Below are 57,671 nucleotides of genomic sequence, written 5' to 3'. Positions count from 1 at the left end.
CTCCCCTGCAAGGGGGGAGTGGCTGGCACTTGCCAGACGGAGGGGTATCCGAACTATCGATAGGGTGTCACCCCTCCGTCAGTCCTGCGGACTGCCACCTCCCCTTGCAGGGGAGGACTATTCGGAAGCCGGGTCGCGGACGGTACCGGCCGGCGTCTTCCCCGCAATCAGATCCTGATAGCATCCTTGCGCCTCGGGCGCCGGCCCCCGTCGTGCTGGCAGCGCCTCGACCCGGATGACGCGGACTTGGTCGTTGGCTGCGAAGGTCAGCACATTCCCAACCCGCACCGGGCAATGCGCGCGATCGATCGGACGACCATCGATGCGCAAATGCCCCTTCTCGGCGATCGCCTGCGCGGCGCTGCGCGTTTTCGCGAGCCGCACGAACCACAGGAACCGATCGATCCGCATCGCGCCTTCAACCATGGCGGACCAGTGCGGCCAGCCCGGCAAAGGCGTTCTGCTGCGACGGATCGATCGACGTCGGAGCCACAGCCCGCGCCGGCGGACGCCCGCGCCAGACCCAGCGCGGCGTGTCCCCCGCCAGCGCCTTGAACCCGAGTTCGGCCATCAACCGCTCCAGCGACGCGGCATCGACGCCGATCGAGGTTGCCAGCGCAGGATCGGGCGCGAACGGCGTACGCCCATGCCGCGAGTCATGTGCGGCACGCGCGATGCGCTCGATCAGATCTATACGGACCGCCTGAAGTCCAAGCGGACGGAACCCCGCCTCGAGAACCGCACCCTCGCTGCCACGCGCCAGCACGGTCGCCCCATCTCGCGGGGCGGCGATCGTCGTACCGCGGGCCGCCGCGAGAATGCGCCGCCACCGCGCCGACTCGGGCTTGAGCAGCCGCGCGTCGAACAGGTCGAGCGCACCGACCGTAATCCCGATCTTGCGCAAACGCTTGCGCTCGTCAGGATCGATCGCGTCGAGCGCCAGCCGCATCGGCAACCGCGGCAGGATCCCGCCGGCCTCCTCGATCGCACTCGCGACGGCACGCAACGCCGGCGTGGCATTCGGATCACGACTCAGTTCGGCGAGGTGGACCAGCACGGCGATCCGCCGCTTGAGCATCCCCGCAAGCCACAGCGACAGCCGCGCCTCGATCCGATCTCGCGCAGGCTTGTCGAGGCAGTCGAGCGAGCGATCGAGGATCAGCTTCGGCCGTGCGAACGACGGCCCCGCGCTAAGTTTGGCGACCGGATGACCCGCCCAGATGACCTGCGCCGCATCGTCGAGCGCGATATCGGCGTCCGGCGCATCGACCAGCGACTGCCCGCGCCGCGACCGCTCGCCGGTAAGACGCTTTTCCGCCGCCGCGAGCAGGAGACGCTTGTCGCTTGCCCGCGCGTCCGCCGCGACGGTGAAGCGGAACCCGTCGAGTCGACCGATCTGATGATCCTCGACCATCACCTCGCCCTCGGGCCCGATCACCACCGGCAACGCGCCCGCATCCGCGCCGATCTGGCGCATCAATGCGGTCGTGCGCTTGTCGACGAACCGCTGCGTCAGGCTCGCATGCAGTGCATCCGACAGGCGCTCTTCGAGCGCGGCGGTACGCGCGGCCCAGAGCGTCGGCTCGGCCAGCCAGTCCGCCCGTTGGGCAATATACGCCCAGATACGCGTCGCCGCGATGCGCCCGGCGATCACCGGGACGTCACCCGCCACCGTATCGAGCCGCGCGATTTCGTCCGCGAACCATTGGTGCGGGATATGCCCCCGCCCCTCGCTCAGATGCCCGAACACCCGCGACACGAACCGCGCATGCGGATCGAGGCCGACTTTGCGGAAATCGGGCAACCCGCATGCAGCCCACAGTCGCGCGACCATCGCCGGATGCCGCGCCCGCTCGCGGACCCAGCCCTCCTCGGCCAACCGCTTCAATACCCCGAGGTCGAGCGCTTGCGGCGCGGCACGCAAAACGCCGGCAGGCGGGCGCGCCTCCAGACTGGCGATCAGCGCGTCGATACTGGAAAAATCAGGCTCGCCCTGCCGCCAATAAAGGTTTTCGAGACGTGGAAACCGGTGCTCCTCGATCGCCAGCACTTCCTCGGGCAGGAACGCGCCGGGGCCGTCGTCGGACAGCGCGCCGAACGTGCCATCGCGCTGATGCCGCCCAGCGCGACCCGCGATCTGCGCCATCTCGGCCACCGTGAGGCGACGCTGGCGCTTGCCGTCGAACTTATTGAGGCTGGCGAACGCGACGTGCGCGACATCCATGTTGAGCCCCATCCCGATCGCATCGGTCGCGACCAGGTAATCGACTTCGCCCGCCTGGAACATCGCGACCTGCGCGTTGCGGGTGCGCGGCGACAGTGCCCCCATGACGACGGCCGCACCACCGCGAAGGCGCCGAAGCATCTCGGCGACCGCGTACACTTCCTCCGCGGAGAACGCGACGATCGCCGAGCGCTTGGGCAACCGGCTGATCTTCTTCGCGCCCGCGTAGGTCAGCGTCGAGAAGCGCGGCCGGTTGACGATCTCCGCACCTGGGACGAGCTTCTTGATCATCGGCCGCAGCGCTTCGGAGCCGAGGATCATCGTCTCCTCGCGCCCCCGCGCGCGCAGCAGCCGGTCGGTGAAGACGTGGCCGCGCTCAGGATCGGCACCGAGTTGCGCTTCGTCGATTCCGACGAAAGCGACGTCGCGGTCGGGCATCGACTCGGCGGTACACAGGAACCAGCGCGCGTCGGGCGGGACGATCTTCTCTTCGCCCGTGACAAGTGCGACTCGGTTCGCACCCTTGATGGCGACGACGCGGTCATAGACCTCGCGCGCGAGCAGACGCAGCGGGAAACCGATCATGCCGCTGGAATGCGCGCACATCCGCTCGATCGCGAGGTGCGTCTTCCCCGTGTTGGTCGGGCCGAGAACCGCGGTCACGCCAGCGGAGACTTCGTCGCTCATGGCGGGCAACATCGGGGGTAAAGTGGGCTGGCGCAATGACCTGGGTGGAATTGCGCGGTGTCGGCGGGGTGAATGTTGGGTTCGCTCGATTGCTGTACCAGCGGGCGGAGAGGACGCGTTCACTTATATCCAACACCACCCCGGCGAGGCCGGGGCCCAGTTGGGCAGGCCAAGGTGACGAAGCGTGGCCCTATGTTAATCCTGTTTCCCAACCGGGCCCCGGCCTTCGCCGGGTTGGTAGAAAGGTTTGGACGGTCTTCGAACCGGACAGTCAAAAGTCAGGGCATCCTTCTCCAAATCTCGTCCGCCCCGACCCGAGCACGCCCCGCCGCCGCCAAAGCCCACAATCACCCCGGTTAATTTGACTTTAGCATGTTCCCGCCACAACCCGACGCCTGCGCCGGGGATGAAACGGCGCACGAGCATTCGGACGATTTCGGGGCGGGCACGCGTGTATTTGCAGACGGATCAGGCGCTGGAACTGGCGGGCGGCGGGGCACGCGGATTTGGTCGTGCGCTCGATCGGCAACCGGATATCGCGCTAGAGGCTTCCGCCTCGCGGATCGACTGGGTGCCCGATCTCGGCGCACGGATCGGCAGTCGCGACTGGTGGCGCGGCCTCGCAACCTGCACCGTGCTGTGTGCCGCGACCGTCATGCTAGCGCCGGGGTTCAAGCCGCTGGTCGGTGCGGTGCCAGCGCCGCTCGCCGGTGCCGAGTGGGAGGAAACGCACGCGCAGGGCATTGCGCCGCTCGGCCAGGGCGCGACCACCGGGCGGCGGATGGCGGCCAACGATCTCGTCGCGCCGCTCGCCGACGTGCCCGAACGGCCGACGCTCGAACTGTCGGCGACGCTCGGCCAGGGCGATGCGTTCGACCGGGCGCTGATGCGCGCGGGCGTCGGTCGGAACGATGCCGAAGCCGCGGCGGCGCTGGTCGCGCAGTCGGTCGATCCGAAAGCCATCCCCGCCGGCACGCGGATCGCGCTGACGCTCGGACGTCGGCCAGATCGCACCGTCGCGCGGCCGTTGGAGCAACTCGATTTCCGTGCGCGGTTCGATCTGGCGCTGTCGCTGACGCGCGGAGCGGGCGGGCTGTCCGTAAACCGCAAGCCGATCGCGGTGGATACGACCCCGCTGCGGATCCAGGGCCTGGTCGGCTCCAGCCTGTACCGATCCGCGCGCGCCGCCGGTGTTCCCGGAAAGGCCGTGGAGTCGTTCATCAAGGCGATCTCGACGCGACTTTCGATCGGCCGCGACGTGACCTCCGCGGATAGCTTCGACGTGATCGTCGAGCGCGAGCGTGCCGCAACCGGCGAGACCCGGATCGGTGACCTGCTGTTCGCCGGGATCGATCAAGGACGCCGAAAGGTACAGCTCGTCCGGTTCGCGCCGGACGCGGCGAATGTCGATGACGAGTCGAATCGCGGCGGCTGGTTCGATGCGAACGGCCAGACCGAACGCCGCGCCGTTTCTGGCATGCCGGTCACCGGCCGGATCACGTCGAACTACGGCATGCGGTTCCACCCGCTGCTGGGCTTCACCCGCATGCACAAAGGCCTCGACATTGGCGCACCGTACGGATCGCCGATCCACGCGATGACCGATGGCGTCGTAGCATTCGCCGGGCGGACCGGCGGCTATGGCAATTTCGTCAAGCTCGTTCACGGCGGCGGGATGGCCAGCGGATACGGCCATATGAGCCGGATCGCGGTATCGTCGGGCACGCGGGTCCGGCAGGGCCAGGTGATCGGCTATGTCGGATCGACCGGCATGTCGACTGGCCCGCATCTGCACTGGGAAGTGTGGAAGAACGGCGCGGCGATCAACCCGCGCTCGGTCTCGTTCGCAAGCGTCGCGCAACTGTCGGGGGAGAAACTACGCGCGTTCAAGGCAAGGGTCGCCCAGCTGCTGGCAATACGGGTCGGCGTCTAACCATCTGATGAACGTCGACGCGATGCGCGACGGCGGCATCGACGGAATTTGTTGTTGGTTGCCCATTGTGAACCGTGCGCTCGTCATCAACGTGAGGAACGGCTATTCTTCGTGCGAATGGCTCATTGCATTGGGCGACATTGCTCGGAGGATGCGTGGCGAACTCTTTTCTTCACGGCACTGTCCATACCGCCAGCGACGATCTCCAGTCGGCGATCTGCTCCAATCCAAGCCTCTTTGCACTGTGGCAGAGGCTGACGCCGCTCGGCCGGAACGAGTACATCTGCTGGATAGAGGACGCGAAACAGCCGAAAACGCGACAGCGCCGCATAGAGCGTACGGGTCAGGAACTGTTCGAGGGCAAGAAGCGCCCCTGTTGCTGGGCGGGCTGCATTCACCGTACCGACAAGGCTCCGAGCCGATGGCAGCAGGCCGTCCTGATCGACCGAAAAACAAAGACCGGCATGTGATCACGTGCACGATCAGATCCCCTCTTTTACCGGAATACAGCTAGCGACGGGTTATGCTTGTCGATCCCTGCACTGACCGATCGCACCTATTTGCCTTGTGCTCGCCAGCGCTGGATCGTGCGGCCGATGATCTGGTCCTCGCCGCCGACGTCGCGCCACAGTTCGGAGAATAGCGGATCGCCCGAGGCGGGGCGTTTCTCCTCCTCCAATCCGTCGAAGCTTACACGGATCGGGATCGTCACGCCTTCGCCGCAGATGATGCATTCGCGATTACGTAGTGCAGGAATGGAGTCGAGAAACCCTCGCGCACCCTCGGGCATCGCCGCACGGACGAAGGCCTGGTCGCGGTCGTTATTGAGGCGCATCGCGATGATCGTGCCGCATTGCGACAGCACGCCCTCCGCGAGATCCGACGGGCGCTGCGTGATGAGGCCCAGCGACACGCCGTATTTGCGGCCTTCCTTGGCGATTCGGCCGAGGATCCGACCAACCGAACTGTTCGCCTCCTGCCCCGCTGGGATGTAGCGATGCGCCTCCTCGCAGACGAGCAGGATCGGCCGCTGCGGTTCGTTGCGCGACCAGATCGCGAAGTCGAACGTCATCCGCGCGAGCACCGCAACCACCACCGAGGTGATATCCGACGGTACGCCAGAGACGTCGATGATCGAGATCGGCTTGCCGTCGCCGGGCAGGCGGAAGATGCGCGCGAGGAAGCTTGCCATCGTGTCGGCGACGAGCATGCCGGAGAACATGAAGCCGTAGCGCGGATCGGCCTTGATCTCGTCGATCTTGGACTTGAGCCGAAGATAGGGCGCGGTGTCGCCGGCGCGGTCCATCTTGCCCATCTCTGCGCTGATGATCGTCGTCAGATCGCTGAGCATATACGGGATCGGCGCGTCGACGGTGAGCTTTGCGATCTCCTGCCCCAGACGGCTTTTCGCCTTCGCCGCGAGCAGGCATTTGGCGAGGATGTCCGCATCGAACTGCCGCGCGGAGCCGCTGCTGGTCAGGAAGACCTCGCAATGCTCCTCGAAGTTCATCAGCCAATACGGCATCTGCAGGTTCGAAACGTCGTAGATCGCCCCGTTCGATTTGAACGCTGCGGCATATTCGCCATGCGGGTCGATCATCACGATATGCCCCTGCGGCGCGAGTTCGCAGATGCGGTGCAGGATCAGCGCGGCGCTGGTCGACTTGCCCGTGCCGGTCGACCCGACGAGCGCGAAATGCTTGCCGAGCATCGCGTCGACGTACAGCGCGGCGGGGATATCGGTGGTTGGATAAACCGTGCCGATCGTGATGTTCGCACGGTCGTCGGCGGCATAGACCTGCTGCAAGTCAGCAGTGGTGATCGGGAACACCTCGCAGCCGGGCATCGGATAGCGCGTCACGCCGCGGCGGAACCGGTAGAGCTTGCCGGTAAGTTTGTCCTCGTCGCCTTCCCCCAGATAGTCGATCTCCGCGGCGACGCAGGTGCCCGCGGCATCCTCCAGCTTGAGCGAGCGAATGTTGGCGACCAGCCATGTCGCGCCGACGCGCATCTTGATCTGGCTGCCGACTTGTCCGGCCGCTGCGACGACCGGATCGGCATCGTCATGCAGCACCGCGATCGCAGCGCGATCGAGCAGGATGCGGCTGCTCGATCCGGCGATCGCGAAGACGACGCCGACAGGTGCCGCCGCGGCGCCGGCGCCAGCGAATCCGCCCGTCAGGGGTGCCGCGCGCAAGAATGCGCCAGGTCCCGGCATGTCGCTCATTGCCGCAAAGTCTCCAGTCATTTCGGACCGACCCTGCCGCGATAATTGTAAATATCCGATGACGACGGTGTTGAACTTGCTGAGAAAACCGGCGCGTTGGTACGCGTTTAGTCGCTGAGACGCGCTAAACCCTGCGCGCGATCCAGCCCGCTGCCCAGCCGAGGAACACCGACAGCGCAACCGCGACCAGCCCGTACGTTACCGACGAGCGATCCGCGGCGCGCGCGACGAATCGCTCGAAACCCGATTTGCGAATGTCGATGTCGCGTACTGCGGCCGCCAGAACGCGGCCGTCGCGGATCAGGAAGGTCTCCGCAGTAAACCGGCCGACGGGCACGCGGGCGGGTATGGACACGCGCGCACGGTAGAGCACGCCGTCGGTGATCTCGACAGCACGCGGCGCCTCGTAATACAGGCCGGCGCGGCGCTTGAGGTCGACGAGCCCTTTCTGGAAGCGGTCCTGGATCGGCGCCGGCGCGCTCGACGCCGGCGACAATTGCAGGCTGTCGAGGCCGAGCTCGTAGATCGCGCGCGTCCGGTCGTCGACGAGGCGGTCGATCGGTTTTGACGAGGCGATCGCGTAGAAACTGGGGGCGGAGCGGTATCTGAGGCGCGCGGCGTTGACCCAGATGCCGGCGACCTTCTCCTTCTCGCGCATCAGGATCGACTGGGTCGGCCCCTTGACGACGACGACGATGTCGGTGGGTTGCTCACCGGTCGGCAGGCGCCCGCCGGGATAGAGAATTGCGCCGAACAGCAGCAGTTCGGCACCGGTGAAGCTGTAGGCGATCTCGATATTGCGTTGCGACACGTCGGGGACGAGCACGGGCTTGGCCTGCGCCATCAGCAATGGCGTCAGCGCCAGAAGCGGCCACGGCTTCATGTCCCGGCCGTCACGACAGCGTGACCGAGAAGATCTCCTCGGGACGCCAGACCAAGCCCAGCAGGATGCGTGCGCCGACCAGCAGCACCATGACCGCGAGCCCGAGGCGGAGATATTCAGGGCGGAACTTGGTCGCGAACCGCGCGCCGACCTGCGCCCCCACCACCGAGCCGAGCAGGAGCAACGCCGCCAGCACGATGTCGACGGCCTTGGTGGTGGTCGCGTGGACCATCGTTGCCACCGCCGTCACGAACAGCGTCTGGAACAGCGACGTCCCGACCACGACCGACGTCGCCATGCCCAGCAGGTAGATCATCGCGGGGACGAGAATAAAGCCACCGCCGATGCCGAGCAGGATCGTCAGGATGCCGGTAAAGAACCCCAGCAACAGCGGTGCGAGCGGCGAGATATAGAGCCCCGACGCGTAGAAGCGCGTCCTGAGCGGTAGCGCGGCGACGAGCGGGTGATGGCGACGCTTGCGCGCCTTGGGAGGGCGTCCAGTGCGCGCGCGGCCGATCGTGCCGATCGATTCCTTCGCCATCAGGCCACCGATCGATCCGAGCATGACGACGTAGACGATGGCGATCACCGTATCGATCTGGCCGCTCTGCTGGAGTAATCGGAACAGCCACGCACCAAAGAACGAACCCAAGATACCGCCCGCGACAAGAACGCCGCCCATCTTGGTATCGACGCCCTTGCGCCGGAAATGCGCGAACACGCCGGAGACGCTCGCGCCGGTCACCTGGCTCGCGGACGAGGCGGCGGCGACGGTCGGCGGGATGCCGTAGACGATCAGCAACGGCGTCGTCAGGAAGCCGCCGCCGACGCCGAACATCCCCGACAACAGTCCGACTCCCCCGCCGAGCAGGATGATGACGAGCGCGTTGACCGACAGGTTCGCGACGGGAAGATACAGATCCACGACGGCTGCGTTACACCGGATTGCGCGGGCGGGGCTAGGCTCGACCGCTTAGAAGTCGCTACCGATCGACAGGGCCGGTCCGGAGCCCGGACGCGCGCCACCGGCGATGTGTTCGCGCCAGTCGAGTGTCAGGCGGATCGTCTTGCGGGCGACCGGCAGCGCGGCGACGAGCGAAGGTCCGATATCGAAGCGTTCGGCGTCGCGTTGCGCACTTCCCCAGGCGCCAACGCCAATGTCTACGGTCGCGCCGGCAAGCTTTCCCAGCGGATGCGTGAGTCGTGCGGAGGCGTCGACGAAACCTTCGATTCCGTCACGCGCAATCCCGCCGGCCTGGCCGTATGCTTCCAGACGGAGGCCGCGTGCGACGTCGGCCGGACCATAGCCGGCAATTACGCCGACCGTCGGTCCGCCACGTCCGCCATCGAGCGCGAACCGCTGCTCGGCGACGAGGCGGATCGGCAAGCGCGTCGGTTGCCATTCGATCCCGAGTGCGGCCTCGCGTCCGGCGCCTTTGAGCGGCGTGGCGATGCGCGCCACCAGCGCGACCTTGCGACGGCTGCCGAGCGCATAGGCTAGTCGCAAACCGCCCTGCGACGCGCCGAGTTGCCCGCCCGACACCGTACCGGCGGGACCACCACGCGCGAGCAGCCATGCGCTTCCGCTGAGACGACCCGGTCCTCGGAGGACCAAGGGCGGCGCTACCGGTGACGGAATGAGGTATGTCCGAGGCTCTGCGACGGCCCGCCAATCGGGAAGAACGCGCGCTACGGGGCGTGGCGGCGCAATCGTCGGTGCCTGCCATGGTCGACCCTTGGCGGAAATCGGCGATGCGACAGCGACGCGTGGCATGGTCAACACCCGCGGAGGCACGCGGGGTCGCCCGAGAATTGCTGCGGCGACTTGCGGCACGAGCACTTCGATTACCCGTGGGATCATGTCCGACGGTGGAAGCGAGGCGACTTCCGGCAACAGCAACGCCACGCGGACCATTACCCATCCGCCCAACGCCAATGCGAGAAAGCGCAGCGGGCGGCCGACGCTCATCGTACCGCGGCGGCGAGGCCTGGATGGTTAATGCTGTCAGTGATGACGTCGATGGGCAGCGCGTCAGGAAACTCGTGCTGTGTCTTGTCCCAGACCGGCGCCGCGCCGCGCAGCATGCCGATATAGACGATCACCGCGCGCGGTGCGGCGATCAGCGAGACGAGGTTGCCCACGAGAAACCGCGGCAGCGCCCAGATCGCCTCGCGCATGCCATAACTACGTCCCGTGAATATCATCCGCACGATCAACCGCCACACCAGCAACGCGCCATTGGCGACGAGCAGCCAGAACGCGATCGGGTAAGCGCCGTTCGCGTAGGGTGACGCCCCACCGGCTTGGCCATGCGCCAGCAGCGACAACACCCATATCGGCACCGCAAGATAGCCGACCGCTAGGATCACGACGGCCAGCGGCGCGCGCCGATCGCGCATTCGCATCCAGTGATCGGCGATCGCGCGGGGCTGCCCCCAGCCGGTACGATCCCAGCCCGCGAGTGCAATACCCATCATCCACCGCGTTTTCTGGCGGACCGAGCCGCCGAGCGTGCATGGGAAATACGCGCGTACCGCGACCACCGTCCCAGCGTCGTCCGCCGCAACGCGCGCAAAGATGCCGCGAGCGCCTAGCTCTGCGAGTCGCAAGCCCAGCTCGTATTATCCCGCGCGCATAGTAATCTCGATTTGAGCGGGATCTTGCGATGTTGCGCGCCGACCGTTGCGACGTAGCAAACCATATAACTTTGAGTGCCTGATCCAACGTTTAACGAGCCTAAACGTTCGTCGATATGGAGCACTCAGTCATTGCCCTGGGTGTGACATTCTGCGAATCAGCCCGGGCGACGCGGTAAATCCCGCTCGCGGGGCGTCGTAACCCCACTGCTACGTCGATCTGGTCGAGTTTCTCGGCCGGGTGGCCGACGCGTATGTCCAGGGTTCTGCCTAAAAGCGGCGGCGCCTTGCGCGACGTGCAGGGTTACGAACGCCCGGCTTTGGCCGGGCTCGCCTCTTATCGGAGCGGAGGCGGGAATGCATCTTAGAGGAAATTTACGAGCAACTGAGCGGCAGAAGGAAGCCGTCGAACTGCTAGTAGCGGTTTTAACTGCCTATGGGCGCGAGACAACAACTTCGCAAATTTCGCCAATCACGCCAATTGGACGCTCCGTGTTTCGAGCACTTGCGGAACGAAAAGGGGCATTTTTCCGTCCTGTTCCGTTTGGCCGGGATGAGCTTGCTACGCTTGCATGCTCTTCCAAAAGCGCGGTGAGCGCCGCTATTCGACAACTCACCGCTAATGGATTTTTGGTTGTCACCGGACCAAGGACAGCGCCAATGGCGAAGCTGCAATTTCCTCAATCTGCCGTCGACGATTTCATGTCACGAGAAAAACGGAAAGCCGATCAAGCGCGCAAACACGGCTATAATGGTCCGCTTTGGGATTTTGGGATCGATGAGGCGAAGAGTGTTCTCGATGAAGAGTGAAGGCATATCCGGCGCAGCGTGGTCCGCGCGTTGCCGCTCCCCGTGCTAGCCGGCGGCTAAGCCGCTTTTTAGATCCACTATTAGATCTGATCGAGAGTCCAGCGACCGGAGCTATGATGCAGTATTACGGACTGAGCGTTGCTGATGGCAGGTGCTTCACCCTTTCGCCAAAAGCCTCTCATCTTGCTTTGGTCATCTACGTCGGGCGCCGCAACGACTGCACGAACCGCCTGAATAAATTGGCCGTGACTGAAGAGAAGGACAATCGACCGTTCCGGCAGATCAGCGAGCCGATTGAGTGCCACCTCGGCTCGCCGTAGCAACGTAGCGAAGCTTTCTGCTCCCGGACCGTCACAGTGCGCGGGATCGAGCTCACTCCAGTACCGTTCGAGATATGGCATACGCTCGACGCTGCGGGTGCCATTCCAGCGAGACGGCTCCAGATACGTGAATTCTTCGATTGGCCAGACCTGTACCGGCACGTCCGGAAATCTTGCAATCGTCGCCGCCGCTGTTTGCTGCGTTCGGCGATATGGCGAGGTCACAATCAAAGAAGGAGCATCTGCCCATGAAGCGGCAAGCCCAAGTGCTTGTTGGCGACCCAATTCCGTAAGCTCGATATCTGCGAGATCGTGACACGGGATTCCTGCATTACCCGTACTTTGACCGTGCCGCACAAATATTGCTGTTGTCATCTTACCTCGCCGTGACCGTTTTCACTGAACAGAAGTCTGATATTGTGAATAGATCGATATATTTTGGGCGCTTCAAGAGCGCAGTTTTAGCGAGTCGCAGTGAAGCAGTACAATCACAACTAGCCCGGGTACGAGCGCGGATATAAAAAGATAATTTCGGATGGGCTCCTGCATCAACGCTCCCATGGCTCCGGATGCTATAAAAAGCGCGTCTGAAAGTATTAACGTTGCAACAATCAACGGCCAATTTGGCCTCCGAAATTTTCCTGATCTTGCACGAGCAACTCCATCGCGAAGTTCTTGCTCAAATTGATTGGAAAGTTTGGCGTCGGAGTCAGATCGCTTCAAAAGGGCCTCCTGTGGATAATGCATGAAAGGCATCACGAACGCGCTCCTTCGCGGCCGCTTCCGCGCTTTCCGGTTCTCGCGCGATCAGATCGGCGAAGTTGCGTAGGACTTCTTCTGGGAGGGTCAATCTAGCGCGCTTAGCCAGTCTCCTCACCTCACCGCAAAGACGGTCGCGTCGGTCAGGCGGACTCAAGGAAACTTGTCGAAGAGGGATCAAACCTGGACCAGAGAGAACCCACTCTGGATCAATATCGAACGCCTGTCGCACCGCCGCTAACGCCCAAACAGGAGGCAAATTTGTCGCGTTTTCCCACGACAGGACTTGGCGCCGGGAATAGCCAATACGGTCAGCAAACTGCTGCTGAGTAAGGCCCGCATGCTCTCGGGCAAGTCGCAACCGGCGAGCCAATCCCTGCGTGTCGCGCGCCTCCTTCTCGTTTTCGGTTGCCGCAGCGACTAACGACATTTATCACCTTGTAGTTGAGACTTATCGTACATACCAGATCGGTCTCATGATGTGGAGCACAACATGATCGATGAGAAGCGCCATGCTCGCATTAAGGCGGCTCTCCAACTTAAAGGAAGTAGCCTGAGTGCTGTTGCTCGCGATCTAAACGTGACGGCCACCACCGTCTCAACCGTAAGCAGAGGTTTTCGGAGGTCCCGCCGAATCGAGTCAAGAATCGCGACCGAGCTTGGCTGCAAGCCAGAGGACCTCTGGCCTGAGAGATACAAAGCGATTGTGAGGGAGGCGCCTATCAAAGCGAGCTAAATCGCAACCGCTTTCAATGGTCGATCCAAAATTCGCGCGACAGAGAAAAGGCTCAGCTTTGCCGGGCTGAGCCTCTTCAAGATTGGTATCATCCCGAAATCAATCTCCTCGTGTGCAGACGTGCTGTCAAGCGGTGAGGTCTCGCCGATGACGACGTGCGTCCTGCCTTCGCGCACGACGTTCGCAGCAATGGGGAGCCGATACGATGGATAATGCAAAAACTTTTCGCAACGCGGGAGAACGCGACAGCAAACAATTGTTCTCGTCACGTGACGCTTTTGCAAAGATGTGCCAATTAGTCGAAAGCTACCGCCAATATATAGACTTCACAAATGTCCGTAAAGCTGCCGACGTAATCAAGATTTTAGTATTAGCTGGCGGCTGCCCCGGAGCATATCCGGAGTATCTAGGCGTGATAAATCATTTTCTCAGATACCTTAGATCTAAAAGAATAGCACTACAGTCTGTATGCGTGGATGACATACGAGGATTCTGGGAGCACAAATGTACGACAACATGCTATCCATCTTACGCGGTAAGAGGACGCCCTAAATTCATAGCGGTTTCAAGGTTTATCTTATTTCTACAGTATCAGGGAGTTATGTTAACGACCAGCTGCGATACGAACGACGCTCAGATTTGCATCAAATTTAGGGACACCATAGAACGCCTTGGCGTCGGGACAGAACGCGCAAATACGCAGGCTCGACAATCTCTGCACTTTTTAATCTGGCTTCGGCTGCACTGTATCTCGCCGGGGGCTATCAACAATCAAGTCTTGGATGATTTTTCGGTTCACGACTGCCGCTGCGGGCTACACATGCGATCGGGGCGCACGGACGGACGAGCTAAAGCCCAGCGTCGAATTGCCGTACAGCGATTTTTACGGTTCCTGGCGAACCAGAACCCTGTCTTTCTCGACGACGTTTTTATAAGAGACAAAAAGCCGCTGAAGCTCACCCCCTCAGCCTTGCGCTATCAAGCATGGCTGGTCGATCATAGAGGCCTTCAGCCGAGAACAGTGTATTGGTATGTCATCGACCTAATGCGGTGGCTTCCACAGCTTGGTGAGGACGCATCTGCCTACAGCGCGGAAGGTTTACGCACGCTAGCGATGTCGGTGTTCGGGCATAGCAGTCCAGCTATGCAAAGCCGTTTCATTAAATCAATAAAGAGTTACGTTAGATTCCGGGCATTCGAGGGACATTGCAGCTTATCTCTCATGGATGCTCTTATTTCGCGGCCGTCCTATCGCCTATCCACTGTACCTAGGCGACTTGACATAACAACGGTCAACAGAGTCATTGATAGCTGCGATTTGAATACGTCAAGAGGTGTTCGAGAGCGGGCCATATTGATCTTGCTCGCCCAGCTAGGTCTTCGGGCGGTGGAGGTATGGCGACTCCGGCTCGAAGATTTTGAGTGGTCTCAAGCGAGGCTACGGATCAAAGGAAAGGGCGGAAGGGGTGCATTTGTCCCCCTCACGCAGGATGCGGGGGACGCGGTGCTGGATTACCTTGATCGCGCGCGCCCTCTCTCCGACTCAAATGCTCTTTTTCTGCGAAGCCGTCGCCCATACACTTCGCTCGGCAGGGCAGGAGAAATATCTAGCATTGCGTGTTTTGCGCTAGCCAGGTGTGGCCACAAAGGTGGTGCGCATGTTTTTCGCCATAGTCTGGCGACGGAACTGCTGAGAGATGGCCGTAGCCTCGAGGATATCGCTACCGTTCTGCGGCACCGATCCGTCAGCTCGACGATGATATACGCTAAAGTCGACGAGCCAATGCTCAGGCGTCTTGCAGAACCCTGGATGGGTGAGCAGCTATGATCGAACCTGTTCGAAAATATTTGAGATATCGCAAAGCCCTAGGATATCAGGATATCGATCTTTGTCGCGAGCTTCCCGATTTTGCCCGGTTTGCTGCTAATAGAGGAGCCATTTATCTACGCAACGATGACGCGATTGCATGGGTGAGCGAAAGGGGTACACTCGCTCGAAGATATAGGCTTCTTGCTTCCATTCGGCGGCTCGGCCTCTTCCTCTACGCGGAGGATGAACGCCACGAAGTGATTTCAGAAGAACAAGCTCGCCCGGTCCGGTGCGTCAGAAGGCCTACACCCTATATCTACACTGACGGGGAAATACGCCATCTGCTCGCAGAGTTAGGTTCGCTGCCATTTCGCCACAGATATGATGCTGAAACCTACAAGCACCTCGTTGGGCTCATTGCCGCAACTGGACTAAGAATTAGCGAAGCTCGCTCGATTCTTACACAAGACTTCGTGGAAGACCAAATACTGATCCGAAGGGGGAAGTTCGGCAAGGATAGGATCGTTCACATTCATATGAGCACGGCAAAAGCGCTGAGGTCATACCTATCATGTCGTCCCCAGGGCCTAAGTGACGAACGGCTTTTTGTCATTCATACCAGCCGGTCGCCATCGGCTCAGTCAATCCAAGCCATGTTTCGGCAATGCACAAACAACCTCAATTTAACTAGTCGAAACGGCAGCAGTTTGCCGAGAATCCATGATCTCCGGCACACTTTTGCGATCAAAGCATTGGCTGCCTGTGGAACGGACCGCAAAGATATCTCCAATCACATTGTCGCCCTTTCGACCTATATGGGGCACGTCAGCGTAGCGAGCACGTATTGGTACTTGGAGATCTCAACCGAAACAAAAGAAGACATGGCCTTGGCAATCGAGGAGGTGCTCGATGCTTAAATTGGCCCAACACGAATTAGCGCCAGTTCTCTCCCGATATCTGAATGAACATATCGTCCGCGATCGCGGACTTAGCCAGCTGACGCGATCGAGCTATGCGCACACCTTCATTTTGCTAGTTCGCTACATCACTAACGCAACCCGAACGCCAATCGACCGGCTACAGTTGGAAGATATAACTGCGGATATTGTGCTCAGTTTTCTAGATGATCTTGAAAAGACTAGAAAAAACTCAAGTCGATCTCGTAATTTGCGGTTAGCAGCAATCCGATCATTCTTCCGATACGTACAGATGAAGATCCCCGCAGCACTGGATCAAGCGGCTCGCATACGGGCGCTGGGAGCGAAAAGGACGGCGGTCCCAGTAGTTGATTGGTTATCGCTGGAGGAGGTTAAGAGCATCTTGAAACTCCCAGATATGGCTCGGCATGAGGGTATCAGGGACCGAGCAATGCTAAGCCTTACCTATATATGCGGCCTCCGCGTTTCGGAGGTTCTCGCAATTTCTATCCGCGACTTAAATCTCGGACCGAAGCCAACAATACACGTAATGGGCAAGGGACGACGGGCGAGAGTAATGCCTTTGGGACCGGAGACAGTGAAACTCTTACGTGCTTGGACCTTTGCGCGGCCCAATGCTCCTTACGATCACGTTTTTCTCAATCGGCACGGTCAACCTCTTACGCGAGATGGCTTCGCGGCTCGCCTTACAAAATATGTTCAAATTGCTTCGAAGTCGATGCCGAGCCTTATGTCCAAAAAGGTCACCCCTCATGTGCTACGCCACAGCTGCGCCATGCATATGCTCAAAGCAACCCGTGACATAAGGAAGGTGGCTCTGTGGCTAGGGCATGCTTCGATCCAGTCCACCGAGATATATCTTCATGCGGACCCGGAAGAGAAACTGGAGATCCTAACATCCCACGGAGGGCTAGGCATCAAGGCGGGCAATTTCACATCTCGCGCTTCCGACGTGATGAGTATGCTTCAGGCCGCACGAAAGCCTGACAATTGACCGCGCCTGGACTGCGGATCGGCTTGAGGTCGGAGATTGTCGACCGCGCCAATCACGTCGTCATTCTCGGAAAAGCTTGCATCGTAAAGGACGTCGGCGGTCGTCCTGTGCGATGCCAGCCCGCCGCCTTCGCGCGATATGTACATGATCCCCTCGTTCGTTGGCTCGTTCCAGTCGAAGCCGAGGCCGCCGAGCACGACTTCGGTTAACGCCTCGAACGGCGCCGCGATCGGCTGGTCGGATTCCGCATCGCAAAGAGCTGCAGGCTTCGCTCTAGACATGTCTGGCAATCCACTCGGCGAGATAGAAATCGGTCACGCACGCGGAGCAGACATGATCGTCGGAGTCGCCTTGCGCGCGCTCCTCCATACTAGCGGAATAGCCACACTCTGAAGCTGCGTTCGGGGCGGCTAACTCAGGGTCTTAAACCAGCCACTGTTTCGGCTGCTGGTTTGTGAAGCGGGTTCGTCAAGGCAATGGCGTCACGCGTCACGTTGACGAGCGAGCGCTTCTTAGGTCGGTGCGTTGTCAATCAGCGCTAGCAGATCCTTCGCGATAGCCGGCCAAGGCTGCGCCAAATTGATCGTGGCGATCGTGATTGGGTGACCTTGGATGCGGTAGGTTTCACGCAGTGACGTGCCGTTGAGTGGGTAAAGCAGCATCCCCTCACAGCCCGCAAACAGCGGATCAGCGGCGGCATTCTTCAGATAGGCGAACAGCTGGTACAAGTTGCCCGACTGGAAGCTTTCATTACCGTACTGACTGCGTTGCAGCGCGTTGGCATAGTATTTTGTGTCGATGATCAGCCGCCGCTTTGCGCTCTTCAGATAGATATCTGTGACCATGTTCGGTATCCTGCCTGCACCCGTAACTGCCGTCGGCTTACCGTCCCACTGGATGGATAGCGGCAAGACGGCAAAGTCTGACTGCTCGGCCCGATAGAAATTACGCACGAAATCCTGAAAAACGTAGGCCATCTTCCTCTCGTCACGCAGGACATCGGTAAAGGCGAAGCCGCGGCCTTGAATGTCAGGCAACAAGCAGTCGAACGCGAGCTCAGCTACCCTGAGAAGCAGATCGTAATAGGCATTGTTGCGGTGCAGCTTGACGCGCGCAAAAGCAGTGCGCTCGAGCCAAATGTCCGACACCTCCGGCATACTCTGCGCCGTGCGCGCGAGATCAACGGCCAGCGCTGCATCGATCGTTTGCGCACGCGCGAGCCGCCGCAGCGAAGCCTTGATAATCTGATTGTGGAGCAGGTCGTGGCTAAGCTCGTCGAACTCGCAGACCAGCCGCCGAACGCTACGCGCTTGAAGACGTAGCGATGCGCCTAATTCAATACGCCCGCGGACCGTCGCGATCTCGTCGGAGACGTCTTGATAGTTTCGATCCAGCCCACGTCGCAGCAGCATTCGGGTGCCGTGTAACAGTACGCGGCCTAGAAGATTCGGCAAGTCGGGGCTACTACTCCCCCCAATCGAAATCGACTGGGCTTCCTCAAACCGGTTCCAGGCGTAGCAGAACAGGTAATAAACGTTTTCGATCGGTATCACAGGCGCGCGCTCAGGGCAGTTTCAGCAGCTGTTCGGCCCATTGGTCGGCCTTGGCGGGTGCGTCAAACCAATACTCGCGCAGTAGTGGTGCGATTTCTGTGCGAATGACTCGCACGTACCAGTTCGCTTCGTCCTCGCCAGCATTCGGACCGGCACAGAAGAAGCTATGCCCGATCGCGAAGCCCGGACCCAGGTTCGCTACATCGCCAATGATCTCGGCGTTCAATACGCCTATCCTCTCGACGAGAATTGTGATCAGTCCGTCGGACACGCCCGCATTGGCGAGCTGTTGACGAAATTTTGGTGATGCAAGATTGGCCCGTACGTCAACGAAGCCAAAGCGCCGGCGCAAGGCGTAATCGACTACCGCCAGCGAGCGGTCGGCAGTATTCATTAGCCCGAGTAAGTAGACGTTGCTGGGAACATAAAATGGTGCCCGCCCCGACGCGAGCGGCATGGCCCAATCGGCGTCGCGTTTGTCGGGCTCGATCAGCAGCATAAGCTCTCCGAGGATCTTGCTCAGATTGCCGCGGTTGATCTCGTCAATTACAAATACATAGGTTCGCTCGGGGTCGCCCTCAGCCTGCCGGCAAAACTCGACAAACTTTCCTGGCTTGAGGGCAAAGCCAGTCTCGGTCGGCCGAAATCCCTCGACGAAATCCTCATACGCGTATGACTGATGGAACTGCACAAACCGGAGCCGGTCCCGATCTTTGACCCCCATCAATGCAAACGCTAGCCGCTGCGCTGCGTACGACTTCCCGACGCCGGGCGGCCCCTGGAGGATGATGTTCTTCTTCGCCCGCCAGAGCAGCATGATGTCTTCAGCTTGGCTGCGTTCCAGAAACAGCGTGTCGAGCGCATCGTCGAGCGTATAGCGCGGCGGCTGATTCGTTCTTTGGTCTGGGAGCTGGTGATCAACGTACGGCAGATTTTTGCCAACAAAGGTTTGGTACGCACGATTGAGGATCGACAGCAAACTGGGCGTTGCCTCGGTTAGGTAGGTCCCTTGATTGAGCTCAAGCTTTCGATTGAAGAAGAGCCCTCTCGCTCCACTTTCGACGAGCTCCTTAAGTTCCGAAGTGAACGGTTCGGCCGATAAAAATTCGGACCGCGGCAGTGGCGGGTCAAGTTTCTTGTGATCTTGCAACTGAATACGGTAGCCGGGCTGATCGGCCCATTCGGTATTCGCGACCCCGGTGAAGCTGTCGTCGGCCGCGGCCGCAACAACTGACACGTCCGTGATCGCTTTGTTGTCGGTCAGGTGGAACACGATATCGCCCTCCCGAACCTGCGCCATCGCTCCATAAATCTGCCGGCCGTCCTTAGAGGTCTGTGGTGACCAAAGCGCCCGACCCAAGGCGTGGTCGCCGTCCATCCGATCCGCTCGCCCGGAAACTAAGGTCTTCTCTATCCAATATCGCCGGCCGCTTTCTACCGTCGTGGCGCCGTTCACATTACGCTGTTCGGACGCGTCGATGTCAGTCTCATCGTCATACCGAGGCCAAAGGCCTGCCCGCGGTGGAATTGGAGGTAGCCAGTTGGAGATCGCATGACGCTTCTCATCCAGCAATATTAGAAAGGCGGCCTCGCCCGCTTGGTTACACTCAAACGCGCCTTGCAGGCCGAGCTCGCCTGACGAATGTGTGAAACGGATACGCGCCGGAGCCGCATCAAAGCTCGCGAGTGTTGCTAGTGCGCGATGCGCGTTGCTGTCCTTCCGGCCAAATCGAATTTGCGGGATACCAGTGCGGTACCAGTCGATGCCGAGATCATGGACTGCGCGAGCCATCGCGCAAAAGCTCGATGTTTGTTCATCTGTCCAGTTGACACGTCGCGTCCTGAAATATTCGCAGCTATCGAACAGCCGGAGGAGCTCGACGTCAGACATGGCCGAGCCGCCGAGCTCATAAGTGAACGTTGTCGTACTGCTCGCCACCGGACCTTTCATCACGGGCGCGGCCACGCTTGCCAGCTCCTGAAATTTGCGTCCGTTCAGTGCCTGGCAAACATTCGCATGCGCAGCAGTGAGGCCGAGGCGGTCATGCACATCACGAGCGACAATCGTCACCGAGCTTAGCCCTTCAGCTCGGGCAGGAGTGATGAAAGCGTCTAGCGCAAGCGCTCGAATTCGATCTGCGTCAGCTTCCACTCTTTTTCCTCCCGCTAAACTGTGATGATCCCAGCCGAAACGCCTCGAGCGTGCAAGCCTGAACTACTGCGACTGGGCGGGTAGCGGAGTGGCAGCTTAGGGGGTGGTCCAACGCAGTATGCGAATGCTCCGTAAGCCGACGTTCTTTCAGGTAGGATGGCACGTCGGCAACTCGGCCGATTGCAGCCTGGCAGCTTCCGGGGCGCCACATCGCGCGAAGAGGACATTGGCTTTGCTCGCTGACCGAGCCGCTAAGACCCACGCGCGAAAGCTCGCGAGCATTGCGAGATAGCTCAGCGCACCTTTGCAGTCTCGATATCGCCTGGCTAGATCAGTTCCTCAGACCGGTGATCCCTATGGCGGTTGTGACCTGAGCATGATGAGGAAGTCGGCAGTTTGAGCATCGCGATCGTTGGCCCCGAGAAGTACAAGTTCCAAGATTTGGTCTGCCTCGACCTAGGGCTGTCGCTCGGCGTGTCCGGGCTGCAATCGATGGTGCCGGAGCCCTCCGGCGGAGAAGACACCGTGTTCGAATGGAGCGGAGCACGGGCGACCCGCGTGCTCGAAGTCCAGGTCAAGGGAACGCTGGAGGACTTCACGCTCGGCGGATTGGCCGAGTATCTGACACATTATCCGGACCGGAAGGCGACCGGCTCCCTGCTCGAACGACTGGCTGACGATACCGACCGCTCGGTTCTATTCGTGACGTCAGGTCGGCTTACCGATCCGTTGAGGAGATTTAGGGTCCAGCCGGGTCTCGAACAGCCCCCGAAGGGTCATACCGTTGGCCACGCAGAATTGGGCGACTTTGTTACGGAGTTGACGCTACTCGGCGCAGGAACGCCGACGTCGGCATTGGATGCGAAACGTCGCGCCGACATCGCCAAGCTTGCGGCGCTGTCGTCGACGAAGCTGCGCAGCGCGCTGTCGCGCGTCTTCGTCGTCGCCGAAGAGATTCAGGCAACCGTCGAGACGCGGCTGCACGATCGTCTGCGTGCGATGCGTTTCGACACGCTCTCGCTTCGCGGGACCATTGCCGCGCTGACCGACGTGCTCGACGCGGCGAAGAAATCGCAAGCCAACGTCCTCAAGACGCTCTGTCGTCGCCTCGACGAGCTGGCGCCCGCCGCAGTCGCACCGGCCGATTACGTTGCACTCGGTCTCGAAGCGAATCTGCTCGACAGGGTTCGAAGCGACGGTGTCTTGTTGCTCACCGGGCCGCCCCGGGCCGGAAAGAGCTGGACCCAACGCGCCTTGGGCGGGGCGCTTCAGAGCGCCGGCTACGAGGTTCGACAGGGGGCCAGCGTCGAAGAGGCCGACCGTTTCCTGACCGATGCATCGGGGGGCGAGCGGCTGTATCTGCTCGACGATCCGTTCGGGTCTCGCGAGGCGAACGAAAAGGCCTCGTCGTATTTTGCCGATCTCCGCCGGCTCGTTGAACGGCTCCGTCGAGACAGACGACTGATCGTCGCCCAGGTCGATCATGTACTCTATGAGATCTGCCGCTCGTCGGTGCTGTCGAAATGTTCGTTGGGAACGCACAGCTGGACGCCGGTGCAGCCATTGGCCGCCGACAAGGCCACCGAAATATGGACGAGCGCCGCGTCCGAGATGTCGCTTCCCGCGTGCACGATCGCCCGCGTCGAATCCTTGATCGCGAGCGACGATCGCCTTCGCAGTCCGGGTGCGCTGACCTACCTCGCCCACGCGTTACCGGACTTGCCGGATACGATCGGCGATGAAGCCATTGCAGTTTTCGCGCATAGCGATGCCTCCGATTTCGCGCGCATCCTCGTGACCAAGAATCAAGCCGTTGAACCGATGCTGGCGACGGCGGCGATCGCCACGCGGCCTGATCGAGGCGCGTCCCGAAGCGAGCTTGCCTACATTATCGACGGCAAAGAGGATTTGCCTGGCCTGCGGCCCAAATGGGGCGTGGTCAGCATGGGAGGGCCCGAACCCGAGCTTCCGAACTACGCAGCTCCACCGGCGCTGACGGCGGACCAGCAGGCAGCGCACGACCTGCTGGCTCGCCGAAGGGTCATCGAAGAGCGCGAGCACCGAACGAACTTCCTACATCCATATTTGCGAGCCGGAGCGCAAATGCTGCTGCGGCCCGACCTGCCTCGAGACAAGGAACTCACCCGCGAACGACTGCTTCGCGCGATCGGCTCGCTCTCGCCGGACGTGTCGCTCTCGGCAGCGCGCAATCTTGGTTGGATCCTCCAAACGCTCGATGCCGATGCCGAGCGGCCGATCTCGTATTCGGTGGCCGAAGACGGCTTGCGATCGATCTTTCCGGCGACGCGTGACGCATGCTTCGCCTTCCTGATGGAGCACGCCGAACGGCTCCCGGGAGAGATGCGCAAGCAGGTGCCGCACTGGGCACAGTATGGCTTGAACCATCTGGACGACATCGTCGTCGATCGCGGCGTGGCGTTTCTCTCATCGAAAGGCTGGTTGTTTCGATCGCACGACGTCGCACTGTCGGGCGTCCAACCATATCTCGATGCGATCGATCGGGGGCGGCCGCTCGGGCTCGATCTCCCGTTATCTCGACAGATTTTGACAGCGCTGCGCGATCATCCGCTGGTGATGACGCCAAAGATCGTCGAGCGTTTCCTGCTCGCCGACGAGGCACTCGTTCGCGCGGAGGCAGCGCGGATCTGGGTCAGCGTTCCTCGGGTCGACGACCGGCCGATCGTCGAGAGGCTGCGCGCGGACGGCGCCCCCGCTGTCGGCATCGCCGTGTTCGAAGCGTTGGCGGAGGTTTGGCCCGAAATCGACGACGACCGTCGCGAGGCTCTAATGGAGGCGGTCGAACATCAGGCCGCGTCCATGGCGACCGCCAGCGTTCTGTTCTCGCGCCTGACGATGTTCGACCGAGAAGAGGAATTCGGCGAAGTGCCGCCTTGGCCGCTCTTCGTCAGGTTGGTGCCGACGGTACTCGACCGGCTTCCCGCCAACGTCGCGCTCAACAATGGTCGGTTCAACAATGCCATGGACGGCGCGATCGCTGCGGGGATGACTGCAGAGCTGATCCCGGCCGTCGAAGCTTGGACGAAGCGGTGTATCCGGCGCCTACGTTACTATTTCCTGGACGACTACGAATTGGCGATGGTCGACTCGCTCGTCGCCGTCACGAAGCCCGGTCAGCGCTACGCTCTGCTCGAAGAGCTGTTCTCGATCGAAGACACTGGCGCACGGACGGTGATCGCCGCCGACATCGCGGACAATTGGAAAAAATTCGACGCCCAAGAGCGGAAACGGATCGTCAGCTGGCTTACCGAGGGCCGCCAAGACCAGCGTTGGCTTTCCGCGATCATGCTGACCCGACGTAAGCTCGATCCAACGATCATGGAGGCGATCACTGGTCGCGACGACATCTCCGGTCTCAATTCTCTCGAGCTTGAAAATCTGCTGGGAGCCGATCTGTTCGAGGCGTGCGTCCGGACTTTCGTCGGCCGACCTCAGCCGTTGTGGTGGTACGGTAAGCATCACGGCAACGAGGCGTTTTGGGAACCGATCATTCGATCGTTGGCTACGATTCCAAAGCATCCGTTGTTCGATGCCGCATTGTCGAATGTCATCTCGTTCAACGACGAAGACACGATCGAAAAAATCGTAAACAAGATCCCCGTCGACGGGCTCACTCGAGCCTTCGATGTCATGCTCGTGAACAAGATCAAGACGACGGGTGAATGGCATTGCGCAGCTTGGGTGGCGTTGCTCGAACGCGGCGAGATGGCTGAACAGCTCGACGGATGGCTTAAAACGATCGGCGATAAGTTGGACGCGATTCTAGAAAGCTTGTCAGACGTCCAACGGTGGTTGGCGACGAGCCGGTTCGCGGAGCGCGTGTTCGAAATGCTTCAGACCGACCTTCGTGCTTTGATGCTCGTGACCGATGTCGCGAACGCCCTGGACGATATCAGGTCGCAGGAAACCGACGGAGATGAAGGCGCGTCGGATCCGGTCAAGAGGGCGTTCCTGTTCGATGCCGTCGTGACCACCGCGATCGCGGCGTCACCACGCCTGATGAAAAGTTGGTCGAGGATCGGCGAGATCGGTAAGCAGGTTGGCGCAAGCGAAGCCGTCCTCGCGGAAGTGGAGAAGGGGCGCTTGTCCGCAATCGATCGCCACCATGGTCTTCGAACAACTTACAGCGAGTCTTGCGACGACGTAAAACTCGAGGATTGGGTCGACACGGCCAAGCAAGCCCGCGACGCGGAAGTTGACGCGTGACGACGCGACGCGGAGCATTCCGGTCCGACGGCAGCGCACCGCTGGCCCGCTGCCGCTCGAACTCAACCCTGGGCCTGTTTCATCCGGCCGACGAGCTTCACCGACATGTCGATGCGGTTGATCTCCTTTCGAAGCGGCGCGCAATCCGGATAGACTGCCTGCAGCTTCTCCTTGAGACTGCCGAGGATAGCGACCAAGCCTTCGCGCGACGCAGCCTGTGCGCGAAATGGACTTTCGCCCTCGTGCTCGCGATAGTAGACATCGAAGAACTCCGGTCCTTCCAACTGCCCATGACCGATTTCTTTCGCCATCCAATCTTCAAGGTTTGACCGCACGCGGTTCAGTCGCTGATAGACCGAATAGGGCCGTTCTTGCGACGAGAGGACCCCTTTGATCATCATACCAAGCTCGACGTGGCCTTCGATACCCATCTCGCCCTTCGGACGCCGTCGTGACGAACCCATGTGGTAGCTGAAGGGCACGGTGTGGGCGCTATCGTTCGGGTAGATCGTTCCACGGCAGCGCGCACGGCGAATGTCCTGCGGCGTCTTCGCCATCGGGCTGACGAACGTCTCCCAAGACGATACGGATTCGCCCGCCCAATTTTCTCCCAGAAGCGGTGCTGGCATCGCGTCGATCTTCGCGACCAAGGCATCTAGATCGTAGCCCGTCGTCCCGTCCGTCGCGACGTACATGTCGCAATTATACGGGTTGTACATTCCGGGCCAGGAAGTCTTGACGAGGCGCCAGTCGTGGCGTTCCGCCCAGGCCGATCGCTCGTCGTCGTTGGGAACGCCGTTGTAAGGTTCATCGACGACGATCACTTGCCCGCCCGACGGATCGAGCCAGTCGGTCGCGTGATCCGAACCGGGTAATTTGTTGTCCAACGATCTCTTCGGATACCCCTTCCGGTGATTTCGCGACGGTTGCAGACCGGTCCGCTCCATGAACCTTAGCGTTCGCTCAGCGACCGAGAGCCGATCGCGGGCAAATTCTTGCGTGTGTAAGACGGAATCACACACGAAATGATCGTCCGCCACCATCCGGAATAGACCGAATCCACGAACGTCTTTCAAGAGCGACTTGCTGCAAGTCTTGAGGAGCGGCTGCGTCAACTCGATCCGGAGCGTCTCACGCCCGATCTGATGGCGCCTATCCTTGTCGCACCAATACATCGTGAGAAGGACGTAGGGCCGCTCGACCGCCAAGCTGCGGGCCGGCAGCACTTTCTGCGCGTTGCGGAAGTTCGAACAGTCCGCAGCGCGCGCCGCGACGTCGAGCGCGTCGGAATGTTTGATTCCTCGCTCCTTGCGAAGCTGCGCTGCGAGAGATTTGACGCCATCGAGCGTCTTGGGACGTACGTCACCGATCAACATAGCCATTCTCCTGGCCTGGATAAGCTAGCGTCACTCGCCGACCGCCTTTCCAGACCGAATGTCTGCCGAAAGGTTGATGATGGTTTTCAAGCAGTGCTGCCAGCAGCTTCGGAACGGCGAGTGCCATGCTCCTGCAAAGAGCCCGCCGAGCATAGCCCGAGGCGTTTTCGCTTTCAACAGCCAGTTAATCGGCCGCGAGTCAGTTCTAGGACGATGTCGACCACTGACCGCAAAATCAGCTCCGCAGCGCGGCGCCTTCGACAGGCCTCTTCGGCAACCAATCAAATGGAAACCGCTGGCTGGCGTTTTGGGTAGGCATAGTTGCTTCTTCACGGGCGCCGCGCGCCGCCACCCGGTGAATGGGTTCGCTACAGCAGACTGTTGAGCAGCGGTTCGAGCTCGGCGTGAACGCTGTCATATTCTTCGGACCGGAGCAGGCGCCGCTTATCGACCAATTCGATCCGCTCTCCGGCATAGGTAGCGTCGTGAAGCCTCACCGATCCCAGAACGAGCTGCATGCCCTGCGGCACGTTATCGACCGCGAACTGAATGATACGTTGGGCGTTGGCCGGGTCCTGATCCTGCTGAACCGGGCTATCGATCACCAACGGGGCGGTCAACGCAGACGAAAATTCGCGAACGGTGTGCGCGAAGGCGTAGTAATAAGCGAGCAGCGCGCGCGGCTGATCGCTGCCGGTCTCAGGCGGATTGGCGTAAAGAGATTTGAAGAAGCTGTCGGGCAATGTCGGCACTTGGAGATGAAGCGCGAAGCGGTGCAGCTTTTCGGCGAAGAAGTCCTTGATGCTCTTCTCGCGCTTGCGATCCGCGTAGCTTTTCATGACCGCGCTCGCCGCCTCCGCCTCTCCGTCGCGCTCCCCGACCGCAAGATCGATGTCGCGGCGCTCGGTAGCGAACGCTTCGTCGACCAGACGTTCGCTTTCGCTTTCCAGAATATCGCGTAAGCGCAAATCGCCCCTGGTTTCGTTGAGAATCGCCTCGATCGCGATGATGTCTTCGTCGAACGACCTGAACCGCTTCTTCTCGACCGCGATCTCCTGTTCGACCCGCTCGAGATCCTGGCGCGATTCCAGTAGAAAACTGCGGCAGATGTCGACATCCGCGATCAGCGAGAATTTATTTATGAAGTCGTTATAGTGTAGCGTCCCGCAGGTCGGGCAGGCGATTTCTGCGTCAGGCGATTTTCGCAGGAAGGCGAAATCAGCGTCGAGTTCGGCGAGCGATGCGCCAGCGATGTCGGCTTGCTCCACGAGCAACGCGCGTGTCGAATGGAGTGCCGCCAGCTTAAGCTTTACGTCGTCCTGTTTCGCCCGGAGCCCGGTGGCGCGCTGGGTGAGTTCTTCAATCCGATCGCCGAACGCTTCGGGCTTGAGATCAAAGGCTAGAACCTTGCGTCCGGCCCGAAGGCGCGTCGCCGCGCGGTCGAGCGCGTCGCGCTCCTTCGACAATTCTGCCTTGGCCCGGTCGGCGTCGATCTTGGCTGCCTGTGCCGCATAATATTCGTTGGGCCGGACGCCGGCGTGAAACAGGGCCAGGCTCGACCTGTGTTGCTCGAACTGTTGCATGCTCGCGAACGAGCTCCAGTTACGCTGCCAGCCGGCATCCTGATCGACATAGAACGGTGAGAAGAAATAGGCAGGCGGCGGGATGACGAATTCGCCTTCGCGTGATTGCATGCGCAGTTTGATGCCGAGGATCTCGGCAAGCTGCGGTGCGAGGTTGGAAGTGACGCCCGATACGCTCCAGAGTTTGGTTCCCCCGCTGTCAAACAGTGCGAAGATGCTCGACGATCGCAACAGCCGGTAGGTCACGCCATCGATGTCGAATTCGACCATCGAGGCAACCCCGAGCGACTTCCAGTCCGGATGGATCACCGCCGGATCGGCGCCAAACGTTGCGTAGATTGCCTTGATCAGCGACGATTTGCCGGTGTCATTCTGGCCGAGGACGACCGTCGTTTTCGGATCGAACGCGATCCTCCGAGCCGCTCTCTCCTTCTTGGACAGCAAATACAGGTTTTGAAATTTTAAGTTTTTCATGACGCTTGATCCGAAGGCTTCTGATCAAAGTTTTGAAATTCTCCTGCTTCTCCATATTGGACTACCTCGTAGAGGATCATGACGATCAGCCGCTCGTCGGGACACGGTGACATATGCTTGGCCGCGGCGGGCCTGATTGCCGACAAAGTGATATTCAATATGTTGGTCAGTGGCAGCCCGTCGTCCGCAATTGCGACCAGGGCGGCGCGGATCTCGCGCCGGACCGAACGAATACCCTCGTCGCCGGCATCCAGTGCTTTTGCACGATACTTCATCCATTCGCCGCGAAGCCGCATCTTCTTCATCGCGTCATACGCGAGATCCGGTGCGATCTCGCTCCAGTGGGGTATCTTTGCCTGCGCGCCCACTACGCATAGCCACTTGTCGACATCCGCCCGACAGATCGCCTTGTAGCGGATCAGATCGTCGAAGCTGGTGATCTCGCCGGTATATTTCGACCGGGTGCGGCAATCCTCGATCACCGCCCGGTACAGTCCGTCGAGGTTATACATGACCTCGCCATGCATTTTGACGACGAAATTGTTCAGCTTGCCCTTGGCGTGTGTCGAGGCATCGTGAAGGCTCAGATCGGCCTTTGCAAAGTGCATTAGGCCGGCTTGCTCTTGGGTCGCGCTTTTATGCTCGAGCTGCAGGCGCTGCAGGAATTTAGTGAACGTGTCGCTATCGCAATCCTTGAAGGCAATGTCCTGATTCGCGCCAGCGAATTCCAATGGCACGTTCGAGACGAAACTCATTGCTGCCGCGTCGTTCCCGAATGCCTGATAATTCGAGAATAGCTTGCCCATGAAGGAGAACGGCCGATCCGCTTCCGTTTGATCCTTCTTCAGCGCCGGCCGCCGGAAAAGATCGGTTAGCGTCCAGTGCCCTTTGTCGCGGGTCTTAATCTGATAGAATCGGATGCTCGCCGGCGCCTTGGCGCTGTCGAGCAGCAGGATGTCGTCGTGAAATTCGAAAGCGATGGCATAGTCTTCGCTCGTCTCATGATTGGAGAATATGAGCGCCAATCCCCACAGCGCCTGATAGTCGAAACGCTCCTGCGCAAGGCTGCCACCGATTTCCCGCTGAGGGTGCTCGACAAGCCTTTTCGCCAATGACATTGATTTCCCCCCTAAGCATCTGACTATTGAGAATAGTGGGGACAGACGCAAGCGCACGAGTCGTAAGACGGCCGCGAAATTAGGCCATTGTGCTCAAGGTTGCAACGTCAACTCAGCAACCGAGTTGGCAACTCGCCCGGGGCTTGCTCTACCTCGAGCCGGTCGCCTGAACCGTACTCCAGCATATTCGTAGGCGGCACGGCGCTCAGATTCGATCGTGCGCTAGCGCTCAATGCTACCGTTGCAGGCGCGCTGAGCATAGGACCGCTTTCGGGATCACCGCAATAATGATCGAATGGCTGAAGTTGGGGCGCCTAGCTGATGTCGCGTCCAGGATGAACGAAGGTCCGCGGACGCCACCTGAACGCCCAAAGCGGTCAGGTCGCTTTCCGCCAGTTGCCTCTTTCAGTCGAAATCGGGCAGCCAATGATCATCGTCCGCTTGGATGGATGATCTTGAGCTCAGGCGAAAGCGGTGCCCGGCAAAATCGGGGTTGGGCCGAGAACCTCGAAGATGCCACATCGACAATTACCGGCTACGGCTCGAGTACCTCTGGAATGCAGTGATTTCATGAACCGGCGGCGTCACTTTCGAGCCCAAAATTCCGCCTCTCAAAAAGGCGATCTCGGTCTCTATACGATCTGGCCCCACGTCAATGTACCACGCTCGGGGGCCGATGCATGGGTCGGTGTTCCATCTATAGCGCCGGCTCTTGAGCGCATCCTTGGCTTCGAACGGGGCGCCATCCGCAAAGATGCGCCACGTCGGCTGCCGTGCAACTTCCAGCAACCGCTCTAGCACCCTCCGACCGCTTTTTGGTAACCGCATTGTTGCCAGTGAAATCCCAGCCTGACAATCATCCACAGCTCGATGGCCATTAAAGAAATACGAGAAACGAGAAAGTAAATCGGAGAGGCGTCGACCCTCTACTCCTTCTTCCTTCCAGGGAACGTCGCACATCGTGCAGCCCCATGGCTTGGCTGCAAATAGCGGCGAAATTCGCTCCGCGAAGGGGCGATCGAAGGCTGCGTTGTGAGCAAGGATAACAGCAGCTTGATCGGCAAAAGCGTCGATCGTCGATCTATCTAGCTTATGACCTGCTACATGCTCATCGGTTAACCCGGTGATCGCGGTAATTTCTGGCGGTATCGGCTCGCTTGGCTCGTTGAACTGATGAAGAGCGGCGTGGACAGCGAAAACTCGCCCATCTGCAGTATAGTCGAAAGGCACCATGGCGAACTCGATCGGCTCGCTATTCAAGACATCCAAGCCTGTGCTCTCGATATCTAAAAATATACCGCGCCGGACCGCCGTCCCGTCATTGGTTTCAAGCTGCTGCGTTAAGTTCAGTCTGCGCAAGACGCGGTATTCCCCGGTCTCTTCGAGCGCGCGAACCATGCTCTCTGGATCGTCGATGGTCATAGTTCTCCGTCGTTCCCAGCGATGGCTACTCAGCTTGGCTCGCGGGGAGGCTCGTCCCCCATCGATTTCGGCACGGCCAGAACGGGGCGATCGCTTACCAAGGCGTCCTCGTGGCCGGCCGGCTCGTCAATTACATGTGGTTCCGGAAGCCAGCGGTCATCTACATAAATCCAGTCGGTCAACGCAGGCAATGGCGAGACCGGCGGGAATGCGTAGCGCTCGTCGGTAAAGGATTCGGTCCGCTTCTCCAGCCAGTCTGCGTCATCGGCAAACTGCTCCAAGAGGCGCAAGCCATCCCGGGTTAAATTTATTGCTGCCGTATATGCCGGCGGCTCCGCTTGATCAGCCTCTGCAACATTTCCAGCGGCGCGCCACACGCTCTCAAGTGCGAGCGCTCCAGATATCATCGGAGAGATTTCGTCAAACGTCTTGCTTGCGCCTGCAATCGTTCGCAACCGAGGGCGACGTTGCTTGCCGGGATAGCTACCAGCAGCGTCACTCTCACCCTGTTCGGTGGCGAAAATCATCGGAAGATGTGCGACCAACTGGAGTGCCCTGCTCTGATAGTGTGGCGTGGGCTTCTGATCCGCTGTCCGAAGAAGATCGAGGTCTGCGATCACAACCGCTGACTCGGCTCTGCCGAGCGGTCCGCTATGCTTCTTCCCGCCAAGTTGAAAAATGCCTGGCGCCTTGGATCCGTACGGGGTCCGTATCCCTTCCGTCACCTTCCAGCCGTCGAGGCCGATGAAGCCGCTCTGTCCGCAACCATAGGGTGGCGCAACCGCGTTACAAAATGCTGTGACCAGACCGGCGGCGAGATACTGATTCTGACCGAATATGTGATAATCCGCGGATCTAGCCGTCATCGCTGGCAGGATTATTAGAGTGCGCTGAAGCGCCTTACCTCGCACTAAAGTGTTTTCCGAATCTCCCGCCACCTGGACGGAGTTTCGATACGCGGTCCATCTGGCGAACTCGTAAACATCGCGACTTAAATAGCGGAATGGGGTCTCGCTGCCTTTGCTAAGGCCATAGCGTTGTGCCAACTCCTGATTCTCCTGGATGACCCCAATGAAGTTCGCACTGCTGGCGTGCGGGAACATCTCCGAGCAGATCAGTTCAAGTGTATATGTACCAAGCTCGAAAGGATCAGTGGTATCCTGGAGCAAAGGCCTCCAGTCTTGGTCGAGCGGCGGCCTGATTAATTCACCGACGGCTGCGGAAGGAAATCGCTTCTGCCTTACGAAATGGCTGAGTTCGATACCCTTGCCGTTCTTTCCCTCTGAAGCGCTTAGACATGTCAGCAACGCGGTATGGTAATCCCAGCGGCTCCGGCCGGTGGGCGCTGTCGGAAGCGTTGCAGTAGCGAACGGCACTTGAGCGGACGGTAGAAAGTTGAGATCGATCTGAGTGCCTGACGCGACCCGGAACGTGCCGCACCAAATAGTGATAGGCCTGCCGATCCCCCGTATCTGACGAGCAAGCCAATTAACCGTCTCCGGCCGGGCACTGTACTCCGGCAGAACAATTCCATCGACTTGGAAATCCATACATGCCGCGAGCACTTCCTTCAGGATAGCACGGCGCCTGAATTCTGTTGTCGAAAGAAACACCCCGCCCTTTTTGACGTCAGCGGCGCCCGCGACATCAAGGCCGGATTTCTTGAGAAGCCCCTCGTAAAGGCCGCCCTTCTCGCCAGGCTGATAATAGGTCTCGGTGACGTCCCACTGAACAATGGCTACGCGCCGTACTGCGACGCTCTTTTCCTTAGCGCGATTCCGCCACGAACGACGCTGAATGGCCCGCAGGTTTTCGAGGTCCGGGGACAACTTTGGACTGGGCTGTGGATGATCGTCATCTGCAGCGTCCGCGTCGGCGTTGGCGTCCGCCACCGGGGCAAATACCGGTTCGGTGAGTGGGGTAGTGCTTTGCGCGCTTTCAGATTCAGTCACTAGCAATTGGAGCTGCGAATGATCAGAGGTGAGGGACCGCCCCCCAATTTTTCCGGTTCCTTCCGGTTCGAAGACCGCTTCCGCCAATTGACGGGAAACCAAGTGCAATCCCAGCACTTGTTCGCCGAAACGCGATATTGAATATCGGAAGCGTTGTCGGCTGCCGACTGGCGACGCCTCCGTGGCCGTGCCGCGCTCTCCGCGAATGTGAGCGATGTCGATTTGCCAATCCGCTAGACTGACCGAGCTACCATCGGCGAGCCGCATTATGGGGCGATCAGCTTCAACGTCGCCCGTGCGAGGATTCGACCATGAAATCTCGTCGCTGACATTGAGGGATGCACAGTCCGTGAGTTTTCGGAGCAGACCGACAAGATTTTTGGGTTTGTTATCGTTCAGTTGGCTGAAGGCGTCCCAAGGCCAGCCATCATCTGTACCACCCGGCTCAAATGGGCTCGCGAAGAACGTGAGCAGAGCGCGTAGCGCAGCCTCCGCCTCATCCATCTTCGTGGCATCCATTGGCCAAAGACGAGGTCGTAGTCTGCTCGGTCCCCCTCTCAAGGGCGCAACCTGCATTAAGACTGCTACGACGACCACCCAGCCGGCAGGGGCGATTCTGTCACGTAAAGCGCTCAACCCGCCCCTGCGACCCAGAACGATCTGGGAGAACGACTTGATGAGCTTATTTGCTTGGCCTTCTAGACTCGGATCAAGCGCCGATGAGGCTTCGTCTACGAGAATCACATCGAGCCCAACGATGTCCATCAGCCAGGATGGTTCGAGTTCGCACTGCGCAAGTTGCTCGACAGAATCCTTCGACAACGCGCTGCTGAGTTCAAACGCAAGCGATCGCAGATCAGCCACCGACGCCAAGAGATCGAGGCCCAACGCAAGGTTCGTGAGCGCCGCAACCGCACTATCGGCTACGTCGGGAATATGATCGGCGATCTTGTCGCCCATTGCCTGCCAGGCGGCCGCGCTGCGGCGATAGGGGCGGGCAAGTCCAGACGAGCCAGACCAATGCTTTGCGGCCTCTGGTAAGCCTCGCGTCAATCTGCGCGTTGATCGGATCATCAGGGCGGCGGGCTGGCCAGGAGAACTAAGATCAGCATCGCTGTTGATCCTTTCACTCATGTACATGCCCTCAGCCACAGCAGCGACGAGATAGGCGGCGTCGACTGCCGGCGAGTTCGATGCTTCGAAATGTTCCAACAGGCTCAGGGCGCGCTCGATCCTAGTCGGGATTGGCCTTTCCGGTGTGACGTCGCCGGGGCCCCAACGGTCGGCTCCGGACAACCTCGGGAGCACCCTCGCAACGATCGCCTCACGGCGGTGCACGTCACGGTGGAGAGCTGTCGACGCATGGGCATCAAGCCCCGCCTCGTCGTCAGTCAGGAGATCTGCGCGCTCGCAAACATCCCGAGCTGCCCAGCCGTAGCGCCAATAGTTCGCGCCTTCAGCGTAGATCTTTTTCGCCTCGAGGGCCGATCCGTTGCGGACGAAAGCATGGCCATCAACGCTCTCTCGTCCCGCAACCCAGCTGACAAGGCGGATGGAGTCAAGGTCGGGGACGCCATCGGACGAATGAACAAAGAACGAGAAAGCGGTCGGTACCGGTATCGTGTCATCGGTAGCACTAAGGGAAGCTACGAAGTTCCCAAATCCCGCGCGATAGACCTTTGCTATTTTTGCAGGCGTCCACGCGATGTCCGCTAGATACAGCGGTGAGAAATCAGCCGGCAGGTCTGCAACCCTGAGCCTGATTCCATTGACCGGCTGCGCAGCCGCGTCTGCCCATGATGCGCCGACTGGCTCCCTCGCAGTTTGCTCCGCAGTGGCGAGCAACAACCTTCCGTCATCACACCATAGCATGATCCCTGAGGTTCGAAGGCCTGGCGGTGAAGGCAAAGGTCGGGCATTTGCGGTATTAGCTATGAGGTGCATCAGCCTTGGCCGTCGGGAGGCCACGCCAGCAAAGCTCTTGTACGTTATGTTGACGAGGGTCGCGGCGGCGTCGAGCTCGACCTCGCAAGCGATTGGCGGATCGACACCAATTGCAGGCGCCGGTGTCCAAACCCGCAAGATCAGATTTGTAAGGTTGATGATCGAATCCGGTTCGCCGCCGGTACCTGAGTTAGCAGGAGGTGGCTCCTCGGTCTCATCGAACTGCGCCACGCGTTGCAACGCTACGATCGTACGGTTGATCGCGGTGAAAGCGGAATCCGTCGTAGACTGGCGGGGGACGATCAGGGAAGTTCCGGCCGTCACCGACGCTGGATCGAACTTTATAAGGGAGAGCCGCAGCCCTTCAGGCAGTGACGCTCTCCCATCTTCGGTGGAGGCAGCAATATGCCCACGCAGGCTGGCAAAACTCACTGCTTCGCCGCCCGCAGCCATCTTTTGAGCCGCGAGGCAGGCGATGATGCCTATTTGGCAGCGCACATCGTATCGAGAAAGAAGCGTGCCAAGAAATTCGTCGCCGAGAAGCTTACGGGCCAGAGGAGTGAAAACGTCGCCGAGCGTTCCGCGTGACAAATCGCCGAGGTTCTTCGCTACCTGATCGCAGATGTCGTCCGCGAGCATGCCGGTCGGGATTGTTGATCGAAGTGCCCTATCAAGGCCTTCAAAGCACGCGAGGCCTACATCGAAGCCTCTCTTTTTATCCGCCAACTGTGTAAATTGAGGTTCGGCGCGGCACAGAAGGCTCCAGAACGCTTCCGCCAATGCTTGGCCGGTCCCGTCAGGCGCTTGCGACGCTGCCAAGCACCAAAGCCGGCGATAGGCCGAGGCGCGATCATTGAAACGGATATCGGGAGCACTTAATGCCAAACCGATCCGGGTCAGGCTCGTTTCGGCGTTGGACGGATTGTCCAGTTCTGGATCGAAAAGAAGGCCAAGGGCAGTTTTGCGATCGATTTCACCCGCATCTGCCAAAGGATCCATTGCGTCGGTCGTCGGCAGGTCTGCTAACGGCCCCGAAAATCCAAATCCTGCCCGATTGTCAGTCAGCCAAGCCCGTGCTTCGGCACGCGTCATTGGCGGAGGGGTGGTGTTCTTCCTGTTGAGGGCAAGACCCTTCACGCCCAACCAGGATTCAATCTTTCTGCGAAGTTGATAGGCCGTTTCCAAATCGCGACAGATCAGCACAATATCGTCAACATACCGCGCGTAAGCGGCCGCACATTTCGGCTTGGTTTGATCCTCGGCTGTTCCCGTCTCGATTTCGTTAAGCCGATCAATCTCCGCTTCCATCATGTCGTCCAAGTCGAACAACGAAATGTTTGCGAGGTAGGCGGACAGATCCGGACCTTGAGGGATTCCACGTCTCTGGTCGTGAGTCTTTTCTTCGCCGGTCTCAGGGTCGAGGTAACTGAGCCCGAAGCTGTGATTCAAAATGAAATCGGTGACTGTCTCTGCGCGCTTTGCCGTGTCCTGACCGGCGTCGGGCCGCAACATGGGAGCAAACGGGGGATCCTCGCCATCTACTGTTCTGAGCAGGTTTAAGGCGCGCTCAAGAGGGACGGCGAGTGCATTTCCGACAGCCTCTCTTTGGACGTGATCGTAGAACCCCGTGATGTCGAGCCGAAGGATCTGAAGATCTTCGTGCTGAAACTGCTTGATCCTATCGTCCAGGAAATCGACGAATGATCTCCAGCATTCGAAATAAGGGCGAAAGATACCTTCCCGTCTTGGAGGCGTGTCACCATTCACGATCGCCATATCTATCTGATAAGCGAAGCTCAGCGAGTTACGCTCGCCTGTCGCACCGGTCCGGTAAATGCCGCCCGCGGCATTTCGATCCCGAACGTACCGTACCGCCGGAATGAGACTTGCGAAGGGCTGACATTCGATACGGTCTCTCAACAGTTCCAGTAAGACATACTGTTGAAGCAGGGCATCTTGAGAGACCGGACCCGATTTTAAGCGATAGCGGCCCTCTCCCTTTGGCAGTTCTCTCGACAATAGTGGTGCAGAGGGCCCATCTGCGATCGACAGCCGGGCTCTGTGGAGATGAAACAGCGGGGAGGCAGCCACAGCCAAGCGCTCCCAAGCATCGTCGTCGAGGGGATATTCTCGTCTCGATGTCGAAGACCGTCCGAGAGTGAGCGCAGACAGCAAATCTGCCCGGTTATCGGCCGGGTCGCGGTATTTTTCGAGCGCGACGCGTACGGCGTCGGATGAAGGAATGTCACCGCCGTAGCTTCGGACTAGGGCTGCGAATTCGGCAAGCCCGTCGCCTGGTTGGCCGATATCCTGTGGCGCGAGGATACGGGACCACGAAGACTTTGGCAGTGCTAAGGCGATATGGCGCGCCTCCGCCGCAAGCTTCAGTCGGCCAGGCTTGTTCCAGTCTACAGCATGAGGATCTGCGCCAAGGCGAAATGCGCCCAGAAAGACGAGGACTGGTACTTTCGCATTAGAGAGCGCTTGATCCGCGTCACCTTTATCGCGTCCTCGCAGCCAAGAGTCGGGATCGAGCTTCCCGTTGGATTCATCGGCCGGCCAGACGACATCAACCTCGAACGGCGAGGTTTGGTCGAGCAACGTCAACAAGCTGATAGCGGCGTCGTATGCACCGCGGCGCCCTGCATCGTCGCGGTCGAAGAGGATGTGGACTGTGAGATCCCGTCCTGCTTCGCGGGCGGACTCAATCGCGACCTTTAAGTTTTCAAGCTGCCCAGGTGTAATTCTGGAACCGAGGATGCCAGCGGCTTTATGGCCCAGTGCCTCAAGGCGCAGAACATCGAATATCCCTTCGACAAGGTAAATCTCGACAGGTTCCGCGATCCGACCCTGGCGCTCTGTGCGCAGCTTAGACAGGACTCGGTCGAAGCCGTACAACGTGTTGCGGCGAGGGAAATCATACGAAAACAGATATTTTGGTTGTTCATCGGCAAGGGACCGGGCCGCGAACCCCGCGATTCCCGTCCGCGAATCGGCGATTTCGAAAACGATGCGCTTGCCGCCGAAAAAACCTTTGAGGCTCGTTCCAAACAGGTCCGGTCCGCTGGATTGCTTGTCATCACGCCGGAAGATGCCGGCTTCTACCAATTTTTCTTCGGCAGCTCGGTCCGTCCGGGCCAAATCTCCCAGGGGACGCAAGTCGATAAGCGCTGCGCCAGCGTCACGCAGGAATAGCGGATCGAAACCACGTGCCATGGCAAAAGTCGTAAACGCAGGATCGGCGCTAGCCGCCGATTTTATGCGATCTGCAAGCATTGCAGCGCCACTGCGACGATCGACCGGTGCCCTGCGTCCCGCAGGTAGCTCGATCCCCTGATCATTCGCCAACCATTGCACCGCCTCCCAGAACGTGAGGCGCTCGTAATTCTGTATCAGTGAAACAACGTCGCCGTGCGCTCCGCAGACGAAGCAGTGATAATGGCCTCGCTCACCAGCGCCCGCACCGCCTCTGTATAAATTGAGCGATGGGTCGCTGTCATCGTGGAACGGGCATATCGCGCGTACGGGCTGCCGCTGGCGCGTATCGACTTGGATCCCTAGGGACTTCGCCACCAAAGCAATATCAGCGCGCTGAACGATGCGTGCGATATCACCCCCTCCACTTATCGTACTTCGCGCCAAACGACTCCCCTAAACCCCATTGCCGCGCCACGCGGAGCTGCAAACGGGCTAACACGAAGCTCGCGTAGGGGTAAGTCCGCTATCATAACGTTCCGTGCAAAAGCGGTTAGGCGTGAGGCTTCACGGTAGACGCGACAGTTTGCTATTGAAACCGGGTTGGAGCGCATAGCTGCCACCCATCTAAGCCTGATCGAAGGGGCTTATACCACGTTAGCGCCCGAAAGCGGCCAAGCCGTAATCCACCAGAAACCTGTGGATTGGGCGCCTGCCCCGTCATCTGAACGAACGGCTGCTTAACTCGATCGCTGCCTGAAAGCAGGCTGGCCGCATTCTACCATAATTTTTGAACGAGGAAGAAGAGCAATAGGCGGTATAATTATATGGGTAAACTTATGGCCGCGCTCCTGCTGATGCGGACGATATTGGCAGCCAAGTCAGCATTACTGTTTTGCCGACATAATGTGAGTAATCTTTAACTCCATATAATTCGTAATCCTCGGTCAGACTGGTCGCATCGAACGGATCGCCGCCCCGTGCCTGCGCAATCATCGCGAGGACGGCCGGTGCGATCGCACAGCCCGTGCCGGCAAGCGGCATCGCGGCGCCCAGCGCGGTCCGCACGACGATCTGCTTGGCGTGGGATTCGGCGAACTCGTCGGCATAATGCCCCGACACAAGCCGCGCACCGCGGTGGACTAGCGGCAGGACGGGAAGCTGGATGACGTCGTATCGCTCGATCAGGCTGTCGAAGACACGCAACTCCTGCGCGTGCACGACATCTTCGGCATCATGGAGCACGACCGCCTTGGTCGGTCGATCCGTCCCTGCCCCCTCGCGCAGATCGTCGCGGCACAGCGCGTGCCACAGGGTGTTGAGGCAGTCGGCCTTGGTCGTCGGCCCGTCTCGTAGCCCGATCACGAGCCGGATCCGCAAGTCGCGCTCGGCGACCGCGGCAATCGCATCGATCGTCCCCCGGTCGTTTGGATAGGCGCCGACATAGATGCGGTAATTATCGTGTTCGTAGCGATCGAGCGCAGTCGTCAGCATCCCGCCGATCACCGCGACCTCGTCCCACGCCGCGACGAACACAGCGATCCGTCCTGCAATGCGCGGCGACGGCAGAGTGGCGAGAGTCAGGCGAGCCCGGCCGCCATGCCTGATCCGGTGACCGATATAGACAAGATCGACCAGCAGATCATCGATACCACCGAGTAGCAGTCCGACGCCCGCAAACAGCAGCATCTCTCGCGCGGACGCGTCGATGATCCACAGCGACTCGCCCAAGCCACACCCCCGGACGGAGGGTACCGCAAGTCACCGTCGTAACGGATATAGTCTTATCGAGAACGGATGTTTGTCGTTTTCTCGAATTACGGCGGCACATGGCGAACCATCGCGTCGAACGTGCGTTACGACGATGATCCCTTTCCCCCCTTTCGGGATCGGCGCCGATGATGCCCGGCCCGGCCGCACCGCTGCTCAGGCATGCGGTGCGGCCTAACCGGCCTCCGGACTGTCCAGCGAATGCCTAGCCTTTACGGCTGATTGCGGCCGCCGCCGCCAGTGTTGCTGCCATTGCCCTGACCGCCGCCAGCCCCAGCCGCGCCGACGGTGCCGATATTGCCGAACAGATCCTGGAAGAATCCGCGCTCGCGACCCAGCGTCGGCGTCTTCTTGCCATAAGGTGCGATCGACGCGACCTGCTCGAGCCCGCCGCGGCGAATCGCGGTGACGGTGCCCTTCTGGTCGAAGCTGATCTGCAACGTGATCTGCGCGTTGGCGCGTGGGTTGCGGAACGCGAGGTTGCGGCTGTCACGCGCCAGATAATACCAGTCGCCCTGGTCGAACTGGCCGGCGAGCGTCGGCTTGCCGAGCGTGGCGAGCACCGACTGGCGGTTGTCGACGCCCGGCTGGACCGAGTTGACGAGGTCGGTATCGACGACATAGCCCTGGTGCGAGCGCAGCTGAGTGCAGCCCCCACTGGCCAATGCGGCGACCGCAAGTGCGGCGGCGAGACCCGTACGGGCGGAAAACACGCTCATATAAACTCCCAACCGGGGCACGCGAAAACACGTGACGGGTCCCACGCGATTGCATCGGCCGCCGATCGCCTCGATATGCGAGGATGCGCGGGCAAACAAGCCGAAGCGCGGCTTCGTGTTGAGGACGATAGATTTTGAGCTGGTTGGGAAGACTGCTCGGCGAGAAGCCCGACGAGGCGCTGCCGCTTTACAACGCTGTTGTCGGCCGGGCCCGCGCGGAACATTGGTATCGGGAGGGCGCGGTGCCGGACACCGTCGACGGCCGCTTCGACATGATCGCGACCTTGCTGGCGATCGTCATGCTGCGGCTCGAGACGGAGCCCGCTGGCGGCGAACCCGCGGCGCGTCTGACCGAGCGCTTCGTCGACGACATGGACGGGCAATTGCGCGAGATCGGGATCGGCGACATCATCGTCGGCAAGCATATCGGCAAGATGATGAGCATGCTTGGCGGGCGGCTTGGCGCGTACCGCGACGGGCTGGCGGCGGGCGATATCGCGCCGGCCCTCGTGCGCAACCTGTACCGGGGCGCCGCGCCGGACGCTTCCGCGCTGACTCACGTCCGCGAGTCGGTAATGGCGTTTCATGCGGGGCTGGCTGCGACGCCACTACCAAATCTGTTATCTGGAGAATTGCCGTGAAGCCCGAGTTCAGCCGCCCCGAACGCCTCGACACGATCGGCGAGCGCGAGCGGATCGTCGAGATCGCCGCGACCGAGGATGAGCGCGCGGCGCTGGCGAAGCGGTTCGCGCTGCTCTCTATCACGCGACTCGACGCGCGATTGGGGATCAAGCGCACCGACAGCGGCATCGTCGTGAAGGGCCGCGTGACCGGCGCGGCGGTGCAGGCGTGTTCGGTGACCGACGAACCGCTCGATACGCAGATCGACGAGCCGGTCGCGCTGCTGTTCGTCGATCAGCTGGTGTCCGAGGGCGACGAGGTCGAGCTGTCCGACGACGCGCTCGATACGGTCGCGATCGAGGGTGGCACGATCGATCTTGGCGAAGCGGCGGCGGATACGCTGGCGCTGGCGATCGATCCGTTTCCTCGGGGGCCGAACGCGGCGGCGGCTCTGGCGGCGGCAGGGGTGATCAGCGAGGACGAGTTCCGGCCGGCGAATGCGTTCTCGGATCTGAAGGCTAGGATGGCGGAGAAGAGCTGAGCAGCGGCGCGGTCTCGGGCTTGTTCGAGATTAGCTTACCAAAAAATCTGCACCACCCCGGCGAAGGCCGGGGCCCAATTGGGGGCCGATAGTGAGGTAGGGCGGTCCGCCGTTACAACTACCTCTCCAATTGGGCCTCGGCCTTCGCCGGGGTGGTGTGAAGTTGAAGGAGCGGAACGCTCACGCCGCCTTGTTCTCCCGCGAAGGAGGGAGCCGAGTCTGGGTCCCCGCCTTCGCGGGAGAACAAGGCTTTAGTCTGCGTCGGGCCCTAAAGTCGGATCGAGATCGCGGGGGCGGATGAAGCGGGTCAGGCGAGCCGTACCGGTTGCAACATCCACCCACTTCCCCTCGAACTGAAGCTCGGCAATGCTCGCCGTTGGATATTTGTCCTCGACCGCGTCGCGCAGCGGATCGCGCCCATCCGCGACCAGCATCAGGACGAGATCCTCCAACCCGGGATTGTGCCCGACCAGCAACGCACTCTCCGCCTCGGCCGGAAACCCGTGCACCACATCCAGCAACGTCGCCGCCGACGCGAGATACACCCGCCGGTCCAGGTCCGGTGCGATCGTCCGGCCATAGCCCGATTCGATCTGCTCCAACGTCTCCGAAACCCGCACCGCCGGCGACGCGATCGCGTGATCGAACGTAAGCCCCAGCGATCGCATGTGCCGCCCCACCATCGCCGCGGCGCGCTTGCCCTTGGCGTTGAGCGGGCGGTCGAAATCGCGCGCGACCGGATCGTCCCAGCCGGACTTGGCGTGGCGCAACAGCGTCAACGTCTTCATGGCAATCCTCGAGCGGGTTCGCGGCTCTCATGCCCTACCGCCGCGCCAGAAGAAAGTGGATTGGAGGAAAGCCGGCTTGCGACCCGGGCCACCGCTTCCTCGAGCGTGACGCGGGCGATCGGCACGCCCGGCGGGAACGCGCTGAGCAACCGCGAGGGCATCGCGGCGGACAGCATCACGAACACGCCGGAGTCGTCTGCGCGACGGATCAGGCGACCAAATGCCTGTGCGAGCCGCGCGCGAACGAGCCGATCGTCATACGCCGAGCCGCCACCGGCCAGACGCCGCGCGGCGTGCAGAACGGACGGTTTAGCCCAAGGCACGCCCTCCATAACCACCAGCCGCAACGATTCGCCGGGCACGTCGACACCATCGCGCAGCGCATCGGTGCCAAGCAACGATGCCCCCGGATCATCGCGGAAAATATCGACCAGCGTGCCGGTGTCGATCGGATCGACGTGCTGCGCATGGAGCGGCAGGCCTTCGCGGGCGAGTCGGTCGGCGATGCGGCCGTGGACACCGCGCAACCGCCGGATCGCGGTGAACAGCCCGAGCGTGCCGCCGCGGCTGGCGACGATCAGCTGCGCATAGGCATTGGCGAGTGCACCGATATCGCCCCGCTTCACGTCGGTGACGATCAGGACTTCGGCCTGGCGGGTATAATCGAACGGGCTCTTCGCCTCGAACCGGGCGGCGGGGCGCAGCAGATGCGGCGCACCGGTTCGCGCTTCGGCGACTTCCCAATCGCCGCCGCCGGTCAGCGTCGCGGAGGTGACGAGCGCACCGTGCGCGGGCTTCAGGACGATTTCGGCGAACGGGCGGGTCGGATCGAGCCAGTGACGGTGGAGGCCGATATCGAACTCGCGCCCTTCGATCCGGTCGACCGCGAGCCAGTCGACGAAATCCCCATCGACCGGCCCGCCGACGCGCGCGAGCAGCGACAGCCACGACGCCACCGTCTCCGCGCGCCAGCCGATCGAGGCGATCGCGCCTTCGACTCGGGCTCGGGCGGGCGCGTCCATCCAGTCGGGGGCTTCGGCGAGGACGGCTTCGAGGCGGCGGCCGAGCGTTACGAGCGGGCGGACGAGCGCGTCGAGAGCTGCGGCGGCGGGCGCGGCGGCCTCGATCAGCGTCGCATCGGGTTCGGCAAGTTCGGTCTCCAGGCCGTAGCCCGCGTCGCCCGGTTGTTCGGCCCGCGCATAGGTCAGCCCACGGACGGCGGCGAGCAGCGTCTCGATCGGCCCGAACGGCGCACCCTCGCCAAGCCGTTGCAGCCACCCGTCGGACGCCAGCGCCCCCGCCGCCGTCACCGCGTCGGAGATCGCCCTGGCCCCCTGTTCGTCGTAGCTGGCGAGATCGGACAAGCGCGCCGCAAGACCCCGCCGCCGCCCGCGACCGCTCGATTCGGGGCCGAGAATCCAGCGGCGGAGTTCGATCGTCTCGGCGCCGGTCAGCGCGGTCGCGAACATCGAATCGGCGGCGTCGAAAATATGATGCCCCTCGTCGAACACGTACCGCGTCGGCCGCGTGGCGAGTTCGCGCCCCCTTGCCGCGTTGACCATCACCAGCGCGTGGTTGGCGATGACGATGTCGGCGTCGGACGAGGCGCGGGCGGCGCGCTCGATGAAGCACTTCCGGTAGTGCGGGCAGCCGGCATACACGCACTCGCCGCGCCGGTCGGTTAGCGCGGTCGAGCCGTTCCGGCGGAACAGCGTCGGCAGCCAGCCGGGCAGGTCGCCGCCGACCATGTCGCCGTCCGCGCTATACGCGGCCCAGCGCGCGACGAGGTGCGCGAGGATCGCCGCGCGGCCCGCGAACCCGCCTTGCAGCGCATCCTCCAGATTGAGCAGACAGAGATAATTCTCGCGACCTTTCCGCGTGACGACCTTGGCCTTCCGGATCGCCGCGTCGGGATAAAGGCGCGCGGTTTCCTGGCCGAGCTGGCGTTGCAGCGTCTTGGTGTAGGTCGAGATCCACACCGCACCGCCGGCCTTCTCCGCCCAGAGGGAGGCAGGAGCAAGATAGCCGAGCGTCTTGCCAATCCCGGTGCCGGCCTCGGCGAGGACGAGGTTCGGCGTATCGCGCATCGCCCGTGGCGCGAACGCGGCAGTGGCGGCGCCGGCATAGGCACGCTGGCCGGGACGTTCCTCGGCGCCGTGGCCGGTGAGATCAACGAGCCGCGCCTCGGCATCGCCCGGCTCGATCGTCACGGTACGCGGGGCGGGTCGCGGTGCGTGCTCCTCCCATTCGGGAAGCGACGAGAACAGCCAGCGTTCGTTGACCGCCGGCTTCTTCAGCCGCTCGGCAACGACCGGCGCCCAAGGCCAACGCAGCCGAAACAGCGATTGCGCCGCGGTCCACGCGCCCTCGCGCTCGGGCCAGTCGCCATCGGTGAGCGCCAGCATCGCTTCGGCCGCGCGGAGGAGGAACGGCGCAACTTCCCCGTCCTCGGTCGGCACGTCGAGGCCGGTGACCCGCGCAATCCCCTTCGGCGTCGGCACCGCGAACTGCGCGGGGCGGAGGAACGCGTAGAGTTCGAGCAGGTCGAGCCCCGACAGATCGGGATACCCGAGTCGCTGCCCGACCAGCGGCGCGTTGAGCATGATGACCGGCGTATCGGCAGCGATCCGGATCGCCTCGCCCCGCCCGATCGGACGCGCGCCGTCCGCGTTCGCGATCCAGATGCCGGCGTGGCTGGCGTGGAGGGCAGGATAGCGAAGCACCGCGCGACCTTGCGGGACACGGAACGAAAGGGCAACCTTTTGTGCTGCCAAGGGTGCTTCAGATTTGAATGCCTGCACAATCCTCCCCCGCCAGGGGGAGGTGGCAGGCGCAGCCTGACGGAGGGGGCGGCAGGCGACGACCCACGTTCCGTGTCCCCCCCTCCGACGCCTGCGGCGCCACCTCCCCCTTGCGGGGGAGGATTGTATCAGCACCCATATCGGCCGTTACGCAACCGGCACGGTTCACGTGCGTTGCGCACTCATCGATACCGAACTTTACCTACATCAACAGGGACGATCATCATGCGGAAGTTTCTCATGGCGCTGAGCGCGCTCTCGCTCGCAATCCCGGCAGCCGCCGTGATTCCTACGGGCAAGGCCGAAGCACGCTCCAAGCGCGAATATCGCGGCCATGACCGTCGTTACCGCGCCAAGCGTTGCCGTCATTCGAGCGGCACGACCGGTCTCGTCGCAGGCGGCGTCGGCGGCGCGGTGCTCGGCAATGCGGTCGGCGGCGGGCTGCTCGGCACGCTTGCCGGCGGCGCAGCAGGTGCCCTCGGTGGCCGTGCGGTCGACCGGACGATCACCGCGAAGGATCGTTGCCGCTAAGACGCATGCGGCAGTGGGGGTGACGGATCGGAGTGCACGCGCTAGTCGCGCTGCATCATGACCGACGAACTCCGCACCGCCGCCTTCGAGTCCAAAGCCTGGCCGTACGAGGAGGCGCGCAAACTCCTCAAGCGGTATCCGAACGGCAAGTCGGGCGACCCGGTACTGTTCGAGACGGGCTATGGACCATCGGGCCTGCCGCATATCGGCACGTTCAACGAAGTGTTGCGCACGACGATGGTGCGCAACGCCTTCCACGCCCTGAGCGATACGCCGACTCGGCTGATCGCGTTCTCGGACGATATGGACGGTCTCCGGAAAGTCCCGGACAACGTCCCCAACGGCGACATGCTGCGCGAGCATCTCGGCAAGCCGCTGACGCAGATCCCGGATCCGTTCGGCACGCACTCCAGCTTTGCCGCACACAATAATGCGATCCTGCGCGAATTTCTCGACCGCTACGGTTTCGACTACGAGTTCGCGTCGTCGACCGAATATTACACCGGCGGGCGTTTCGACGAGGCGCTGAAAGGCGTGCTCCGGCACTTCCAGGGCATTCAGGACGTAATGCTGCCGACGCTTCGCGCAGAACGCCGCGCGACCTATTCGCCGGTGTTGCCCATCTCGCCGACCAGCGGGATCGTGTTGCAGGTGCCGATCGAGGTGATCGATGCGGAGACGGGCCTGATCGCGTTCGAAGACGAAGGCCAGCGGATCGAGCAGAGCGTGCTGGGCGGCAAGGCGAAGCTGCAGTGGAAGGTCGACTGGGCGATGCGCTGGGTCGCGCTCGGCGTCGATTACGAGATGGCGGGCAAGGACCTGATCGATTCGGTCACGCAGTCGTCGAAGATCGCGCGCGTGCTCGGCGGGCGCCCGCCCGAGGGCTTCAACTACGAGATGTTCCTCGACGAGAATGGCGAGAAGATCTCGAAGTCGAAGGGTAATGGCCTGAGCCTCGAGCAGTGGCTGACCTATGGTCCCGAGGAATCGCTGGCGTTCTATGCGTACCGCGAGCCCAAGAAGGCGAAGTCGTTGCACATGGGCGTGATCCCGCGCGCTGTGGACGAATATTGGCAGTTCCGCGGCAATTACGCAGACCAGGACCTGAAGCAGAAGCTCGGCAATCCGGTGCATCACATCCATGATGGCAAGCTGCCGACCGGCGAGCTGCCGGTGACGTTCGGGCTGCTGCTCAACCTCGTCGGGGTGATGGGCGATGCGAGCAAGGAGCAGGTCTGGGGGTATCTGGCCAATTATGTGCCCGATGCGTCGGCGGAGAAGTATCCCGAGCTCGACCGGCTGATCGGCTATGCGCTGGCCTATAGCCGCGATTTCGTCGCGCCGACATTGAAGCGCCGTGCGCCCGAGGGCGTCGAGGTCGCGGCGCTGGAGCGGCTGGACGCGGAGCTCGCCGCGTTGCCGGCGGAGGCGAGCGCGGAGGATATCCAGAACATCGTCTACGAGATCGGCAAGACCGGCGGGTTCGAAACCCTGCGCGACTGGTTCAAGGCGCTGTACGAGACGTTGCTGGGGTCGGAGCAAGGCCCGCGGATGGGGAGCTTCATTGCGCTGTACGGGGTCGAGAACTCGCGGAAACTGATCGCGGAAGCGCTCGCCCGGTAAGACGACGCGTTCGAAGAAGTACCACCCCGGCGGAGGCCGGGGCCCAGTTGGGGGACGTTCATAACTGGACGCAGAGCGCCGTTACCACGACCTTTCCAACTGGGCCCCGGCCTTCGCCGGGGTGGTGGTTTCAGGTTGGCCGAGCGGCCGTATCGCCTCGACAGCTTAACGAGAACATATTAGCAACAAGTCCGCCTCCCCCGATTCGGAAACCGGCATGTTCCATCGACCGTTCGCGCGTCATCGCCTGTTCTTCGCGCTCCGCCCGCCACTCCCGCTAGCGCGCCAGATTACCGCCGCAGCGTCGTGGTTCGAAACCGACCGGGACAAGCTGCGCCCCGAGCATCTGCATGTGACGATCGATATCCTCGACGACCATGATCGCGTCTCGACCACGCTGGAACGCGACCTGAAAGCGATCGGCGATGCGGTCGAAGCAGTACCGTTCGCACTCCAGTTCGATACCGCGGTCGGCAGCGATCGCTCTATCGCCCTGCGTCCGCGCCACAAGAACGCCTCGCTCGCCGCACTGCATCAGCGGATTGCGGTAGCACGCGAGGCGGCAGGGCTACGCGCCCGCGAAGGCTATCGGTTCAGTCCTCACATGACGCTCGGCTACCGCGACGGCGTGTCGTTCACGCAACCCATTGCGCCGATCGGCTGGGACGTGGATACGTTCGTGCTGGTCCACAGCCGTGTCGGTCGGACGCGCCACGACGTGATTGGGCGCTGGCTGCTCAGCGGCGACGACGATCGGCAACTGGCGCTGTTCTGAGCCGTCGGATTTGCCGAACGCGCGCGATCCCGTAGGACCCCGGACGCGATCGGTTGGTTCTTCCCTCATGACCGCGCACCAAGGAGCGAACATGCGGCTGTTCTTCGACGACTCCCAGCGAACCCACGCCCCTGCGCGCGAACTCCATAACGGCGCGTTCACTGCCTATGCGGAGACGCCAGCGCGCATCGACGCGATCCTGCACGCGATCGGTCCGGTCGAGACGCCGGAGGATCGTGGCGAGGCGCCGATCCTTGCGGTGCAGTCCCCCGCCTATGTCGCCTTCCTGAAGGACGCCGCGCGACTGTGGCGCGAAGCGGGGCGAGACGGCGACGCGATCCCCTACACCTTCCCGATCCGCGGCCGCCGTCCGCTCGACCTCACCCGAATCGACGCGCTGATCGGCGCACACAGCTTCGACGCGACCACGCCGATCACGCCCGAGGCCTGGGCCGCCTCCTATGGCAGCGCGCAGTCCGCGCTCGCCGCGACGCACGCGGTCCTCGACGGCGACCGCGCGGCGTTCGCGCTCTGCCGCCCGCCCGGCCATCACGCCGTCGCAGACTATTGCGGCGGATACTGCCACCTCAACACCGCCGCGATCGCCGCCCAAGCCGCCCGCGACGCCGGTATCGCGCGCGTCGCGATCCTCGACATCGACTATCACCACGGCAACGGTACGCAGGACATTTTCTATGCCCGGAGCGACGTGTTCTACGCCTCGGTCCACGCCGATCCCAAGACCGACTACCCCTTCTACTGGGGCCATGACGATGAAACCGGCGAGGGCGAAGGGGTCGGCACGACACTGAACATTCCCCTCCCCCATGGCACACGGATCGAGGCCTTCCGCACCGCGCAGACCACCGCGCTCGACACGATCGCCGCGTTCGATCCCGGCCTGCTCGTCGTCAGCTTCGGCGCGGATACGTGGGAGGGCGATCCGATCTCGCACTTCAAGCTGACCACGCCCGACTATACGGCGCTGGCCAGAGATATCTCCACACGGGGCTGGCCGACCGCGATCGTCATGGAAGGCGGCTACGCGATCAATGCACTCGGCCACAACGTCGCGAGCTTCCTGAGTGGCTTCTGAAGCGCCTATCGCTCTCGGCACGCCCGCCTATCGTCGGCTTACGTTGGCGATGCTGTTCGCAGGGTTCTCGACCTTTTCGCTGCTCTATTCGGTGCAGCCGTTGCTGCCGCTGTTCGCTGCCCAATTCGGGCTGACCGCGGAGGGCGCGTCGCTGGCGGTGTCGCTGGCGACGGGTCCGCTCGCGATCGGCATCCTGTTCGCGGGGTTCGTCTCGGACCGCGTCGGCCGGCGTCCGCTGATGATCGCGGCGATGTTCGCGGCGGGCGCGCTGACCTTGGCGGCGGCGGTCGTGCCGGGGTGGAGCGGGTTGCTCGTGCTGCGCTTCCTCACCGGCGTCGCGCTCGCAGGCGTGCCGGCGGTGGCGATGGCCTATGTCGCCGAAGAGGTCGATGCGGGCGCGGTCGGCGCGGCGATGGGGTTGTACATCGCGGGCAGCGCGCTCGGCGGGATGGCGGGGCGGCTGGTCGTGAGCATCGTCGCCGATCTCGAAGGCTGGCGCTGGGCACTCGCCGCAGTCGGCGTCGCGGGGCTCGGTATGGCGGAGGCATTCCGTCGGCTCGCGCCGCTATCGCGCAATTTCACGCCGAGCGTGGGCCGACCGGGCACATTGCTGCGCAGCGCCGGCGCGCTGTTCACCGATCGCGCGATGCCGTTGCTGTACCTCGAGGCGTTCCTGCTGATGGGCGTGTTCGTCACCGTCTACAACTATGCGGGCTTCCGGCTGATGAGCCCGCCCTATAGCCTCAGCCAGGCAGCGGTCGGCGGAGTGTTCCTGTTATACGTGCTGGGATCCGTGAGTTCGGCGAAGTTCGGGACGCTGGCGGGACGGCTTGGGCGACGGAAGGTGTTCTGGATCCCCGTCGTGCTGCTGATCGTCGGCGTCGCGCTGACCGCGATGACGCCGCTGGTGCTGGTAATCGCGGGGATCGCGGTCGTGACGATCGGCTTCTTCGGCGCGCATTCGATCGCGAGCGCCTGGGTCGGCCGGCGGGCGCAGGGTTCGCGGGGACAGGCGGCGGCGTTCTACCTGTTCTTCTATTACATGGGGTCGAGCGTGCTGGGATCCGCGGGCGGGTTCGCGTGGACGCATGCCGGATGGCCGGGGGTGACGGCGTTCTGCCTTTTGCTCGGCATGGCTGCGCTGGTGATCGGACTGGTGTTGCGCACGGTGCCCCCGCTGATAGTCGAGCCGCCCGCACCGCAGCGGATGCCGGATCCTTGAAGGGCGGATTCTCGCCTCCCTGAAAGGGAGGAGCTGGGGGTGGGTTGGCGAGTATGAGTCATCAGCCTTGGAATTCGCGGAACCAAACCCACCTCCGCCCCCTCCCTTCTAGGGAGGGGAGAAGAAGTCCGCCTTTGCTTATCCTTGGGTGAGGGCGGATCGATCGTTCACCGAGACGCCACATCGGTAGCATCAAGCGGCGGCATCCCCACCGTCCCCTTCGCAACCGCTTCCACCCGCTCCATGACGTGCAGGACATTGCCGCCCGATAGCTTCGCCAGATCGCCATCGCTCCATCCCCGCCGCGCCAGTTCGGCGAACAGCAGCGGATAGCCGTCGACGCCCTTCAAGCCGATCGGCCCGGTCCCCTGAATGCCGTCGAAATCGCCGCCGATCCCGACATGATCGTGACCGGCGATCTTCGCGATATGCTCGACATGATCGGCGACGGTCGCGGCGGTGACCTGAGGCTCGGAATGCGCGGCGTCCCATGCCACCAGCGGCGCAGGCGATTTCGCGCCATAGACGTTCGCGGGCACGCCGACGGACTTCGCATAGGCCGAGCGTGCCACATCCCAGGCCCGCCACTCGCCTGACAGGAACGACGGATAGAAGTTCACCATCACCACGCCGCCGTTCGTGCCAATCGCGCGGAGCAGGTCGTCGGGGATATTCCGCGGCGCATCCGCAATCGCCCGTGCGCTGGAGTGCGAGGCGATCACCGGCGCCCTGGTGACGGCGAGCGCGGCGGCCATCGTTGCGTCCGAGACGTGGGAGACGTCTACGATCATCCCGATCCGGTTCATCTCCGCGACCACCTGCCGCCCGAAGTCGCTCAGCCCGTTCGCACGTGGTGCGTCGGTCGAGCTGTCCGCCCAGTTCAGGCTCTTGCCGTGCGTCAGCGTCATGTACGCCACACCGAGCGCGCGATATTGGCGCAGCACCGACAGCCGCCCGTCGATCTGATGCCCGCCCTCGACGCCGATCAGTGAGGCGATCCGCCCGGCCTTCTCGATCCGACGGATGTCCGCGGCAGTGGTGGCGAGTTCGAACGTCGCCGGGTTCGCCGCGACGAAACGGCGGACGATGTCGATCTCCTCCAGCGTCATCTCCACCGCGCGCGGCGCATCGGCGGGAATGTAGACCGACCAGAACTGCCCGCCGACATGACCTTTGCGCAGGCGGGGAATATCGGTCTGGAGCGGGTTCGGCAGCCGCGCTGTGTCTACGGAAAGATCGACCGCCTCGACCTTCGCGTCGTGCAGTTCACGGATCTCCCAGGCCAGATCGTTATGCCCGTCGATCACCGGGCTGCGCTCCAGCACGCGCTCGACACGGCGTGATAGGGCCACGTCGGGGCTCGCCTGCGCGGCCAGCAGCAGGAATGCGGCGATCATGTCTTGGTCCCCCATGGCGTCCACTCCATCCTGAAGGAGGTGTTCGCGCGCGACAAGCCGGGTAAGGCGCTCGCCGAACGTGAGAAGAGGGTCGGGGTTGGATACGGGAATGGCCGAACCGGCGCGCGAGGCGGATAGCCGGCTCTCCACCGCGATCGCGATCGCGCGGCTGATCGGGATCATGGGGATCGTCTACGTCCACGCTTGGACCGGACGCACTGCCGAGGAATTGGCGGCAGCGGCGTTCAGTTGGCAGGCGGTGCTGCGAACGGTGCTCGGCGAAGTGTTCGGGCGTAGCGCGGTGCCGCTGCTAGGGATGATCTCCGGCTGGCTGGTCGTCTCGACCGCGACGCGCCAGGGCTACGGCCCATTTCTGCTCGGCAAGGCGCGGACGATCCTGCTGCCGATGCTGCTGTGGAATGCGATCGCGATTGTGCTGGTGGGGGCGGCGGCGACGTTCGGCGACCTGAAAGCGCCGACGCCGACGAGCATCGGTTGGACGCTCAACGAACTGGTGCCGCTCGTGCATGCGAATGACGTCAACGTGCAGATGCCGTTCCTGCGCGACCTGTTCGTCTGCATGATGCTCGCCCCGGTTCTGGTACGTGCGTCGGCAGCGTGGCTGGCGCTGGTCGCATCGATCGTGATCGTGTGGAGCGTTTCCGGGGTGCACGTCCCGCTGTTGCTGCGACCGCAGATCCTGCTCTTCTTTACCGCTGGAATCGCCGCGCGGCGATTTGGCGTGGCGGAGCGGGTAGCGGGGTGGCCTGTCGCCCTATGCGCGCTGCCATTCGTCGCACTGATCGCGCCGCGGCTGTGGACCGCGCTGCTGGGGAACGCGTTCTTCGACGCGCATCCGCATGTGATGGCGGCATTCGATATCGTGTTTCGAGTGGCCTCCGCGGTGCTGTTCTGGCGGCTCGCTTGGGGCTTGGCTGGGAGCAACCTAGCGGACCGGTTGCGCGGGATCGAGCGGTACGGGTTTCTCGCATTCTGTGATCACCTGGTGCTGCTGTGGCTCTTCGGGCCGGTGATCGGATTGGCGACCGGCGCGCTGGGGGCGGGGTTGTATCCGGCATATCTGCTGGTCCAGCCGCTGCTGGTGCTCGGCGTCACGGTCGTGCTAGGGCAGGTGCTGATGGCGCTCTCGCCATCGGTCGCGCGGGGGCTTAGTGGCGGCCGGCTGGGGCGATCGGCGTCAGTTACCGCGTGACGGCGGATCGAGCTGGTTCACCCATTCCTGGTTGTGGACCACGGTAGAGCGAACCGGCCGACCGGCGGCGTCGAGCCAGGGGCGATAGCGGAAGCGCAGTTCGATCAGGCGGCAGGTGGTCGCATCGAGCACGCCGTTTCCACTGGAGCGCGTGACCATGCAGTGCGTGACGCTGCCGTCGGTCTCGACGGTGTAGCGAACGCCGACGACCCCGCCCGCGCCGATCACCGCCTCGGCATTGGGGAAATCCTTGTTCTTGAAGCGGCCCTTGATGAGGCGGGGCGGCGTTTCGTCGCCACCGTCGCCGTCGCCATTTCCGGAGCGACCGCTACCGGTGCCGTTCCCCTCGCCGCCTGCGCCGGTCCCTGGTCCGGGAACGGGGGCAGCGCCCGTGGTGGCGTCGCTGCCGGGGCCTGGTGTCAGTGTGACGATAACCGGGGGCGGTGGAACGATCGGGGTGATGATTGGCTTGAGAACGACGACTTCAGTCGCCTTCGAGCGAAGGTTCGCAGGGGACGCTGCGCCTTCGGGGCGATGGCTTTTCGCGGGGCGTGGGATGATCTTTTCAGGCGATGGCAGCGGTTTCGGGCCGACGGCAAACGTCTTCAGCGCGTCGGGGATGGCGCAGGGAATGCTGACGCCGAGCCCGAGGATCAGCGTGTAGCCGATGACGGCACAGAGTATCGCGGCGCTGCCAGCGGATATCAGGCGGTCGCGCGGGTTCGAGTGGACGCCGTACATGGTGGGTAATTGGGGAGGCGGGCGGTGGGCGGCAACGTCGTGGTTGGGGGTCGCATGTGCCGTTCAGTGGCTGAAACGTCCGACGTCTCTAGAGCGAGCCCGGTGTTCGCTGCTATCCTTGGAGCAAAGGTAGCGTGTTTCCCCGCGAAGGCGGGGACCCAGACTGGACTCCCGCCTTCGCGGGAGAACAACGAAGAGCGTGCTGTCGTCCGAACGCGGCCGTATCCTTGCTTCGCGGGGATGAGCACCGACCCTTTTTGAAGGGCACCGTTTTTAGTAACCTGGGCGTGCCCGGGGTGCTGTGTGGTGGATGCTGATACGAGCCCGCAATCACGGACGCGGACGTGCATCGATATTGGTCTGTACGAGGACGGGCGGCGCGACCGAAGTCACACCGCCCATTCGTGGCGCGCGACGCGGGAGTAAATCCCGCGTCGTCGGTCGGCGCTGGAGCGCCGCCGGCCGGGCTTGCTGTTGCGCTAGGCTTCGCCTCGCGCAGCGGCTTCGCCTACAGCTTCGCCGTCAACTCCGGCACGATCTTGAACAGATCGCCGACCAGGCCGATGTCCGCGACCTGGAAGATCGGTGCGTCCTCGTCCTTGTTGATCGCGATGATGACCTTCGAGTCCTTCATGCCGGCGAGATGCTGGATCGCGCCCGAGATACCGACCGCGACATACACTTCCGGCGCGACGATCTTGCCGGTCTGGCCGACCTGATAGTCGTTCGGGGCATAGCCTGCATCGACCGCGGCGCGCGAGGCACCGACGCCCGCGCCGAGCTTGTCGGCCAAGGGATCGATCATCGCGTGGAACTGGTCGCTCGATGCGAGCGCGCGGCCGCCCGAGACGATGATCTTCGCGCTGGTCAGCTCAGGACGCTCGTTCTTGGCGATCTCCGAACCGGCGAAGGTCGACAGACCCTTGTCTCCGGTCGATGCGACCGCTTCGATCTCGCCCGATCCACCCTCGGTCGCGGCCTTGGCGAATGCCGTGCCGCGCACCGTGATGACCTTCTTCGCGTCGGTCGACTGCACGGTTGCAATCGCGTTGCCGGCGTAGATCGGCCGCGTGAACGTGTCTTCGCTCTCGACCGACAGGATGTCGCTGATCTGCATCACGTCGAGCAGGGCTGCGACGCGCGGCGCGATGTTCTTGCCGTGCGTCGTCGACGGCGCGACGAACGCATCGTGCGCGCCCATCAGCTCGACGATCAACGGTGCGACGTTCTCGGCGAGCGCATGCGCGAACGCTGCGTCGTCGGCGACGTGCACCTTGCCTACGCCGGCAATCTTCGCAGCCTCGGCAGCGACGCCGTCGACGCCCTGGCCGACGACCAGCAGATGGACTTCACCGAGCTGCGAGGCGGCCGTAACCGCCGACAGCGTGGCATCCTTGACGGCCTGACCGTCATGTTCGACCCAGACGAGCGTCTTCACTTGGCGACTCCCATTTCCTTGAGCTTGCCGACCAGTGCGTCGACGTCGGCGACCTTGATCCCGGCCGAGCGCTTGGCGGGCTCGACCACCTTCAGCGTGGTCAGGCGCGGCGTCACGTCGACGCCGAAATCGGCCGGCGTCTTCTGCGCCATCGGCTTCGATTTCGCCTTCATGATGTTCGGCAGCGAGGCGTAGCGCGGCTCGTTGAGGCGAAGATCGGTGGTGATGATCGCGGGCAGCTTGAGCGTGTCCGTCTCTGCGCCGCCATCGACTTCGCGCGTCACGTTGACCGAACCGTCGGCGATCTCGACCTTCGACGCGAACGTGCCCTGGCCCCAGTTCAGGAGGCCGGCGAGCATCTGCCCGGTCTGGTTGTTGTCGTCGTCGATCGCCTGCTTGCCGAGGATCACGAGGTCGGGCTTTTCCTCCTCGACGATCTTGGCGAGGATCTTGGCGACGCCCAACGGCTCGACCTTGGTCTCGCTGACGACGAGGATCGCACGGTCGGCGCCCATCGCGAGCGCGGTGCGGAGCGTTTCCTGGCTCTTCTGCTCGCCGATCGAGACGACGACGATCTCCGTCACGCCCTTGTCCTTGAGGCGGATCGCTTCTTCGACCGCGATCTCGTCGAACGGGTTCATGCTCATCTTGACGTTCGCCAGATCGACGCCCGTTCCGTCCGCCTTCACGCGGGGCTTCACGTTGTAGTCAAGCACGCGCTTGACCGGCACCAGCACCTTCATCGGGGTTCCTTCCAAGGTGAAATCATTCGTTTCGATCACCGTCACAGTATGGCGGCGTTGGCGCGACAGATGGCCGTTTCGAGCCGTTTTCGCAAGTCCGGTATGGAAACATCGCTATGCCGTAGCGTCACGGCGAGATGCCGATCGGACCACCTGCCGGATAGTGTACGACATCAACGAAAAAGGGCCCGGACGTTTCCGTCCGAGCCCCTCTTTTCGCAGAATCAGTATGCGAGGTCGACGGCAGTTAGGCCGCGACCTTCTGCACTTCCGCGACGATCTTCTTAGCGGCATCGCCAAGGTCGTTCGCCGGGACGATCGCGAGGCCGGAGTTCGCGAGGATCTCCTTGCCCTTCTCGACATTCGTGCCCTCGAGGCGGACGACCAGCGGCACCGAGAGGTTCACTTCCTTCGCCGCGGCGACGATGCCGTCGGCGATGATGTCGCACTTCATGATGCCGCCGAAGATGTTGACGAGGATGCCCTTCACGTTCGGATCCGCGAGGATGATCTTGAACGCCGCCGTCACCTTCTCCTTGTTGGCGCCGCCGCCGACGTCGAGGAAGTTGGCCGGGAACATGCCGTTGAGCTTGATGATGTCCATCGTCGCCATCGCGAGGCCGGCGCCGTTGACCATGCAGCCGATGTCGCCATCAAGCTTGATGTAGGCGAGGTCGTACTTCGACGCCTCGAGCTCGGCGGGATCTTCCTCGGTCTCGTCGCGCAGTTCGAGCAGGTCCTTATGGCGGAACAGCGCGTTGCCGTCGAACGCGACCTTCGCGTCGAGCACCATCAGCTTGCCGTCGTTGGTAACCGCGAGCGGGTTGATCTCGATCTGCTCGGCATCGGTGCCCATGAACGCGTCATACAGCTTCGACGCGGTGTTCGCGGCCTGCTTGGCGAGATCGCCGGTGAGCTTCAGCGCAGCAGCGACGGCACGACCGTGATGCGGCATGAAGCCGGTCGCCTGGTCGATGTCGATCGACTGGATCTTCTCGGGCGTGTCGTGCGCGACCGCCTCGATGTCCATGCCGCCTTCGGTCGAGACGACCATCATCACCCGGCCGGTGGTGCGGTTGAGCGTCAGCGCGAGGTAGAATTCCTTGTCGATGTCGACGCCGTCGGTGACGTACAGGCGGTTGACCTGCTTGCCCGCGTCACCCGTCTGGATCGTGACGAGCGTGTTGCCGAGCATGTCGGTCGCGGCTGCACGAACCTCGTCCTCGGTCTTGGCGAGGCGGACGCCGCCCTTGGCATCGGGGCCGAGCTCGACGAACTTGCCCTTACCACGGCCACCGGCGTGGATCTGCGCCTTGACGACATAGAGCGGTCCGGGAAGCTTCTTCGAGGCCTCGACGGCCTCCTCGACGGTCAGCGCCGCGAAACCGGCAGGCACGGGGACGCCGAACTTGGCCAGCAGTTCCTTGGCCTGGTATTCATGGATGTTCATCGGGAAGGCTCCACGCAATTTTTAGGAAACTCGGGAATTGGTTGGGCGTAAAGCACAGGGCGGCCAGCAAATCCACCCTTAAGGCATTTGCAGTTGCGCATCATTATCATTAGATCGATTTAATGACCACGAGTGGCCTGATCTAAAGCAATTCCTTTTGCGTCGCGCTCCGCTGCCTCTACAGCAGGACCATGGCGATCCGACTCCGAATTATTGCGCTCCGCAGTTAC

General features: G+C 62.1%; 42 protein-coding genes. 16 read left to right on the top strand and 26 right to left on the bottom strand.

Going from position 1 to position 57,671, the window contains the following annotated elements; all coding sequences use genetic code 11:
* Nucleotides 1–117: 117 nt before the first annotated feature.
* Both J4O76_RS18235 and J4O76_RS18230 read right to left on the bottom strand, forming a co-directional pair.
* Nucleotides 118–426, bottom strand: a complete 309-nt coding sequence (locus J4O76_RS18235) for an RNA-binding S4 domain-containing protein (protein ID WP_426283376.1) — start codon at nt 424–426, stop codon at nt 118–120.
* Entirely contained in the window at nt 419–2,911 is a 2,493-nt protein-coding gene (locus J4O76_RS18230) for a helicase-related protein (RefSeq protein WP_426283374.1), read from the bottom strand. The genes J4O76_RS18235 and J4O76_RS18230 overlap by 8 nt, the downstream gene beginning before the upstream one ends.
* Nucleotides 2,912–3,317: 406 nt before the next feature.
* Between J4O76_RS18230 and J4O76_RS18225 the strand changes: the two genes are divergently transcribed.
* Together J4O76_RS18225 and J4O76_RS18220 are read left to right on the top strand one after the other, a co-directional pair.
* Nucleotides 3,318–4,844 (top strand): peptidoglycan DD-metalloendopeptidase family protein, encoded by a 1,527-nt coding sequence (locus J4O76_RS18225; RefSeq protein ID WP_426283372.1) that lies wholly within the window; start codon nt 3,318–3,320, stop codon nt 4,842–4,844.
* A gap of 155 nt (nt 4,845–4,999) precedes the next feature.
* Entirely contained in the window at nt 5,000–5,314 is a 315-nt protein-coding gene (locus J4O76_RS18220) for a YdeI/OmpD-associated family protein (protein WP_426283370.1), read from the top strand.
* Nucleotides 5,315–5,400: 86 nt separating this feature from the next.
* Here J4O76_RS18220 and J4O76_RS18215 read toward each other — a convergent pair whose 3' ends face one another.
* The 5 genes from J4O76_RS18215 to J4O76_RS18195 all read right to left on the bottom strand — a co-directional run bounded on the left by J4O76_RS18215 (nt 5,401) and on the right by J4O76_RS18195 (nt 10,564).
* Nucleotides 5,401–7,071 (bottom strand): ATP-binding protein, encoded by a 1,671-nt coding sequence (locus tag J4O76_RS18215; RefSeq protein WP_426283502.1) that lies wholly within the window; start codon nt 7,069–7,071, stop codon nt 5,401–5,403.
* 124 nt (nt 7,072–7,195) lie between these two features.
* Nucleotides 7,196–7,954: a TIGR02186 family protein gene (locus tag J4O76_RS18210; protein WP_426283368.1), complete on the bottom strand. Its 759-nt coding sequence runs from the start codon at nt 7,952–7,954 to the stop codon at nt 7,196–7,198.
* Between the two features lie 10 nt (nt 7,955–7,964).
* On the bottom strand, nt 7,965–8,879 hold the full coding sequence (locus J4O76_RS18205) for a sulfite exporter TauE/SafE family protein (RefSeq protein ID WP_426283367.1): 915 nt from the start codon (nt 8,877–8,879) through the stop codon (nt 7,965–7,967).
* Between the two features lie 48 nt (nt 8,880–8,927).
* Entirely contained in the window at nt 8,928–9,923 is a 996-nt protein-coding gene (locus J4O76_RS18200) for a hypothetical protein (RefSeq protein WP_426283365.1), read from the bottom strand.
* Nucleotides 9,920–10,564: a hypothetical protein gene (locus tag J4O76_RS18195; RefSeq protein ID WP_426283363.1), complete on the bottom strand. Its 645-nt coding sequence runs from the start codon at nt 10,562–10,564 to the stop codon at nt 9,920–9,922. Before J4O76_RS18195 ends, J4O76_RS18200 begins: the two co-directional genes overlap by 4 nt.
* 384 nt (nt 10,565–10,948) lie before the next feature.
* Between J4O76_RS18195 and J4O76_RS18190 the strand changes: the two genes are divergently transcribed.
* On the top strand, nt 10,949–11,401 hold the full coding sequence (locus J4O76_RS18190) for a hypothetical protein (RefSeq protein ID WP_426283361.1): 453 nt from the start codon (nt 10,949–10,951) through the stop codon (nt 11,399–11,401).
* Between the two features lie 80 nt (nt 11,402–11,481).
* Here J4O76_RS18190 and J4O76_RS18185 read toward each other — a convergent pair whose 3' ends face one another.
* The gene (locus J4O76_RS18185; RefSeq protein ID WP_426283360.1) at nt 11,482–12,096 is read right to left on the bottom strand and encodes a histidine phosphatase family protein; all 615 of its coding nucleotides are present in this window, start codon (nt 12,094–12,096) and stop codon (nt 11,482–11,484) included.
* A 334-nt stretch (nt 12,097–12,430) separates the two neighbouring features.
* Entirely contained in the window at nt 12,431–12,910 is a 480-nt protein-coding gene (locus tag J4O76_RS18180; RefSeq protein WP_426283357.1) for a helix-turn-helix domain-containing protein, read from the bottom strand.
* A 63-nt stretch (nt 12,911–12,973) separates the two neighbouring features.
* On the opposite strand from J4O76_RS18180, the gene J4O76_RS18175 reads away from it, so the two are divergent.
* The 4 genes from J4O76_RS18175 to J4O76_RS18160 all read left to right on the top strand — a co-directional run bounded on the left by J4O76_RS18175 (nt 12,974) and on the right by J4O76_RS18160 (nt 16,958).
* Nucleotides 12,974–13,216: a helix-turn-helix domain-containing protein gene (locus tag J4O76_RS18175; protein WP_426283355.1), complete on the top strand. Its 243-nt coding sequence runs from the start codon at nt 12,974–12,976 to the stop codon at nt 13,214–13,216.
* 205 nt (nt 13,217–13,421) lie between these two features.
* Nucleotides 13,422–15,044, top strand: a complete 1,623-nt coding sequence (locus J4O76_RS18170; protein WP_426283353.1) for a tyrosine-type recombinase/integrase — start codon at nt 13,422–13,424, stop codon at nt 15,042–15,044.
* A complete protein-coding gene (locus J4O76_RS18165; RefSeq protein WP_426283351.1) occupies nt 15,041–15,943 on the top strand; it encodes a tyrosine-type recombinase/integrase in 903 nt (300 codons plus the stop codon). The genes J4O76_RS18170 and J4O76_RS18165 overlap by 4 nt, the downstream gene beginning before the upstream one ends.
* Nucleotides 15,936–16,958, top strand: a complete 1,023-nt coding sequence (locus tag J4O76_RS18160) for a tyrosine-type recombinase/integrase (RefSeq protein WP_426283349.1) — start codon at nt 15,936–15,938, stop codon at nt 16,956–16,958. Before J4O76_RS18165 ends, J4O76_RS18160 begins: the two co-directional genes overlap by 8 nt.
* Here J4O76_RS18160 and J4O76_RS18155 read toward each other — a convergent pair.
* From J4O76_RS18155 to J4O76_RS18145, 3 genes are all read right to left on the bottom strand, one after another.
* Complete coding sequence (locus J4O76_RS18155; protein ID WP_426283347.1) at nt 16,931–17,239, bottom strand: HEPN-associated N-terminal domain-containing protein; 309 nt, start codon at nt 17,237–17,239, stop codon at nt 16,931–16,933. The two genes, J4O76_RS18160 and J4O76_RS18155, sit on opposite strands and share 28 nt — an antisense overlap.
* Nucleotides 17,240–17,470: 231 nt before the next feature.
* The gene (locus tag J4O76_RS18150) at nt 17,471–18,511 is read right to left on the bottom strand and encodes a 5-methylcytosine restriction system specificity protein McrC (protein ID WP_426283345.1); all 1,041 of its coding nucleotides are present in this window, start codon (nt 18,509–18,511) and stop codon (nt 17,471–17,473) included.
* 10 nt (nt 18,512–18,521) lie between these two features.
* Nucleotides 18,522–20,582, bottom strand: a complete 2,061-nt coding sequence (locus tag J4O76_RS18145; protein WP_426283343.1) for an AAA family ATPase — start codon at nt 20,580–20,582, stop codon at nt 18,522–18,524.
* A gap of 477 nt (nt 20,583–21,059) precedes the next feature.
* Between J4O76_RS18145 and J4O76_RS18140 the strand changes: the two genes are divergently transcribed.
* Complete coding sequence (locus J4O76_RS18140) at nt 21,060–24,908, top strand: hypothetical protein (protein WP_426283342.1); 3,849 nt, start codon at nt 21,060–21,062, stop codon at nt 24,906–24,908.
* A 62-nt stretch (nt 24,909–24,970) separates the two neighbouring features.
* Here J4O76_RS18140 and J4O76_RS18135 read toward each other — a convergent pair whose 3' ends face one another.
* From J4O76_RS18135 to J4O76_RS18105, 7 genes are all read right to left on the bottom strand, one after another.
* On the bottom strand, nt 24,971–26,134 hold the full coding sequence (locus J4O76_RS18135; protein WP_426283340.1) for a DUF5623 domain-containing protein: 1,164 nt from the start codon (nt 26,132–26,134) through the stop codon (nt 24,971–24,973).
* Nucleotides 26,135–26,652: 518 nt separating this feature from the next.
* The gene (locus J4O76_RS18130) at nt 26,653–28,341 is read right to left on the bottom strand and encodes a hypothetical protein (RefSeq protein ID WP_426283338.1); all 1,689 of its coding nucleotides are present in this window, start codon (nt 28,339–28,341) and stop codon (nt 26,653–26,655) included.
* Nucleotides 28,338–29,459: a dsDNA nuclease domain-containing protein gene (locus J4O76_RS18125; RefSeq protein ID WP_426283336.1), complete on the bottom strand. Its 1,122-nt coding sequence runs from the start codon at nt 29,457–29,459 to the stop codon at nt 28,338–28,340. Before J4O76_RS18125 ends, J4O76_RS18130 begins: the two co-directional genes overlap by 4 nt.
* Nucleotides 29,460–29,987: 528 nt before the next feature.
* Nucleotides 29,988–30,881, bottom strand: a complete 894-nt coding sequence (locus J4O76_RS18120) for a 3'-5' exonuclease (RefSeq protein ID WP_426283334.1) — start codon at nt 30,879–30,881, stop codon at nt 29,988–29,990.
* 29 nt (nt 30,882–30,910) lie between these two features.
* Nucleotides 30,911–38,419, bottom strand: a complete 7,509-nt coding sequence (locus J4O76_RS18115; RefSeq protein WP_426283332.1) for a CHC2 zinc finger domain-containing protein — start codon at nt 38,417–38,419, stop codon at nt 30,911–30,913.
* Nucleotides 38,420–38,809: 390 nt separating this feature from the next.
* Nucleotides 38,810–39,703 (bottom strand): glycosyltransferase, encoded by an 894-nt coding sequence (locus tag J4O76_RS18110; RefSeq protein WP_426283330.1) that lies wholly within the window; start codon nt 39,701–39,703, stop codon nt 38,810–38,812.
* Nucleotides 39,704–39,954: 251 nt separating this feature from the next.
* Nucleotides 39,955–40,461: an outer membrane protein assembly factor BamE gene (locus tag J4O76_RS18105; protein ID WP_056487899.1), complete on the bottom strand. Its 507-nt coding sequence runs from the start codon at nt 40,459–40,461 to the stop codon at nt 39,955–39,957.
* Nucleotides 40,462–40,595: 134 nt separating this feature from the next.
* Here J4O76_RS18105 and J4O76_RS18100 point away from each other — a divergent pair, with 134 nt between their 5' ends.
* Nucleotides 40,596–41,102 carry a ubiquinol-cytochrome C chaperone family protein gene (locus tag J4O76_RS18100; RefSeq protein WP_426283328.1) on the top strand — a complete coding sequence of 169 codons (507 nt, stop codon included), beginning with the start codon at nt 40,596–40,598 and terminating at the stop codon, nt 41,100–41,102.
* Complete coding sequence (locus tag J4O76_RS18095; protein WP_136188778.1) at nt 41,099–41,623, top strand: YceD family protein; 525 nt, start codon at nt 41,099–41,101, stop codon at nt 41,621–41,623. Before J4O76_RS18100 ends, J4O76_RS18095 begins: the two co-directional genes overlap by 4 nt.
* A gap of 251 nt (nt 41,624–41,874) precedes the next feature.
* Here the strand turns inward: J4O76_RS18095 and J4O76_RS18090 are convergent, their stop codons facing one another.
* Together J4O76_RS18090 and J4O76_RS18085 are read right to left on the bottom strand one after the other, a co-directional pair.
* Complete coding sequence (locus J4O76_RS18090) at nt 41,875–42,411, bottom strand: SixA phosphatase family protein (RefSeq protein WP_136188779.1); 537 nt, start codon at nt 42,409–42,411, stop codon at nt 41,875–41,877.
* A complete protein-coding gene (locus J4O76_RS18085; protein WP_426283326.1) occupies nt 42,408–45,134 on the bottom strand; it encodes an ATP-dependent DNA helicase in 2,727 nt (908 codons plus the stop codon). Before J4O76_RS18085 ends, J4O76_RS18090 begins: the two co-directional genes overlap by 4 nt.
* A 303-nt stretch (nt 45,135–45,437) precedes the next feature.
* Here J4O76_RS18085 and J4O76_RS18080 point away from each other — a divergent pair, with 303 nt between their 5' ends.
* From J4O76_RS18080 to J4O76_RS18060, 5 genes are all read left to right on the top strand, one after another.
* The gene (locus J4O76_RS18080) at nt 45,438–45,743 is read left to right on the top strand and encodes a hypothetical protein (RefSeq protein ID WP_056053958.1); all 306 of its coding nucleotides are present in this window, start codon (nt 45,438–45,440) and stop codon (nt 45,741–45,743) included.
* 57 nt (nt 45,744–45,800) lie between these two features.
* The gene (locus tag J4O76_RS18075) at nt 45,801–47,366 is read left to right on the top strand and encodes a lysine--tRNA ligase (protein ID WP_426283324.1); all 1,566 of its coding nucleotides are present in this window, start codon (nt 45,801–45,803) and stop codon (nt 47,364–47,366) included.
* A 217-nt stretch (nt 47,367–47,583) separates the two neighbouring features.
* A complete protein-coding gene (locus J4O76_RS18070) occupies nt 47,584–48,141 on the top strand; it encodes a 2'-5' RNA ligase family protein (RefSeq protein ID WP_426283322.1) in 558 nt (185 codons plus the stop codon).
* A gap of 91 nt (nt 48,142–48,232) precedes the next feature.
* On the top strand, nt 48,233–49,237 hold the full coding sequence (locus J4O76_RS18065) for a histone deacetylase family protein (RefSeq protein ID WP_426283320.1): 1,005 nt from the start codon (nt 48,233–48,235) through the stop codon (nt 49,235–49,237).
* Nucleotides 49,227–50,459, top strand: a complete 1,233-nt coding sequence (locus tag J4O76_RS18060) for an MFS transporter (protein ID WP_426283318.1) — start codon at nt 49,227–49,229, stop codon at nt 50,457–50,459. The genes J4O76_RS18065 and J4O76_RS18060 overlap by 11 nt, the downstream gene beginning before the upstream one ends.
* A 167-nt stretch (nt 50,460–50,626) precedes the next feature.
* Here the strand turns inward: J4O76_RS18060 and J4O76_RS18055 are convergent, their stop codons facing one another.
* Nucleotides 50,627–51,856 carry a dipeptidase gene (locus J4O76_RS18055; RefSeq protein WP_426283316.1) on the bottom strand — a complete coding sequence of 410 codons (1,230 nt, stop codon included), beginning with the start codon at nt 51,854–51,856 and terminating at the stop codon, nt 50,627–50,629.
* Between the two features lie 109 nt (nt 51,857–51,965).
* On the opposite strand from J4O76_RS18055, the gene J4O76_RS18050 reads away from it, so the two are divergent.
* Nucleotides 51,966–53,069, top strand: a complete 1,104-nt coding sequence (locus J4O76_RS18050) for an acyltransferase family protein (RefSeq protein WP_426283315.1) — start codon at nt 51,966–51,968, stop codon at nt 53,067–53,069.
* Here the strand turns inward: J4O76_RS18050 and J4O76_RS18045 are convergent.
* The 4 genes from J4O76_RS18045 to sucC all read right to left on the bottom strand — a co-directional run bounded on the left by J4O76_RS18045 (nt 53,055) and on the right by sucC (nt 57,441).
* Complete coding sequence (locus tag J4O76_RS18045; protein ID WP_426283313.1) at nt 53,055–53,810, bottom strand: energy transducer TonB; 756 nt, start codon at nt 53,808–53,810, stop codon at nt 53,055–53,057. The two genes, J4O76_RS18050 and J4O76_RS18045, sit on opposite strands and share 15 nt — an antisense overlap.
* 508 nt (nt 53,811–54,318) lie before the next feature.
* Entirely contained in the window at nt 54,319–55,248 is a 930-nt protein-coding gene (locus J4O76_RS18040) for an electron transfer flavoprotein subunit alpha/FixB family protein (protein ID WP_426283311.1), read from the bottom strand.
* Nucleotides 55,245–55,991: an electron transfer flavoprotein subunit beta/FixA family protein gene (locus J4O76_RS18035; RefSeq protein ID WP_056064107.1), complete on the bottom strand. Its 747-nt coding sequence runs from the start codon at nt 55,989–55,991 to the stop codon at nt 55,245–55,247. The genes J4O76_RS18040 and J4O76_RS18035 overlap by 4 nt, the downstream gene beginning before the upstream one ends.
* Before the next feature lie 247 nt (nt 55,992–56,238).
* The gene (gene sucC / locus J4O76_RS18030) at nt 56,239–57,441 is read right to left on the bottom strand and encodes an ADP-forming succinate--CoA ligase subunit beta (RefSeq protein ID WP_056053980.1); all 1,203 of its coding nucleotides are present in this window, start codon (nt 57,439–57,441) and stop codon (nt 56,239–56,241) included.
* Between the last annotated feature and the right edge of the window lie 230 nt (nt 57,442–57,671).

Source organism: Sphingomonas sp. NFX23, from assembly GCF_049887795.1.
Lineage (GTDB): Bacteria > Pseudomonadota > Alphaproteobacteria > Sphingomonadales > Sphingomonadaceae > Sphingomonas.
This window is presented reverse-complemented; position numbering and strand designations above follow the sequence as displayed.

What these genes read in the sequence shown, in the direction of transcription:
- J4O76_RS18130 (WP_426283338.1), bottom strand. Translation starts at nt 28,341, where the DNA reads ATGAAAAACTTAAAATTTCAAAACCTGTATTTGCTGTCCAAGAAGGAG.
- J4O76_RS18230 (WP_426283374.1), bottom strand. Translation starts at nt 2,911, where the DNA reads ATGAGCGACGAAGTCTCCGCTGGCGTGACCGCGGTTCTCGGCCCGACC.
- sucC (WP_056053980.1), bottom strand. Translation starts at nt 57,441, where the DNA reads ATGAACATCCATGAATACCAGGCCAAGGAACTGCTGGCCAAGTTCGGC.
- J4O76_RS18215 (WP_426283502.1), bottom strand. Translation starts at nt 7,071, where the DNA reads ATGAGCGACATGCCGGGACCTGGCGCATTCTTGCGCGCGGCACCCCTG.
- J4O76_RS18075 (WP_426283324.1), top strand. Translation starts at nt 45,801, where the DNA reads ATGACCGACGAACTCCGCACCGCCGCCTTCGAGTCCAAAGCCTGGCCG.
- J4O76_RS18210 (WP_426283368.1), bottom strand. Translation starts at nt 7,954, where the DNA reads ATGAAGCCGTGGCCGCTTCTGGCGCTGACGCCATTGCTGATGGCGCAG.
- J4O76_RS18170 (WP_426283353.1), top strand. Translation starts at nt 13,422, where the DNA reads ATGGATAATGCAAAAACTTTTCGCAACGCGGGAGAACGCGACAGCAAA.
- J4O76_RS18120 (WP_426283334.1), bottom strand. Translation starts at nt 30,881, where the DNA reads ATGACCATCGACGATCCAGAGAGCATGGTTCGCGCGCTCGAAGAGACC.
- J4O76_RS18175 (WP_426283355.1), top strand. Translation starts at nt 12,974, where the DNA reads ATGATCGATGAGAAGCGCCATGCTCGCATTAAGGCGGCTCTCCAACTT.
- J4O76_RS18185 (WP_426283360.1), bottom strand. Translation starts at nt 12,096, where the DNA reads ATGACAACAGCAATATTTGTGCGGCACGGTCAAAGTACGGGTAATGCA.
- J4O76_RS18080 (WP_056053958.1), top strand. Translation starts at nt 45,438, where the DNA reads ATGCGGAAGTTTCTCATGGCGCTGAGCGCGCTCTCGCTCGCAATCCCG.
- J4O76_RS18225 (WP_426283372.1), top strand. Translation starts at nt 3,318, where the DNA reads ATGAAACGGCGCACGAGCATTCGGACGATTTCGGGGCGGGCACGCGTG.
- J4O76_RS18235 (WP_426283376.1), bottom strand. Translation starts at nt 426, where the DNA reads ATGGTTGAAGGCGCGATGCGGATCGATCGGTTCCTGTGGTTCGTGCGG.
- J4O76_RS18055 (WP_426283316.1), bottom strand. Translation starts at nt 51,856, where the DNA reads ATGATCGCCGCATTCCTGCTGCTGGCCGCGCAGGCGAGCCCCGACGTG.
- J4O76_RS18065 (WP_426283320.1), top strand. Translation starts at nt 48,233, where the DNA reads ATGCGGCTGTTCTTCGACGACTCCCAGCGAACCCACGCCCCTGCGCGC.
- J4O76_RS18165 (WP_426283351.1), top strand. Translation starts at nt 15,041, where the DNA reads ATGATCGAACCTGTTCGAAAATATTTGAGATATCGCAAAGCCCTAGGA.
- J4O76_RS18125 (WP_426283336.1), bottom strand. Translation starts at nt 29,459, where the DNA reads ATGTCATTGGCGAAAAGGCTTGTCGAGCACCCTCAGCGGGAAATCGGT.
- J4O76_RS18090 (WP_136188779.1), bottom strand. Translation starts at nt 42,411, where the DNA reads ATGAAGACGTTGACGCTGTTGCGCCACGCCAAGTCCGGCTGGGACGAT.
- J4O76_RS18190 (WP_426283361.1), top strand. Translation starts at nt 10,949, where the DNA reads ATGCATCTTAGAGGAAATTTACGAGCAACTGAGCGGCAGAAGGAAGCC.
- J4O76_RS18045 (WP_426283313.1), bottom strand. Translation starts at nt 53,810, where the DNA reads ATGTACGGCGTCCACTCGAACCCGCGCGACCGCCTGATATCCGCTGGC.
- J4O76_RS18050 (WP_426283315.1), top strand. Translation starts at nt 51,966, where the DNA reads ATGGCCGAACCGGCGCGCGAGGCGGATAGCCGGCTCTCCACCGCGATC.
- J4O76_RS18180 (WP_426283357.1), bottom strand. Translation starts at nt 12,910, where the DNA reads ATGTCGTTAGTCGCTGCGGCAACCGAAAACGAGAAGGAGGCGCGCGAC.
- J4O76_RS18070 (WP_426283322.1), top strand. Translation starts at nt 47,584, where the DNA reads ATGTTCCATCGACCGTTCGCGCGTCATCGCCTGTTCTTCGCGCTCCGC.
- J4O76_RS18035 (WP_056064107.1), bottom strand. Translation starts at nt 55,991, where the DNA reads ATGAAGGTGCTGGTGCCGGTCAAGCGCGTGCTTGACTACAACGTGAAG.
- J4O76_RS18155 (WP_426283347.1), bottom strand. Translation starts at nt 17,239, where the DNA reads ATGTCTAGAGCGAAGCCTGCAGCTCTTTGCGATGCGGAATCCGACCAG.
- J4O76_RS18105 (WP_056487899.1), bottom strand. Translation starts at nt 40,461, where the DNA reads ATGAGCGTGTTTTCCGCCCGTACGGGTCTCGCCGCCGCACTTGCGGTC.
- J4O76_RS18200 (WP_426283365.1), bottom strand. Translation starts at nt 9,923, where the DNA reads ATGAGCGTCGGCCGCCCGCTGCGCTTTCTCGCATTGGCGTTGGGCGGA.
- J4O76_RS18160 (WP_426283349.1), top strand. Translation starts at nt 15,936, where the DNA reads ATGCTTAAATTGGCCCAACACGAATTAGCGCCAGTTCTCTCCCGATAT.